The organism is Janthinobacterium sp. JF4 (genome assembly GCF_059617925.1).
This window is the reverse complement of sequence record NZ_JCAQAV010000043.1, coordinates 1-46,845: the sequence shown is the minus strand read 5'-3', so window position 1 is coordinate 46,845 and position 46,845 is coordinate 1. Positions and strand designations below refer to the sequence as shown.

The window sequence follows — 46,845 nt, the reverse complement described above, 5'->3', positions numbered from 1 at the left end:
TCGACGCCAGGCGCATCCGTTCAGCAGAAACGTTATTGAAAGCAACGCTGGGAGCATTCCCACATCTGACGGTGACATAGCCAAATAAAAAGCCACCGCAGGGGTGGCTGCTGGGGCGTACTCTCAGGCGGAGGGCTTGCTGGCAGGTTTGGGGGTGGCAATGGCAATCGGGTCGCTGGCCGGAAAGCTTTCCTTGAGCGCTTCATCAAGCGCTTGCTCGGCATGGCCTTCGCTGGCCGGCGTGGGCGAATCGCGCTCCGGTGGCGGGGTGGGCGTGGTGGCGGCGTTGGTGCTCGAATGCATGATGATCCCCTTGCGGTGATGCGCTCGGCGGCCGGAATGGCCATGGCGCGTGCTGATGTTTTCAGCCTAGCACATCGTGTGAAAAAAGCGCGCCCGCTGCGCCTGCCGAAGGGGAGAAGGGCGGCAGTCTGCTACACTGCGCTCCACTTTTATCGACGGAACCGCCATGACTTCCCTTTCTTTGCCTTACCGCGCCACCGCCACCCAAGCCTGTGCCTGGCTGGCGCAACAGACGGGCACGCCGTGGACCCTGGCGCGCCTGCTGGAGCAGGGCGGCTTGCCGTATGTCTGGCTCGATTACAGCGCGGAATGGGCTGAACTGTTCCACGACGGCGTGACGCGCTATGCGGCGCCCGTCGTGTTCATCGGCGACAAGGAACACCTGGCGTCGGGCGCCGACGACGTGTGGCTGCGCTTTACGCGCGACTCGGGCAACATCGCCATCGAATTGAAGGCGCCGGGATTGCGCGTGCCGGTCGATGGCTTGCATTTCCAGGAGCGCGATCTGTTGCGTTTGCTCAAGGAGTTGCAGCATCCGAAGCCGGATCCCGCTGAAGCGGAAAAAACGGCGCCGGTGGTCTTGCCCAGCGCCCTGAAGGGCCTGGGCCGCGAGCAGATCTTGATCGCCTTTGCCGGCGTGGGCAAGATCGACCTGGACCAGGGACTGGCCAGCGGCGTGGGCATCTTTGGCGACGATGGCGCGCGCGTGCGCAAGAATTCGCGCGGCGGCAAGAATAGCCACCTGTGGCATCCGGTGACCTTGGCGTTCGGTTTGCACGATGTGCACCGCGTGCCGATGGCGCACCTGAAGAAGGCGTTCGCCACGCAGCCCTTGCTGCGCGAGTGGAAGGCGGACTGGCTGGAATCGCTGCGCCTGCTGGGCGAGTAATCATATTGAATCAAACCCGCCACGCCTCGTGATGCGCGGTAGCCACGGCGGCGTCTTGTGCGGCGGCATCAGCCTTTCGATACTTTATTCACTCTCCTCGATTCTGCCACCGCATTGCGTATAGCATGCTCTGTAATCTGCCTCGCATTGCCACGTTCCAGCTGCGTTGGAGGAACAATATTGCCGTTTCTTCGAGCACAGTTCCCGGTCAGCATCTGTTTTTGCAACTGCCAGGCAGATGGAGACGGTACTGACGTTCCTCATCTCACAAGCCTGTACCTGGGCCGCCGCAACTTGCTCTTTGCCTGCGATGCATATTTGTTGATTGCTCCCGCAGCTCGTCACGCATTGACGGCCCGCATCCGAGTCCGGGGGAATAAAGCGATAGCTGGTGCAGCCGGCCAGACTGATTGCGAAACAAATCGCCACAGCAAGGTGTAACAAGAAGGAATTGTGGAATTGCAAGGTACGCATGCTTGAAAAGTGCTTTCCCGTGTAGGTGAATTGGGTTGAAATCGTATATATTGATATTCTGACAGGCGATCTTTTCACAAACAATGCGCTGCAATAACTGTTACATCTTAGCGGGTGGAACTGCTTCTGGACAACAGTGCTGTGCGAGCGAGAAGCCGGGCAGTTTTACAGTTCGATCGGCGCCACCTCGGTGCCGATATCGGGCGCCGCGTAGTGCATGCTGAAATACGCGAAGGCGCCGATATTGATGGCGACCGTGATCCAGAACACGATGCGGAATGAGCGCTTGCTGGACTTGTGGCGCAGCCATTGCTGGGCCAGCACGGCGCCAGGCCAGCCGCACAGCAGCCCCAATAGCAGCAGGGTGCGTTCCGACGTGCGCCAGCGCCCCCCTTTTGCGGCAGACTTGTCGATCGCATAGGCAACGAAACAGCTCAGGCTCAGCACGCCATACGCGAGGGCGACCAGGACGGGGATATGGAAAAAGAACGTGGCCAGCAAATACAGAACGACAAAGAACAGGATGGCAAGGTAGGGCATAGGATATGTTGGTTTGAGCGGAGGGCGTGAGTATCCCACAAGGGGCGCGATGCCGCCGCCTAAAACAGACAGCCTTGCGCCGTATCGACGTGCACGGCGCGGCGCCGGGCGTGGCCCGTTTTCAGCGCTTCGCGGTCGCTGGACAGGGCGATGCCTTCCAGTGCCAGCAAGGTTTCCTTCGCATGCAGGCCACCCGCAAAGCCCGTCAATTCACCCGTGGCGCCGATGACGCGGTGGCAGGGGGCGATGATGGAAATGGGATTCTTGCCGTTGGCGGCGCCCACGGCGCGCACGGCGGCGGGGCGGCCGATCTGGCGCGCGATCTCGCCATAGCTGCGCGTCTGGCCATACGGTATCGTCAGCAAGGCGCGCCACACCTCCTGCTGGAAGGCGGTGCCGGCGAAATCGAGCGGCACAGCAAAACTCTGGCGCGTGCCGGCGAAATACTCGCGCAGCTGGCGCGCCGTTTCCTGCAGCACGGCGCAACCGTCATCGACGCGCATCGCGCCCAGGCGCACGCGGTTGGGCCTGTCGTTTTCCCACAGGATGGCGACCAGTGCCGCGCCGCGCGCCACCAGAGTCAGTTTGCCCACGGGCGAGGGCACCACGATGCAGTCGTATTCCATGTTGCTTCCTTGGTCAGATGGCGCCAGTGTAGCAGGGTGGCGGCAGGCTGCGTATCCCGTGTAGGATAGTGTTTTTCGGCACGGAGCACTGGCTGTGACAAACATTTCCACCTATGACGATATCCGCGCCATTGCCGTGCGGCTGGTACGTGAACGCTATCCCACGGCCGTGGCGGCCATCATCGGCGGCTCGTTCGCCACGGGCCGGCAGACGCCCAGTTCCGATATCGATTTGCTGCTGCTGTTCGACCACGTCGATTGCGCATGGCGCTCGACCATCGTGGCCGAAGGGCGCACGGTGGAACTGTTCGGGCACGACGTGGCCACGTTCACGTATTTTTGCAAGGAAATCGATGCGCCCGGCGGCACGGTGCCGCTGGCGCGCATGGTGCTGGAAGGGGAAAATATTGCCGCGCCCGGATCGCAGCACGCGCAGCTGCTGGCGCTGGCGCAAGCCATGGCCGCCGCCGGGCCACCCGTGCTCGACGTGGACAACGTGCAGCGGCGCCGCTACGCCATCACCACCGCGCTGGAAGACCTGGTCGACAGCCGTCACCCGGGCGAGGCGCTGGCCGTGGCCTGCCAGCTGTACGAGGCGCTGGCCGACCTGCACTTGCGCGCGGCGGGCCAGTGGAGCGGCGGGGGCAAGCATCTGTTCCGCCGCCTGGGGGCCTTCGACGCTGCCATCGCCGGGCTGCTCGACGGCGCGCTGCGCCTGGTGGCAGCCGACTTGCCGGCTGGCCAGCAGGCGTTCGAACGGGTCGCCGCCGCCGTGCTGGCGCCCGTGGGCGGCCCCTTGCTCGATGGCTTTGCCCTGCCGGCGCCCGCGCACTGGCGCGCTTAAAGCGCTGTGCGCACGGCCAGGCTGATGTTGCGCGGTTCGCCCCAGAACACGCCGTCGAAGAAGCCCACGTTGCGGTAGTACTTTTTATCGAGCAAGTTATTCACGTTCAGCTGCACGCTGGCATGCTTGCTGAGCGCATAGCTGGCCATGGCGTTGACCAGCGCATAGCCCGCTTGCGGGATGTGCGTCATCTCGCTTGACGGCGGGCGGCCGTACCATGATTCGCTGTAGGTGGCGCTTTGCGCCGTCATGCTGGCGCCCGCTTTCAGACCTGTGAGCCTGCCGTCGAAGCGGTAGCTGGTGGCCAGGCGCAGCAAATGGCGCGGCTGCGTGGTGGCGGCGCGGCGGCCATCGGCCTCGGCCGCATGCAGATAGGTGTAGCCGCCGCTCGCTTCCCACGCGGGCGTGATCTGGCCGGAAACGTCGAACTCGACGCCCTTGGCCGTCACGCCGGCGCCATTCGCCACCATGGCCTGGCCGCCGTCGGGCAGCAAGAAGCCGGGCGGCACGCTGCGGTCGAGTTCCGCCAGGTTCTTTTTCTTCGTATGGAACAGGGCGGCCGATGCGTTCAGCTTGCCTTGATAGAATTCGCCCTTGATGCCCAGCTCGGCATTCTCGCCCGTTTCCGGCGCCAGGAACTGGTTGTTGCGGTCCTTGCTCGATTGCGGGTTGAACAGCTGCGTGAAGCTGGCGTAGGCCGAATATTGCTTGTTGATGTCGAACACGGCGCCCACATACGGCGTCACTTCATTGCGCGTTTCCACGAAGTCGCTGTTGTCCGTGTGCACGCCTCGCGTATCGTAGTTGCGCGTATCCGTGCGATAGGTACTGCTGCGCGCGCCGATGATCAGGTGCAGCGGGTCGGCCAGGCTCAAACGCGTGGCCACATAGCCGCCTGCCAGGCGCGTCACGGTTTCCGTGTGCGAACCGTCCGGCTGGAACACGGGGCGGGGAATGTTGCCCGTCCAGCTGCGGTAGTCGGGGATAAAGTCCGGGTAGTTGATGTCCGCTCCGCCTCCCAGCGAGCGCGAGCGCTGGTTGCCGCCGTTCCAGCCGACGATGGCCGTATGCTTGCGCCCCATCAAGGTAAACGGACCGCTGGCGTAGACGTCGAAATTGTCGCTGTTCTTCTTGCCTGCGCCCCAGGCGCCCGTCCACAGGCGCATGCCTTCACCGGTGGCGGGGTCGGGATGGCCGGCGCCCGCGTAGGCGACGGTGGTGCGGTTCGTGCTTTCCGTGCGCGCGTAGCCCAGGTGCAGATTCCAGTTGCCGGGCAGGCGCTGGTCCAGCGAGGTGAATAGCGTGTGCTGCTTGTTGGCCCAGGTGCTCCATGGCGTCGTCCAGCTGGTGTTGCGCGGCAAGTTGGCCAGGCTGCCGTCCTCGTTCCAGTACGGCACGGCGCCCCAGGTGGCGCCCGTCGGCTTGTTGTCCTGGAAGTCGACGCCTGCCGTCAGCAGGGTGCCGGGGCGCACGTCCGCCTCGACGATGAGCATGCCGACCGTCTTGCGCTCGTGATACATGTCCAGATAGGAATCGCGTTTTTGCCAGGCCAGGGCCGTGCGGGCGCGCACGCTGCCCTCCGCATCCAGCGGCGTGGAGAGGTCGGCCTCGACGCGCTGGTCATCCCAGCGGCCCATGGTCAGGCCGGCGCTGGCCTGGAATGCCTTCGTCGGCCGCTTGCGTATCATGTTGATGGTAGCCGACGGGTCGCCCGTGCCGCCCATCAGGCCGGTGGCGCCGCGCACGACCTCGATGCGGTCGTACAGGATCGTGTCTTGCAGCGGCGCATTGCCGCCGCGCGCCATGCCGTCGATCTGGAGATTGTCGATGCCGAAGCCGCGCGCATAAAAGGTCGTGCGCTCCGTGTCGTTCTGGCCTACCTGGATGCCCGTCGTCTGTGCCAGCGCCTGGTCGAGGCGCACGGCGCCCAGGTCGTCGAGCAGCTGGCGCGTGATGACGCTGATCGATTGCGGCGTTTCGCGCAGGGACAGGTCCATGCGCGTGGCGCTGCGCGCTTCGCCTGCCGTGTATGACTGCGTGCCTTCCGTGGTGGCCATCGACTGGCCCAGCACGGTGACGGCCGGCATGGTGACGTCGGCCGCAGCGGCATCGGCCGCCTGGGCAGGCAAGACCACGCCGGAGGCAAGGCTGAGCAGGGCGATGTGCAGCAGGCGGGGGAGGGGGCGCAAGGCGGGCTGGCGCGACGAAGAGAGTACGGTAGTCGATTGCATCATTTTCCTGGAATATTTTTTAGTCGTGAGTGTTCCTATCTCGTCTGGCGAGCTGCACAGTAGCTGGGGGGATGGCGTGACGCTGGCCCGTGGTCTGGCTTGGATAGCAGTTCCACCCGCGCATGGCAGTGGAAAGGTCGTGCATGATTCCGTTCATATTCTGTGAATAAGAATCATTATCAATATAAGGGATATTTGCCAAATAATCAAGTGCGCGCACCAAAGGAGTGCAGACAGGAGTGCAGACAGGCCAAGGGCGGCGCGTCGGCGGGCCTTCTGCGATAATGCAGGCGCTGATAAAATATTTTCCTTATTGAAAGAAATGCATGCGTACATGGATCGCTTGTGCCGGATGGTTGTGTGTCGTGTCGCTGGGCCAGGCCCAGGAACACGCGCCGCCGGTTGTTCCCGCGCCGCTGCACAGCGCCAGCGTGCCGCCTGTTACCGATGCCGTGCCGCCGCCCCTTGCGCCTGTCACAGCGGCGAGCGCAGACGAAGCCTTGCCACCGCAAACGGTGACGGTCACGGCCAGCAGCGACGCCAAGGCGCCGCGCGTGCGTTTCATGGCCTACCGTGAAAGTTATCTGACGGCCAGGAAAGTGTGGCAAGTGTCGAGCGGCAGCGTGGTCATGGCCCTGCGCCTGATTCCTGCCAAGCTGAGCGCCACCATCGACGATGTGCGCGTGGCTCTGCAGGGCAATGGCGCGCCCATGCCGATCAAGGTCTCCAGCGGCGGCGTGTTTGTCGTGCCGCTCAACGATGACATCGCCGCGCAGGACGGCACTTTCCTGGTGAACAAGGGCAGGGGCGAACTGACGGCGAATATCGTCCTTCAGCCGTCCGTGGCGCGCGATGCGTGGAACGTCACGCGCGTGGGGCAAGTCTTGCAGGACGCGCGGCGCGCCGTGCGGGCCATCACGCCGTGGTACAAGCGGCCGTTCGCCAGCGACGTGCAATCGCTGGCGTTTTGCGCGGCCGAGCGGGGCAGCGCCTTGCAGTTGATGGACGGCGAGCAACTGATCGCCACCTTGCCCATGAGCGAGGCGGCCGTCAACGACATCAACCAGCCCGTGTTTTGCAAGATTTTCGACGGCGAAGACAAATACCCGGGTCACTACCGCGTGGTCTTGCCCGAGCAAGCGACGGTGCTGCTGCTGTAGATCTAGGTGGGCTGGCGCTGCACCAGTTCCAGCGCTGCCGCCAGGGCCAGGTCCATGGTGGCCTGGTGGAAGATCAGCCATTGTGGCAACAGCGAGAGCGCATGGCGGCCCTGTTCCAGGTCGCCTTCATCGACGGCGGCCCAGGCATGGTGCAATCCGCTGAGCACGCGCGCATGCTGTTCGCGGTGGTTGGCCAGCGAGGGAAAGGCGATTTGTTCCATCAGATCCTCTTCCTCGCGGAAATCGCGTTCGACGGCTGCAATCAACTCGCGGAACGCCACGCTGAAATGCTGGTCGCTCAACTGTCCCAGCCGTGCCAGCTCCTGAAACAGTGCCTCGTGCGCTTCGTCGATGGCGGGAACGCCCAGCGCCATCTCATCCTTCCAATCCGATGTACCCATGCCGATGCTCCAGGTTAAGTCCGTCGCGGTGCGAGGCGGACCGTTCCAGTGTGGGGGCAGCGAAGGGGGAAATCCATGATCTGGATCAAAAATATGGTGAAGAGAAGGCGAAGTGTAAAGTCACTGATAGAGAACTGAAAAGGTAGAAAAAAAACTCTATCAGCAACAAAACGGTTTTCATCGATGCGACGTGTTACCGAGCGCCGCTGAAAAACGTCGCTGGCAAGGCGTCTTTGACGCAGACAGTACGCTAGTACGGCAAGTCAAAGCAACGCAGCCAGCGGCGTTTTGTCAGCCGCGCGTTTTAGTGCTTGGGCCAGTGGGCCCAGAGAGCGTGCGCATCAACATTCGGCACCTGCATCTGCTGCCCGGCCGACGTCTGCATCGCATCCCGCAGCACCAAGGGGGCAAGCAGCAATGCCGACAGGGCAAGACAGGCCAGCACTTTGAGCGTCAACATGGTCGTCTCCCGGTGTCCCGGCGGCGGCGCGGGGATGCGGCGTCTGCCGGTCACTTCCTTATGTACTACCATGCTTGCAGTTTAGTTCATCTGATCGTAACTTCAACTTATTGCTGTGATGCACCGCACCAGTTCGCCCCCTGCCAGGGGCTTATTTGGCCTTGCGGCTGCGCCGAGGCTTGCCCGTTGGCGGCAGAAAGGAATCGAACCACACTTGCGTCAACTGCCGCGTATTTTTCGCCGCTTCGCGCTTGACGGCGGCCGTGGCGTGGCCGCGCGCCGTGTTGGCGATGCGGTTGGCGGCGCTCAGATACATGCTCATCCAGGGGTTTTTCATGGGTTGCCTCGCAGATGGTGGATGGTGCGGCGGGTATGTCGCCATGCCGCGATGTCCCCACTCTAGTCCGATGGCTGGCGCCGACCGTGCGCTGCCCCACATAGCGGGGTGGCGGTCTGAGACAGATCAATACACGTCGCGGCGGTAGCGTCCGGCCGCCAGCAGGGCGTCGAGGCCATCCTGGCCCAGCACTTCTTGCAGTACAGCATCGATTCCTGCCGCCATGCCTTGCAGGCTGCCGCACACGTAGACGACGGCGCCTTGCGCCAGCCACGCGCGCAGCGCGTCGGCATGGACGCGCAAGCGGTCCTGCACGTATTCACGCTTGCCGGCATCCGCGCCATCGCGCGAAAAGACGCGGTCCAGGCGCGCCAGGTGGCCAGCGTCCAGCCAGCCTTGCAACTCTTCGCCGCAGACGCTGTCAAAAGCTTGCTGGCGCTCGCCGAACAGCAGCCAGTTGCGGGCCAGTCCCGCCCGCTGACGCGCGCGCAGGTGCGCACGCAGGCCGGCCAGGCCGGAACCGTTGCCGATATAAATGCAGGGCACGTCGGTGAGCGCCGGGGCGAAGGCGGGATTGGCTTGCAGGCGCAAACGGATGCTGGCGCCCAGCGGCGCGAAGCGCGTGAGCCAGCCGGAACAGACGCCATGGCCCTGGTTGTCCATGCCCGCATGGCGTTCCTGACGCACGAGCAACTGCAGTTCACCGTCCGATGGCAGCGAAGCGAGTGAATAGCTGCGTGGCGCATGCTGGCCGTGCTGCGCATCGCCATCGCTGCCGTCCGCATTGCACCCGATGATTTCCGCCAGCGCGCCCGCTTCCCAAGTGGCGCCGGCCGGGCCCGTCAAGGTGATTTCATGCAGCTCGCCGCCCAGGCTGCCCGGATTGAGCAGCACGCGGCGCGCCAGGCGCCATTCGGCATACGACGCTGTTTCCTGCACGCCGATGGCGTCGATGGCGCTGCCGCTGCAGCGGGCCAGCGCTGTGGACCAGCCGGCCAGGGCTGCGGGGTCATGCTTGTCCACTTCGATCAGGGGGAACAGGGCAGTGGCGCCCAGCGCCTGCAGTTGCTGCGCCAGTGCATGGCCAAAGCCGCAGAAGGCGCTGTAGTGACGGTCGCCCAGGGCCAGCATGCCGAATTCCAGGCCCGCCAGCGGCATGCCCGATGTGGTTTGCAGCAGGCGCGCGAAGCGGCGCGTGCCGTCCGGCGCCTCGCCTTCGCCAAAGGTGCTGGCGACGATCAGCGCCCGCTCGTACTGGCGCAGTTGCGCGGGAACGAAACGGTCCAGCGACTGCACGTCGACGGCCACGCCTGCCTGCTGCAGGGCACGCGCGCTTTCCAGGGCCAGGCGCTCGGCCTGGCCCGACTGGCTGGCGTAGGCCACCAGGGTCGGCAAGCCCGTATGTTGCTTGTCCGGCGTGCCGGCGCCCAGCATGGCGCGCTGCGCCTGCACGGCCCCCTTTGCCTTGCGGCGGCCCAGGTACAGCATCCAGCCCGTGATGGCGAACAGGGGCAGGCCCAGGCTGGCCGCGGTGACGATGATGCGGCCCGGCAAGCCGAAATACGTGCCCATGTGCAGCGGATAAATGATGTTGACGAGGCGCGCCCCCAGCGCCTGCTGGTTGTACGGTTCGTTTTCCGTGACCGTGCCGTCGGCCGGGGCAATGCTCATGCGGCTGCGCGCCCGCTCGTGTGGCGCGTCGCTGTCCAGCCACGTGAATTGCACGGCTTCGGCGGCGCGCGTCGGCAGGCGCACGCTGGCCAGGGTCCAGCCGGGGGCGTGTTGCTGGAAGCTGCTCCAGGCCAGGCCGATGTCAACGGCCGGTGATGATTCCTTCGGCGCGCCTTTCTTGCCCGGTGCTTGCGCCACCCGTGGGGGCTTGCCGGCCCAGGCGTCGATATTGTCGCGCACCACGTCATAGCTCCAGTAAATGCCCGTCAGGGTCAGCGCCACATACACCACCAGGCACCAGGTGCCGGCCACGGCATGCAGATTCCACAACAAGGAGCGGCCCTTCAGGGCAGGATCGAAGGTCAGCCACGTGCGCCAGTCCAGCGGACGGCGGGGCCAGCGCAGATACAGACCGGAGAGTGCCAGCCCCAGCAAGCACAGCGCCAGCGCGCCCGCCACTTGCCGGCCCGGATCGCGCGGCAGCAGCAGCCAGCGGTGCAGCGATTCCGTCCATTCGAAAAAGCCCGCGCCCATCAGCGCCGGCTGGGTCGCGCCCGTGTATGGATGGACATAAATGGACTCGCCGCGCCGTTGGCCGTTCTTTGGCGCGAAAAACAGGCGGGGCGCCGCGCCCGCCTGCGCATACAGGGTGATCGAGGCGACGCGCTGGCTGTGCTCGGCCGCCGCGATATTGCTCAGCTGGGCCGGTGTCAGCGGTGCGCGCGTTTCCATGGCGACATGGCGCACGCCGGGGTTCATGAGGTCGAGCAATTCATCCTTGAAGGCCAGCGTGGCGCCGCTCAAGCCGATGATCACCAGCACCGTGCCGGCCGTGATGCCAATGAACCAGTGCAGTTGAAACCACACCTGCTTCCAGTTCCAGTGCCAGCGCCGTTGTGGCGGGTTGGCGGCAAGCTGGCGCTGCTGGCTGGTCTCCGGCGCCTCGTCGGCGCTGGCGCGCAGCTGGGGTTGTGGCAGGGAGGAGGTCGTCATGGCGGCTTTCGATAGCGCCGCCATGCAGGGCGCGGGCATGGCGGGGAAGAAGGAAGGCTGATATATTAACGCAAACGAGAATCATTCGCAAATGATGGTGTCCTGTTTTCGCGTGGCGGGGGCCATCCCCGTTTGCCAGATTGGGCGCCATAGGCGCTACAATAGGGATACTGTTCACTAGTTCCCATTGCTGCCATGACCACTTCCACACCGAATCTCGTCGTCACCCCGTCCGCCCACCCCTTGTCCGACGCCGAGCGCGCCGCGCGCATGGTCAATCCCGCCTTTGGCCGTATCTTCACCGACCACATGGTGGTGATTCCTTACCGCGACGGCAAGTGGCAGCAGGGTGAATTGAAGGCCTATGGCCCTTTGACGCTGGACCCGTCCGCCTCGTCCCTGCACTATGGCCAGGCCATCTTCGAAGGCTACAAGGCGTTCGCCCAGCCGGACGGCAGCATCAAGACGTTCCGTCCAGAACAAAACGCCGAGCGCTTCAACCGCAGCGCCGCGCGCCTGGCCATGCCGGCCATTCCTGTCGAGCTGTTCCTGGAAGCGGGCGATGCGCTGATTGCGCAAGACCGCAACTGGGTGCCGAAGAATACGGGCGAGAGCCTGTACATGCGTCCGCTGATGATCGCCACCGATCCCTACCTGGGCGTGCGTCCATCGGAGGAATACCTGTTCGTGCTGTTCGCTTCGCCGGCCGGCGCCTATTTCCCGAAAGGCGTGAAACCCGTTACCGTGTGGATCAGCGAAGACTTCGTGCGCGCCGCGCCGGGCGGCACCGGTGAAGCCAAGTGCGCGGGCAACTACGCGGCCAGCCTGATGGCCCAGTCGCAAGCGCAGGAGAAGGGCTGCGACCAGGTCGTGTGGCTCGACGCCGTGCACCGCGAATTCATCGAAGAAATGGGCGGCATGAATTTGTTCTTCGTCTACAAGGATGGCGAGAAGGTCACCGTCGTGACGCCGGAACTGACGGGCACCTTGCTGCCAGGCATCACCCGCCGCAGCCTGCTGGAAATGGCGAAAGACCTCGGTTATGCCACGGAAGAGCGTAAATTGTCAGTCCAGCAATGGCGCGACGACATCGCCTCGGGCCGCATGACCGAAGTGTTCGCCTGCGGCACGGCCGCCGTCATCACGCCGGTGGGCGTGGCCAAGGCCAATGGCTTTGAAATGACCATCAACAACAATGAAAACGGCGCCGTTACCCTGGCCCTGCGCGAAGCGCTGCTGGGTCTGCAGCATGGCACGGCACCGGACACGCACGGCTGGATGCACAAGGTCTGCTAGTTGATGTCACCTGACCAAACCTACTGCGCGTCGCGCTTTGCGGCCGGCGATGCTCACCGTACTAGAGTACGGCTGCGCTTCTCGGCCACAAATCACTGCCGCTCGCTACGGTTTTGTCAGGTGCCGTGACTGATGTTGTTCGTTCTGACCGCGCCGGCACCCAGTTGCCGGCGTTTTTATATCTTGAAGGAAACTCGATGAAAATCCGCTCTGTCTTGCCGGCGCTGGCCGCCGTGTTCCTCAGCCTGTCCGCTGGCGCCGCGCATGCGGCCGATGCAACCTGCGCCATTCCCCGCAACGTCAGCTATGTCGATTACGACGTCAAGCCGTCCGACGAGAAAAACACGTGCTACAAGCAAAGCACGAACGTGCCCACCGATTACTTCATGCTGGCGCTGTCGTGGTCGCCAGGCTTTTGCGACAGCCAGCGCCGCCGCGGCGCCGTGTCGAAGAAGGCCGCCTTCCAGTGCGCCGACAGCAACCAGTTCGGCTGGATCGTGCATGGCCTGTGGGCGCAGTCGGCCAATCCCGCCACGTGCGACGATATTTCCGTGACGCCGCCGCGCCAGACGGACTTGCATCCGCGCTATTGCAAGGGCAATCTGCCGAAACTGGCGCCGTCCGAGATCCTGCCCTACATGTGCATGCAGCCCGGTGAAGCCTTGCTGCAGGGAGAATGGGAAAAGCATGGCGCCTGCGATTTCGATACGGCCAAGCAGTATTTCGAGAAGGAACACGAACTGTTCCAGGCCTTGAAATTGCCGGACTCCACCATGCCAAAGAACGAATTGTTCCAGTGGATGAAGCAGCACAACCCGCAACTGAAGGGCCGCTGGCTCGGCTATGAAAAGCATTCGGGCGAATTGCGCATCTGTTACTCGAAAGATTTCAAGGTCATCGACTGCCAGAAGTAAGCTTGCCTGTCCTGCACGTTTATTACATACATGTTAGTGTATTACCCGGATCAGCAAGATGAACAGGTAGTGTATTTATGCAGCATTCTATGCAGCGGTCTATGCAGCAGCAAACGCAACCCGTCATGGTGGGCGAGGACGGCTTGCCGCCCGGCGCCCGTGTATGGGCCATGCTGGCGCTGGCCATCGGCGTGGGCATGGCCTCGCTCGATACGGCGATCGCCAACACGGCCTTGCCGGCCATCGCCAGCGAGCTGCACACGACGCCGGCCGCCTCCGTCTGGATCGTCAACGTCTATCAACTGGCCATGGTGGCGACCCTGCTGCCGTTTTCAGCCCTCGGCGAAATCGCCGGCTACCGGCGCGTGTTTATCTCCGGCATGTTTTTATTTACCCTGGCGTCGCTCGCTTGCGCACTGGCCTGGTCCTTGCCTTCGCTGGTGGTGGCGCGCTTGTTCCAGGGCGTCGGCGCCAGCGCCATGATGAGCGTGAACACGGCGCTGCTGCGCGCCCTGTATCCGAAACACTTGCTGGGACGGGCCTTCGGCCACAATGCGCTGGTGGTGGCTGTCGCGTTCGCCATTGGCCCCACGGCAGCCTCGCTGATTCTGGCGACGGCGTCGTGGCCGTGGCTGTTTGCCATCAATGTGCCGCTGGGCGTGGCCGGCTTTTTCCTGGCCAGCCGCATGCTGCCGGCGACAAAACTGTCCGGCCACACGCTCGATGCGCGCACGGCGCTGTACAACGTGGGCGCCTTCGGCGTGCTCATTTTGCTGTTCGGCGACGCCGCCCATCACGCAGCCATGTCGACCCTGCTGGCGGAACTGATGGCCGTGGTGGTGTTCTTTATTTTGCTGCTGCGCCGCCAGGCGGGGCATGCGGCGCCCATGTTGCCGATCGACCTGTTCCGCCGTCCATTGTTCCTGCTGTCGTCGCTGACGGCCATCTGCACGTTTGCCGCGCAGGGGCTGGCCTTCGTCTCGCTGCCCTTCTATTTTGAAGTCACCCTGGGCCGTTCGCCCGTCGAGACGGGTTTTTTGATGACGCCGTGGGCCGTGCTGGTAGCCGTGATGGCGCCCGTGGCCGGGCGCCTGAGCGACCGTTATTCACCGGGCGTGCTGGGCGGCATCGGCCTGGCGGCGCTGGCCGGCGGCTTGCTGACATTGATCTGGATACCGGCCCACCCGAGCGCGTTTGACATCGGCTGGCGCATGGCCATGTGCGGCATCGGTTTCGGCTTTTTCCAGGCGCCCAATTTGAAAGCCATCATGGGCAGCGCACCGCCCGAGCGGGCAGGCGGCGCCAGTGGCGTGGTGGCCACCTCGCGCCTGATCGGGCAAGCGATGGGCGCGGCGCTGGTCGCCTACTGCTTCACGGTGTCGGCCAGCCGGGGCACGACGTATGCGCTGTGCCTGGCGGCAGGCTTCGCCGCCGTGGCCAGCATCGCCAGCTTGTCGCGCCTGGTGGTGGCGCAGCCGGCGTGGTTGCAAGGCAAGCGCGACTGATAGGTACAAATCAGACGTCGATGGCCTTGTCCGACTGCATGCGCTTGCGCAATTCGAACTTCTGGATCTTGCCCGTCGACGTGCGGGGCAGGGGGCCGAAATAAATGGCCTTCGGCACCTTGAAGCCGGCCAGGTTGTTCTTGCAGAAGGCGATCAATTCCGCTTCCGTCACCGTGCCGCCCTCGCGCAGCTCGACGAAGGCGCACGGCGTCTCGCCCCATTTCTCGTCCGGCTGGGCGATGACGGCGGCGGCCAGCACCTGCGGATGGTGGTACAAGGCGTCCTCGACTTCCACGCTGGAAATATTCTCGCCGCCGGAAATGATGATGTCCTTGCTGCGGTCCTTCAGCTTGATATAGCCGTCCGGATACATGACACCGAGGTCGCCCGTATGAAACCAGCCGCCGGCGAACGCTTCGTGCGTCGCCTTTTCATTCTTCAGGTAACCCTTCATGCAGATGTTGCCACGGAACATGATCTCGCCGACCTGTTCGCCGTCGGCCGCCACGTGCTGCATGGTTTCCGGATCGATCACGGCGACGGCGCTTTGCAGGTGGTAGCGCACGCCCTGGCGTGATTTCAACACGGCCCGCTCTTCCTGGCTCAAAGCTGCCCACTCATCCTGCTCGGCGCAGATGGCGGCCGGGCCGTACACTTCCGTCAGGCCATACGAGTGGATCAAGTCGAAACCCATGGCTTCGATCTTCGCCACCATGGCCGCTGGCGGTGGCGCGCCAGCCACCATGCCGCGCACGGTCCAGTCGATGCCGTCGCGCCAGTTGGCCGGCGCGTTGGCCAGGGCCGCGTGCACGATGGGTGCCGCGCAATAATGGGTGATGCGCAATTCGCGCATCAGGTCGAACACGAGTTTCGGTTCGAACTTGCGCAGGCACACGTTCACGCCCGCGCGCGCGGCGATGGTCCACGGGAAGCACCAGCCGTTGCAGTGGAACATCGGCAAGGTCCACAGGTAGACGGCATGCTTGGGCATGTCCCATTCCAGGATGTTCGACAGGGCATTCAGGGCCGCGCCGCGGTGGTGGTAGACCACGCCTTTCGGGTCGCCCGTGGTGCCGGACGTGTAGTTCAAGGCGATGGCGTCCCACTCGTCCGCCGGCCCCTGCCAGTCATAGTCGGGGTCGCCGCTGGCCAGCAAGCTTTCATAGTCGAGGTCGGAAAAAGCATCGACTTCCGGTCCCAGCACGTCATTGACCTGGATCACGCGCAGGCCGGGAATCTGTGCCGCCATCTGGCGCGCCAGTTCGGCAAATTCCGTGTCGGCCAGCAAGACTTTCGCCTGGCCATGGCGCAGCATGAACGTCAGGGAAGCCAGGTCGAGGCGGATATTGAGGGCATTGAGGACGGCGCCGGCCATCGGGACGCCAAAGCTCGCTTCCACCATGGCAGGGGTGTTCGGCAGCATCACGGCCACCGTATCGCCCGTGCCCACGCCCAGCTTGATGAGGCTTGACGCCAGGCGGCGCGTGCGCGCATACGTTTCGCCCCACGTCTGGCGCACGGCGCCATGTGCAATTGCCAGGTGATTGCCATATACTGCGGCTGCCCTGGCGATATAGTCGAGCGGGGTGAGGGCGGCGTAGTTGGCGCTGTTTTTGCCGAGGCCGGTGTTGAAATCAGCTGTCATGCTTGTCTCCTGGTAAAAAAATTCTCTAGCTCCCTGTTTCGGGATTGATACCGGCTAGCATAGCACCGGCGCTTGAAAATCACTGTCATCTTAGTGACAGGTCTGAAAGATGGAATGGAAAGCAACGATAGTGTAGACCGTGCGGTGCCCGAACTCGATAGCCACGACTGGTTCACGGCCCTCGATGCCCGGCATCAGGCCTTGCTGCGCGCCGGCAGCGTGCTCCGGCATTTCGAGGCGGGCGCCTTCATCACGCGGCGTGGCGAACCGTCGGCGCACTGGATCGGCGTGCACACGGGCTTGATCAAGCTGGCCGTCTACAACGCCGATGGGCGCGGCGCCACGTTTTCCGGCGTGCCGGCCGGCGGCTGGTGCGGCGAGGGCAGCGTGCTCAAGCGGGAACTGCGCCGCTACGACGTGGTGGCCGTGCGCGCTGCGGACATCATCCTCGTGCCGGTGGAGCTGTTCCATCTGCTGCTGGCCGAGAGCCTTTCCTTTAACGCCTTCGTCATCCGCCAGCTGAATGAACGCATGGGGCAATTCATCGCCACCATCCAGAACCAGCGCCTGCTGGCCGTTGACGCGCAAGTGGCGCAAGCCATCGCGCAGCTGTTCCACCCCATGTTATACCCGCGCACTTCCAGCGTGCTTGAGCTGTCGCAGGAAGAAATCGGCTTGCTGACCGGCATTTCCCGCCAGCGCGTCAACTTGGCGCTGGGCCGCCTCGCCGAATTAGAACTGATCAGCATCGCCTACCAATCCATCCGCGTGGTCGACCTCGACGGCTTGCGCCGTTATGGCGTGGCGTCGCTGTGATGACAGACTGCTTGCGCGATGTGTGGCATGCTGGCGGCTCGTTCACCACATTGACCTGACGCATGGCCCTCGTTTCCGATCATCCCTTGCACTTGCTGGGCTTGCGCTTTCCGCTCCGGCTGCGCGTCACCGTGCGCCAGGGTTTTGTCACCTTGCACAATGAAATCACGACCAAGAAGCTGGCCAGCGGCGACAGTTTCGTCGTGCCCGCTTTCCTGCGCTTTGCCTGCGACGTGATGCCGGGGCGGGGCAAGCCGGCCGTGTTCACCCTGGCGCTGGAAGGAGATGAGGCGGATGGCGGGCACGGCGGCAAGCGCTGGAGCCAGGCGCTGGCGCAGCACATTTTTGACACGCCGCAAGGAAAATGGACGGCGGCGCGCCTGGCGGCCCTGTGGCAAGTGACGCCGCACAAGGCCAGGGCGCGGCTGTTTTCCGAGGGCGAGGCATTGCTCAGCCTGGTGCGCGAACAGCGTCTGGCGCACGCGCTGCACACGGCGGCGCAAGCGGATGCCGATGGTGAAGACGGCGAGCGCGATCTGGCGCAAGTGGCGGCCGGCTCCGGCTTTGCCTCGATCCCCGCGTTTTGCGACGCTTGCGTGGACGTGGCCGGCGTGCGCCCCAGCCTGTTCCTGCGCGGCCATGCGGGCGCGCCTGCACAACGCGATAGCCATACTCCGCTATAATCGGGGCCATGGGATCTTTATTGAAGCGCAAACAGTGGCATATGTGGTTCGCCTGCCTGGCGATACTGCTCAATGCGCTGTCGCCGTCCCTGTCATATGCATTTGCTACGCTGCAGGCGAATGCAAATGGGGCCGTCGTCGACATTTGCTCGGCCAGCGGCGCCGTCTACACGCAAGCGGACCTGGCGCCGGCCGCCAAGTCCACCACCGATTCCGTGCTGCACCACATCGAGCATTGCCCGTTTTGCATGAGTCATGCGGGCAGCGTGGGCTTGCCGCCGTCATCCTCATCTTCGCTGGCTGTCGTCACGGGCCACGATCTGTATCCTCCCCTGTTTTACCAGGCGCCGCGCGCGCCGTTCGCGTGGCTGGCCGCCAGCCCGCGCGGTCCCCCTTTGGCTGCCTGAATACACCAGTCACGCCTTCCACGTCTTAACTGTATCTATTACGCCCATTGGGCCGGAATTGCCATGAAACGTCGTCTTTTCCTTCTCGCCGGCACGGCGGGATTGCTCACGCTTGGCGCTTGCGAACCCGCGCCGAAACCCCATTACAACGGTCTGGACTTGACGGGAGGCGATTACAAGCCCGACTTCAAGTTGAGCGGCCCCGACGGCAAGGTGTATACCCTGGCCGACTTCAAGGGCAAGTATGTGATGGTCTTCTTTGGCTTTACGCAGTGCCCGGACGTCTGCCCGACAGCCCTGTCGCGCGCGCTGGAAATCCGCCAGAAACTGGGCGCCGACGGGGATAAACTGCAAGTGATCTTCATCAGCATCGACCCCGAGCGCGATACGCCAGAGTTGCTGGGCGAATATATGCGCGCCTTCGACCCCAGCTTCCTGGGCTTGCGCGCGGACCCGCAAGCGACGGCGCAGACGGCCTTCAATTACAAGGTCTTCTACCGCCGCGTGCCGAGCGGCAGTTCCTACACGATGGACCACACGGCCATCAGCTATGTGCTCGATACCGAGGGGCGCATGCGCCTGGGCTTGAAACACCAGTTGACGGGCGACGAGTGCGTGCAAGACATCAAGACCCTGATGAAATCGAAATACACCTTATAACCACACCGAGGAATTTACCATGACCCATTTGAAAACCCTGCTGGCCACGGCCCTGGCCGTGCTGTCCTTCTCCGCCGCTGCCCAGACTTCCGTGCAGATCACCGACCCGTGGGTGCGCGCCACCGTGCCGCAGCAAAAAGCCACGGGCGCCTTCATGCAGATCACGGCGCCGAAAACCATGCGCCTGCTGGAAGTGCGTTCGCCCGTGGCGGGCGTGGCGGAAATCCATGAAATGAGCATGACGGACAATATGATGCGCATGCGCCAGATCAAGGAAATCGCCTTGCCAGCCGGTAAAGCCGTCGAGCTGAAGCCGGGCGGCTACCACGTGATGCTGCTGGAGCTCAAGGGCCAGGTGAAGGCGGGCGACAAGATTCCGCTGACCCTGGTCGTCGAAGGTGAAGACAAGCACCGCGAGACCATCGAAGTGAACGCCGTGGCCCGTCCGCTCGGTGCGACCTCAACTTCAACCGCGATGCCAGCCATGAAGCACTAAGCTGCAGCAATGCCCTTGCAAAGCCCGGTTCGCCGGGCTTTTTTTGTGTGCATTTGAAAATTAAACAGCTGTTTGATACAATGCTGAAAAATATTAAACAGCTGTTTAAATGATGGGAATGGCATGACCGAAGAGAAAGAAAACGAACCGGCGCGCGCGCGCATCCTGCAGGCGGCGGTCCAACTGTTTGCCGACGAAGGCTACAAGCTCGCGTCCGTGCGCCGTATCTGCGAGGCGGCCCACGTCAACGTGGCGATGGTCAATTATTATTTTCATGGCAAGGAAGAGCTGTACCTGGCCGCTTTCGACCATGCGCGCGCGCTGGCGCGTGCCTCGGCCGCTGCCGCGCCGGATGCCGGCCCTGCGGCGGCCGTGTCGCCCGTGGAACAGTTGCGCCTGGCGATAGAAGCGATGGTCTTCGACATGCTGCGCCCGGGAGCGGCTTCGCTGTTCAGCCGCCTGGTGGCGCGCGAATTGATCGAACCGACGGCCGCCATCCACATGCTGGCAGACCGCGATGTGCGCGCGCACCATGCCCTGTTTACAGGCTTGATCCGTGGCGTGGTGGGGGAAGCCATGCCGGCAGACGTGGTGCAGAAATGCGTGTTCAGCGTGATCGGCCAGGCCGTGTTCTATGCCCGTTCGCGCATCGTGCATGAACTGGTGGCGCCCGAGATCACCTATGACGAGGCGGGCACTGCCAGCATTGCGCAGCATGTCGCCGCGTTCTCGCTGGCGGCCCTGGACGGCTTGCGCCGCCAATATGACGATGCGCAGGTGAATGCATGAAAGCGCGCAAGCTGACCCTGGTGCTGGCCGGGCTGGCCATGCTGGGCCCGTTCGCCACCGATACCTTCTTGCCGTCGTTTCCCGCGATCGGCACGCATTTCGACGTCAGCAGCGTGCTGGTGCAGCAGACCCTGAGCGTCTACCTGGCCGCCTATGCCTTCATGACCTTGTTCTACGGCACCTTGTCCGACTCCTTCGGCCGCCGCCCCGTGATTCTCGCCTCGCTGCTGATCTTCGCCGTCGGCTCCATCGGCGCCGCGTTCGCGCCCAGCTTTGGCTGGCTGCTGTTCTTCCGTGGCATGCAGGGCGCCTCGGCGGGGGCGGGCAGGGTGATCGGGCAAGCCATCGTGCGCGACAGCTTGTCGGGCGCGGCCGCGCAAAAGATGCTGGCCAATATCATGATGGTGTTCGGCATCGCGCCCGCCATCGCCCCCATCATCGGCGGCTGGCTGCACGTGGCCTACGGCTGGCAATCGACGTTCGTGTTCACCTTTTCCGTCACGGTGCTGCTGTTGCTGGCCTGCCTGAAAGGCTTGCCGGAAAGTTTAGCCGTGGAGCAACGCCAGCCCTTCCATCCGGGCAACATTGCGCGCAACTACTGGCTGGCGCTGCGCCACCGGGCGTTCCTGCTGCGTTCGCTGGCCGTGGCCTTCGCCTTTGGCGGCTTCGCCCTGTACATCGCGTCCGCGCCGCATTTCATCCTGGAACTGCTGCACCTGCCGGAAACGGCCTTCGGCTGGATGTTCATTCCCATGGTGGCCGGCCTGGTGGGCGGTTCGGCGCTGTCGGGCAAGCTCGCCCATGCGGTGAGCAGCGCCGTGCTGGTGCGCTGGGGCTTGCTGGCCATGGCGGCCACGGGCGCGCTCAACATCGTTTACAACCACTGGTTCGCGGCCAGCATCCCGTTCGCCGTCGTGCCCGTGATGCTGTATGCGTTCGGCATGTCGCTGGCCTTGCCGGGCATGACCATGTCGACGCTGGACATTTTCCCGCAGATGCGGGGCCTGGCCGCGTCCCTGCAAAACTTCGTGCAAATGCTGGTGTTTGCGCTGGTGTCCGGTTTTCTCGCACCGTTGCTGTTTGACAGTGCATTCAAGCTGGCGCTGGGACAGGCCTCGGCCGTGGCGCTGGCCGCCGCGTTCTGGTGGCTGGGCAGCCGCCAAAGGGCGGGGCAGGGCGCAGCCGTACTTGCCAAGACGACATGACAGGCTGTGGAAAAGAGTGGCATGCTTCCTGCTTTGTTACACTGTGACAATCAGACCCGCGCGGGTCTAAGCAGTTTTGCAACTTTACCTTTGGCTATCATGCACTTGATTAACTCCAGTTTGAACCACGCCTTGCGCGTGCCGCTGGCTGCGGAAATCCACTCGCGGCCGTTTTTGCAGCTCGATGCCCCCGAGCTGATCACCCATCTGGCCGTCTACAAGGATGACAGCGCGGCGCCGGGTGCGTCGAACATGGCGGCCCAGCACGCCACCCTGGCGGCCCTGTGCACGCATTTCGGCGTCACGCCGCCCGCTGCCGAAGCCAAGTATTTTTATTACGACTTTGGCCGCTTCCGCCTGAAATGGGAATGCCACACGGAATTTGCCACGTTTACCTTTGCCGAGCATCCGGGTACCGCCTTGCCTTTGGCGCAGGCGTTCGAGCGCATGCCGTTGGCGCAATTGCCGCAGCAGTGGCTGGTCGGCTTGAAGGGCAAGCTGATGGTGGCCGCCCACGTGGTGCTTGAGCAGGCGACTGAACCGGCCGAGATCTTCATGCAGGGCTTGTCTCGCGTGTTCGAGGGCAATACCCTGGCCGGCAGCAAGGTGCTGCAGGGCGGCGAATTGTGGACGGATTTTACGATCCAGTCCGATGGCTTCAGCCGTTTCGTCATCCGCGACGCAGGCATGCGCTCGCAGCAGTCGGGCCGATTGGTGCAGCGCGTGCTGGAAATCGAAACCTACCGCATGATGGCCTTGCTGGGCTTGCCCTACGCCATGCAGGCGGCGCCGTCGCTCAATGCCATCGAGAATGAATTGGCGACCCTGGCCGCCGCCATGGTCGATACGGATGACGCGCCAGGCCTGGCCAAGGCCGACGAGGGCGTTGCCGAGCAAGCATTGCTCGACCGCATTACGCGTCTGGCGGCCCGCATTGAAAAGCTGTCGCTCGACAATAGCTACCGCTTTTCCGCCTCGAAAGCCTACATGGGCCTGGTCAAGGCGCGCATCGACGAGTTGCGCGAGGTGCGCATCGAAGGCATTCCCACGGTCGAGGAATTCATGGATCGCCGCCTGACGCCGGCCATGAACACGTGCGAAGCGATGGCCAGCCGCCAGGAAGCGATGGCGCAACGCATCGCCAACACGAATGACTTGCTGCGCACGCGCGTGGGCATCGTGCAGGAATTGCAGAACCGGCAAATCCTGCAATCGATGAATGCGCGCGCGGCGCAGCAGCTGCGCTTGCAGCAAGCCGTGGAAGGCCTGTCCGTGGCCGCCATTTCGTATTACGTGATCGGCCTGTTCAGCTACACGGGCAAGGCGGCCAAGGTGATGGGGCTGCCCGTGAATCCGGAGATCCTCGTCGGCGCCCTGGTGCCGTTCGTGGCGGCCGGCGTGTGGCTGGGCTTGCGCCGCATGCACCACAAGCTGCACGTGGACTGAGCCGGGCAAGCACCTTGGCGGCGCCGGCGGCGCCGGCGGCGCGTACGCCGCGCGCCGCCAATCTTTGCTATCGTGCGGGCCTCACCGTTTGATACAAGGAAATGACGTGCTTGCCAAGGTTGGAGATATTTACAGCGTGTTTTCGTCCAGGCTGCAGCAGTATGTGGCTTGCCAGGTCACCGCCATCGAGGATGACGCTTCGTCCGGCAGGGCGCCGCTGGCCGCCGTCCTGGAGCTGGACTGGACGGGCGACGCCTTGCCCGATGCGGCGGCCGTGCAGGCGATGCGCCCGCTGGTGTGCGATTACTATTTCTGGAACCGCCGCCACGACCACAGTTTCGTCAATGCCAGGGTGCCGCGGGCTTACACCTTGGTGGCCAATATCGCGCCCCTGGTGGATACGCAAGTGAAGAGCTACAGCGGCGGCTGGCACATGGGCGACAGTCTGTATCGCCAGCGCCGCTGGGAGCAGGTCGACCCGGCCAGGCGCCAGCGCTTCAAGGCGGCATCGAGCGAGGAAGTGCGCATAGGCGGCCAAGCCTTGCGCCAGAATACGAGCCGCATCGGCGATGGCGTCCTGCAGGCGCTCGGCGATCTGTCCGAACTGGACCAGCTGCCTTGCCTGACGGCGATCGAGACGCGCCACGGCAGCGCGGCGCTGGCCGCCTATATCAACGGCAACACTATCATCAGCGAAGTGCAGTGGCAGTCATCGACGGTGAGCGAACTCGACTTGAGCAACAGCAATGTCGGCCGCCTCATCGTGCATGCCGAAGGCTTGCGATCGCTGCGCCTGAACGATGGCTTGAGCACCCTGATACTGAATGGCGCGCCGTCGCCTTCGCTGCGCATCGACGACCCGCATGCAGGGCGCTTCCTGCGCCTGCAGTGTTGCGGCGCCCTGGCGCCATTCCACGGCCTCGATGAATTGATGCACCTGTCGCTGAGCGCGATGCCGGCCGTGGATTTCGACGTGGTGGCGCAGCGTTTCCCCTGGCTGACTGACCTGACCGTCTGGGGCAAGCCGGGGCTGGCGTCGAACGTGGCCAGCATCGCCACATTGGCCCGCTTGCAAGAGTTCACCGCGTATGAACTGTTTGGCTACGGCCCTGACGACTTTCCCACGCCGGCGCAGTTGCCGTCCTTGTCCAGCCTGTACCTTGCCAGCCTGCCGCTGGACGCGGCCAGGGCCATCAAGGCCAGCTATAAAAAGGCCGCGACGCTGGGCTTGAATCTGTCGGTGACGCGGCCGCGCAAGCCCGAGTGGCTGGCGGAAAACCTGGACAACCCGTTCCGCGACTGGGATGGCCGCGAGCACATCTCGGCGGCGTATGCCAGGAAGGCCGCGCAGGCGTATAAAAAGCTGCTGGCCACGGCGCGCACCCTTGACGGAGTGAACGATGCCGAGACTGTGCACGCCATGGCGCAGCAGATGGTCACGGCCTATGTCGCCGTGTTCAACCAGATCGAGCGGCGTTCCAGCATCATTGAAACGGTGGAGCGCGATGAAATCTACGTGGCGCTGGAGCAGGTGCTGACGCAGGCGCAGCTGCCCGATGTGGCGGCGCTGTATGCCTTGTTCGACCGCCTGCGCGATTTTTAGTTTTTATGAGCTAGAAAAAAAGTTCTAGACATGAAGTTCTAGAGAGGGTATTCTGGCGGCATGTTAAAAAATACCTCCACTCCCCATCCCACGGCCGCCGAACTGGACCTGCTGCGCATCCTGTGGCAGCGCGGTCCGTCCGACGCGCGCGCCGTGTATGACGCGCTGGCCGCAGAGCGTGCCGACGCCAGCTACGCCACCGTGCTGCGCCAGTTGCAATTGATGCATGGCAAGGGCTTGCTGAGCCGTGATGAAAGCCAGCGGCCGCAGCTGTATGCGGCCGTCGAAGCACAGGAAAAGTTACAGACCAGTTTGCTCAAGGACTTGATCGGCAAGGTGTTTTCCGGTTCCGGCAAGGCGCTCGTGCTGACGGCGCTGCGCGAACACGTGAGCGACGCGGAACGCCTGGAAATTGAAAAAATCCTGCGCAGCAAGGACGGCAAGGCGCCATGAACCTGGACATGCGCTTGGGCATAGAGTTGGGCAACCTTGTCCCGGCGCTGGGCTGGGTCCTGCTGTATTTTGTCTGGCAGGGCGTGATCGTCGGCGCCGTTTCCGCCGTCCTGCTCTGGCTGCTGCGCCACGCCAGCGCGCGCTGGCGCTATGCCGTGTGCGCGCTGGCGCTGCTGCTATGCCTGTGTATTCCCGCCATCCACCTGCTGTCGCTGCTGTCGGATGCGTCGCCGACCCGGCTGCCGCTGGCCGCGCCGCCCGCCTGGCGCGCCGCGCTGCAAGCGTGGATGCCGGCCCTGGTGCTGGCCTGGAGCGCGGGGGTTGGCCTGATGAGCTTGCGCCTGTGTCTGGGCCTGGCCTGGGTCGGCAAGCTGCGCCGCCAGGCCGTGGCTGCCCCAGCCATCTGGCAGGCGCGCCTCGATGCGCTGGCGCTGCGCATGGGCGTGCGCCGCAGTGGCCAGATTCCGCTGAAGCTGCATGCGGGCCTGGCCAGTCCCGTCACCGTGGGTTTCTGGCGCCCCGTCATCCTGCTGCCGGCCGCCTTGCTGAGCGGCATGCCGGTCGCCTTGCTCGAAGCGCTGCTGGCGCATGAACTGGCGCACGTGCGGCGCTGGGATTACCTGGTCAACCTGTTGCAAAGCGTGGCCGAGGCGCTGCTGTTTTTTCACCCCGTCGTCTGGTGGCTGTCGGCGCGCATGCGGGCCGAACGGGAACAGGTGGCCGACGCCCTGGCTGCGCAAGCGCTGCAGGATCCGCAGCAGCTGGCCACGGCGCTGCATGCCTTGTCCTTGCACGCGGCTGTGCCGCAGCATGCCGGCCTGCTGATGTCGGCACGGGGCGGAGCATTGCTCACGCGCATAGAACGCCTGATGGCGCCCGGCCCCGACACGGCTGGCTGGAAGCTGGCCGTGCCCGCCTTGCTGCTCGCTTGCGCCACCCTGTTGCTGCAGACGCAAGGCAAGCCCGCAGTCAACGGGGATATATTGGCCGAGGCCGCCGCGGGCATGCTGGACTTGCCCGTCAGCGCGAAACACATGCTGGTATTCGATGACGCCAGCGGCAAGGTGTTGATGGCGAAAGATGCGGACGCCGTCGTGCCCATCGCCTCGATCACCAAGCTGATGACGGCCATGGTGGTGCTGGACGCGGGGCTCGACCCCGAGGAACAGCTGCGCATCGTGCGCGCCGATGGCGATGCGTCGCTGCAGCGCCACAGCCTGCTGGCCGACGGCGCGGCCGTGTCGCGCGGCGCGCTGTTGCAACTGGCGCTGCTGCCGTCCGAAAACCGCGCCGCCGCCGCGCTGGCGCGCACCTATCCCGGCGGCGGCGCGGCGTTTCAGCAGGCACTGCAGGCGAAGATCCGCCACCTGGGCTTGCACCGCACTACCTTGCTGGACCCGGTCGGCAGTTCGCCCGCGAATACCTCCACGGCCAGCGAGGTGGCGAAGATCGTCGCGGCGGCAGCCCGCTATCCGGACATCGCGCGCATCACCAGCCACCCGCAAGCGAGCGTGGCCGTCAATGGCAAGACGCGCACCCTGCATAACACGAATCCGCTGGTGGGCGGCAAGGGCTGGGACATTCTGCTGTCCAAGACGGGCAGCAGCCACGCGGCGGGCAGTTGCCTGACCATGCGCATGCGCAGCGGCGGCAAGCACGTCACCGTGGTGCTGCTGGACGCCGACGGCGCGCAGCGGCGCTCGCTCGACGCCGGCCACATCCGCGACACCCTGGCCGGGAGCCCAGGCCGCATGCATTGATACCCCCCCGGGCGCGCCGGTGCGGGCGCCCACCTTTTTACACTCTGGAGATGAAGATGACACTATTGGCGAAGTTGATGCTGGCTACGGTTGCGACCATGGCGGCAGGCACGGTGCAGGCGAAGACGCCGGCACCGATACAGGATAAACCTGTTAATTGCGATAATTGCAAGGAATGGAACGCGCCCGTCAAGCCGTTCAATATCTATGGCAATAGCTGGTATGTGGGCACGGCAGGCTTGTCCGCCGTGCTGGTGACGAGTCCGCAGGGCCATATCCTGCTCGACGGCGCGCTGCCGCAATCGGCACCGCTGATCGTGGCGAACATCCAGGCGCTGGGTTTTCGCATCGAGGATGTGAAATATATTCTCAATTCGCATGCCCATTGGGACCATGCGGGCGGCATTGCCGCGCTGCAGCAGGCCAGCGGCGCCACCGTGATGGCCAGCGCCTCGGGCGCGCTGGGGCTGCAAAGCGGCACGAATGGCAAGGACGATCCGCAGTACCAGGCCGATCCTGTCGTGCATGTGGCGAAAGTCGCCAAGGTCAAGGTGGTGGGCGAGGGCGATACCGTCAAGCTGGGCCCTTTGGCGCTGACGGCCCACATGACGCCGGGCCACACGCCGGGCGGCACGACGTGGACGTGGACCTCGTGCGAAGGTGCGCGCTGTCTGGACGTCGTGTATGCGGACAGCCTGAACCCGTATGCGAGCGGCGATTTCCGCTACACAGGCAAGGGCAAGGGCGGTTCGCCGGACATTTCGGCTTCGTTCGAAGCGAGCATCGCCAAGGTGGCCGCCTTGCCATGCGACATCATCATCCCCGTGCATCCGGGCACGACGGACGTGCTGGGCAAGGCCGCCAGACGCAGCGGGACAGGCAATCCCCTGATTGACGCGAATGCCTGCCGCGCCTATGCGGCCGAAGCGGGCGGCTTGCTGGCCAAGCGCCTGGCGAAGGAGCGGGGCGAAGCGGCGCCTCTTGACGCGAAGGGCGCCGCGCACGCGCACTAAGCCGTTTTTACTGTGCCGCCTGCCGCTGTTTTTGCAGGCGTTTCAGGAACACCGTCATTTCCTTGGCGGCTTGCAGGTCGCCTTGCTGCTGGGCTACGGTCACGCCCGTCGTCCAGGCAGACTCGGCTTCGTCCAGCCGGCCCAGTTGGTGCAATGCCTTGCCCAGCAGCTTCCAGGCGGCGGAATAGCCCGGTTGCTGCACGGTGGCTTGCGCCAGGTGGACGGCGGCTTGCTCGGCGTCATGGTCTTTCAGGTAAGTATCTCCCAGGCCAAAGCGCAGCAAGGCGCTGTCGCGTCCCAGCGCCAGCAGTTTTTCCAGCTTTTCACGCATTGTCGGCTCTTCCATTCCCGGCTTCCTTAATATGCAAGTATATTCTTGCATATTAACGCTTGAGCCGCCGTAAAACAAGGATGCGCCGGGTTGGCCACGCGTGCGTGGGGTTTCTGGCGCAGATTCTTGAGAGGGGGCTTTAATGAGAATTGATTATCAATTATAATGCAAGCCTATTGCATTGAATTGCCCCTTGTCAGGAATCCCATGTCCGTGTTTTACCGCCGCCCCGTGGCGCTCTTGCTTGCCGCCGCCAGTCCCCTGGCGCTCGCCTTCGATCCTGCCGCCGGCAAGCCCGACGCGCAGGACGTCGTCACCGTCAAGGCCGAGCGCCAGCATTACCGCAGCCTGTCCGCCACGGGCGCCACCAAGACGGATGCCTTGCTGATGGACTTGCCGCAAAGCGTGCGCGTGCTGACCGGCGACCTGCTGCGCGACGCTGGCGTGACGACCCTGGCCGGCGCGCTGGACCTGGCCAGCGGCATCGCGAAGCAAAGCCCGCTGGGCGGTCTGTGGGACAGCTACGCCATGCGCGGCTTTACGGGCGACCCGAATTTCGGCTCCGACTATATGGTCAACGGTTTCAGTTCCAGCCGCGGCTACAACGGCATGCGCGACGGCGGCAATACGCAGAACGTGGAAGTGCTGAAAGGCCCCGCTTCGGCCCTGTATGGCCGGGGCGAGCCGGGCGGCACGGTGAATATCACCACCAGGAAGCCGAAGTTCGCGCCCGAGTACAGCGCCGATGTGTCCTTGGGCAGTTTCCAGACGCGCCGCGCCGCGCTGGATTTGACGGGACCGTTGAGCGATACCATCGCCTACCGCCTGAATGCGGCGCATGAAGCAGGGCACAGCTTCCGCGATACCGTGAAAGTCGAACGCAGCCTGTTTTCTCCCTCCTTCCTCTGGCTGCTGGGCGAGCATACGACCGTGTCGTATGAAATCGAAGCGGTGCGGCAGCGCGCGCCGTTCGACCGCGGCGTGGTGGCCGTGCATGGCCAGCTGGGTCTAGTCCCAGTGTCGCGCTTCCTGGGCGAACCGGGCGATGGCCCCATGACGGTCAAGTCGCTGGGGCAACAGCTATTTATCCACCACGCGCTGTCTGACGACTGGACGGTGCAGGTGGGCGCTTCCTACCGCGACAGCGAATTGACCGGTTATTCGACCGAGGCGAACAAGCTGCTGGCCGATGGCCGCACCCTGAACCGCCAGCGCCGCCACCGCGATTTTTCGGCCACCGACGTCTCGGCCCGCGTAGAGGTGCTGGGCAAGTTCAGGACGGGCGCGCTGGCGCACGAGGTGCTGGCCGGTGTCGACGCCTATCACTTTGATGACCACCGGGTGCAGCTGCGGCGCAATCCCTCGGCCGCGAATGCCTATGCCATCGACATCTTCCATCCCGCGTATGGCGGCAAGGCCGATCCGCTGGCCCTGTCCATCGACACGCAGGAAGGGCAGCAGGCGCGCGGCCTGTATGCGCAGGACCAGGTCGACCTGGGCGCGCAATGGAAGGCGCTGGCCGGCGTGCGCCACGATACATACACGCAGGAGGTGACGAACAAGCGCCTGAACGTGAGCAACCGCCAGTCGCTGTCGGCCACCAGCCCGCGCGTGGGACTCGTCTACCAGCCGTCGAAAATGTGGTCCTTGTATGCGAGCGCGGCCAGGGGCTTCCGGCCCAACAGCGGCATCAGCATCGACAACCAGGCGTTTCCGGCCGAGCGCAGCCGCTCGTATGAACTGGGCGCCAAGCTGGAGACGGGCAAGCTGACGGGCACTCTGGCCGTGTATGACATCCGCAAGAGCAATGTGCTGACGACGAATCCCGCCAACACGGACTTCGCCATCGCGGCGGGCGAGGTGGGCAGCCGGGGCCTGGAACTGGACGTGTCGGGCGAAGTGGCGCGCGGCTTGCGCGTCTCGGGCGCGTATGCTTATACGGACGCCAGCGTCACGCGCGGCGACAATACGATCGTGACGGGCAGCCGCTTCGCCAATGTGCCGCGCCACAGCGCCAACCTGCTGGCCACGCAGCAATTCGCGCTGGCCACAGGCATGGCCAGCGTGGGCGGCGGCGTGCAGTACGTGGGCGAGCGCCTGGGCGACGTCGCCGTCAGCAGCAGTTTCACCTTGCCGGCCTACACGACGGCCAGATTGCTGGCGTCGTATTCGCCCAACGCACAATGGCGCCTGGCCCTGAACGTGGAAAACCTGTTCAACCGCAGCTACTATGCCAGTTCCTATAGCCAGCTGTGGGTGGCGCCGGGGGCCGAGCGCACGGTGACTGTGCATGCACACTACCGTTTTTAATCGATGACGATGACCTTGACTACATCTTCCACCCTGCGCACCCGCATCGCCGTCATCGACGTGCTGCGCGGCCTCGTCATGCTGATCATGCTGTTCGACCATGTGCGCGAAACGGTCTTTCTACACCACCAGGTGGGCGATCCGATGGATGCGGCCCATGTCGATCCGGCCCTGTTCTTCACGCGCCTTGCCGCCCACGTATGCGCGCCCATGTTCGTTTTCCTGACGGGATTGTCGGCCTGGCTGTACGCGCATCCGGCCGCCGGCCCGCGCAGCGCCACCGGCTTCCTGTTCAAGCGGGGCTTGCTGCTGGTCGTGCTGGAACTGGTGTTCGTCAATTTTGCCTGGATGGGCACTTTCACGCCCGCGATCCTGTACCTGCAGGTGATCTGGGTCATCGGCCTGGCCATGATGGCGCTGGCCGTGCTGCATAAACTCCCTTTGAAAGTGCTGGCGCTGCTGGGCGTGGCGATTGTCGCGGGACAGCATTTGATTACGGGCTTGCGCGCGGAAGAGGGCAGCTTTGCCTATTATGCTCTGACGGTGCTGCTGCAACGGGGGTATCTGGTGGCCGATGGCGCCATGAAGATCAAGGTCAGCTACCCGTTGCTGCCGTGGATAGGCGTGATCGTGCTCGGCTATGCGGCCGGGCCCCTGTATGCGCGCAGTCGTGCGCCGGAAGGGCGGCGTCGCCTGCTGCTGGCGCTGGGTGCGGGCAGCTTGGTGCTCTTGGGCCTGCTGCGCGGCTTCAATATCTACGGCGAAACCTTGCCGTGGGTGGCCGGCGACACGGCCTTGCGCACGGCCATGAGCGTGCTGAACTTCACGAAATATCCGCCATCGCTGGACTTTTTGCTGTTCACCCTGGGCCTGGGCTTGCTGGGCCTGGCCTGGCTTGAAAGCGTCGATAACTGGTTCACGCGGGCTTGCGCCACCTTTGGCGGCGCGCCCATGTTCTACTATTTGCTGCATTTGTATCTGCTGTTGATCATCGGCAGGACGCTCACGGCCGTGCTGGGCGCCAACCACGTCGACCGCTATGGCGTCGAACATGTCTGGCAGGTGTGGCTGATCGCGCTGGCCCTGATGCCCGTGCTGTACTTTCCCTGCCGCGCGTTTGCCAATTACAAGCGCACCTCAACACAGGCGTGGGTGCGTTATTTCTGAATGACGCCTGCTTGCCAACGCCTACTTGCAGTACAACCTGTCGATGCTGTGCGGCGACGCCAGGTAATGCCGCGTCTGCCAACTGATGGCCACCCTGTAGGCGCACGGTGGATCGAGCGCCACGTTGACGGGGAAGCCGCCGTTGTTGCCCGATAGGTGCGGCCCGCCCGCGCCGCCGCGGAACAGGTAGTTGCCCGGCGGTGGCGGTGGCGTGAAGCTGGCGGCCGGCAGCGGTGGCGGCGGGTGCGTGATGCCGTTGTTGTTGGAAATCGTGATAGTGAAAAAGCGCAGATGCGGATGGTCGATCGTGTACAGGATATGCACGAGACCGCCCGCGATGGGGTTGCAGGCATTGCTGCGCAACTCTTCCAGGTCCAGCGCCACGATGACGGGCGAGTTGTCGAAGACGATGGAGTCGAGCCCGTCCATGGCCACCAGCGCCAGGCTGATGCCGTCGCGCACCTCGAAGCCCAGGCGGTAGCGGCGTATCGGTTCGCTCTCGGCTGCCGTCAGACTGCGGCCCGCGTCGAGGAGGGGCAAGCCCCCGGGCAGCTTGGCCGGGTGCAGGCTGGTGATGGCCGGCGTATTCACGGTCAGTAAATCAAACGTGCGCAGGAAGATGCCGGGCGCCACGTTGACGACGGCCGTCGTGCCGTCGCGCATGTCCACGGTGACGGCCTTGCCGTCCACGCGTATCCAGCCGCCCGGTTGCAAGTCGCCCGCGTCGATGATGACGGGCGCCGAATCGCCGAGGCCCAGTCCGTTCGTATAAAACACATAGCCGACATGCGTGCCGAGAATTTGCGTGAGCGGCGCCAGGCTGGCGGGCGCCACCGTGGGGATGGCTGCAGGGTCGTCGCTGCCGCCGGGCCAGGACCATTCGCCGATCAGGAAACGGTATTCGAGCGGATTGGCGGGAATGGCGCTGTTGCGCAGCGGGCAATTGCCTTTCAAGGTGACACCGCCGGCGAATGCATACGAGGCGGCCGCGCCGCCCGCATAACCTTGCGCGGAAAAGCCGGCAAGCGAGGGAAACGGGTGGATGTCGAAGATTTCCACCTGCTGCCAGTGCGGCACGCCTTCCACGTCGGGCGGCAAGACGTCTTTCGAGCACAATTCCACGCAGAAACAGTGTCCCACGTTCTCGCGCCCCGGCTGGCGCCCGTTGGCCTGGGTTTCCGACAGGATGGTCACGCTGCCCAGCTGCGCCGTGAAATATACGTCGGGGCCGCTGGCGAACTCCACGTTGATGAACGGTGAAAGCGGTGTCAGCGTGAAGTCTGACGTCAGGTAGTCGATGCGGAAGCGCCCGCCGGCGTCCGTCACCGCCACGCCCAGCGCATCGTCCTGCAGCCAGTCGGCGTCGAACGCGCGCACGGTGGCGCCGGCGATCGGCGTGTGGGGCGCGTCGCAGGTGCGCAGCCGGCCGCAGATGGTCCAGGCGCCGAAGCGGGCGCGCACCAGGCACCAGAAGCGTTGCGGCACGCAATAATCCCAGACGGCAAGGAAATCGTTGTCGACCTGGCGCCAGCGGGGCTGGACGGTGGTGATGGAAAACTGCAGCGGCACGGGGTCTTTCGGCCCCGGTTTCAAATGCGGCACGGTGGGGCACAGCACGTCGACTTCCACGGCCTCGCCCTGATAATCGCCGTCCAGGGTAAAACGGTAGTTGCCATCGTCATCCGTACGCGCCTCGGCCAGCAGGAACGGCGCCTTGGCCTGCACTTCCTCGTCGGTGAGGATGGCGAAGGTTTCCTTGGCGCTGGCCACGGCCAGGGCCGTGACGTCTTGCGCCTCGCGCGGGCGGTACAGGCGCACGATGACGTGGGATAAGGCTTCAGGACACTCGGCACAGATCAAGCCGCACAGCTTGCCCCGCAGGATATAGGCCATGATGGCTCCCTTGCTGATGTGGACGGCGCGCCGCTAGCAATAGCGGCGCTGTTACCAATCTAGCAAATGAAAGGCCGACAGGCTTGATCTGGCTTAAACCTGCGTTCTATTTAATCAGCGCCAATACTTCGCGGAAACGCGGATGCTTGCAGTCGCGCAACCACTCGAAGGCCAGCATCTCCACCGTCACCAGATGGGCGCCCAGCTTGCCCAGGCGGGCCAGCGCCGCATCGCGGCTGGCCGCCTGGCGCGAGCCGACGGCGTCGATGGCGATGATGACCTCGTAGCCCAGCTGCAGCAAGCCGATGGCCGTCTGCAGCATGCACACATGGGCTTCGCAACCGGTGACGACGATCTGTCTGCGCCCGCCGGGCAGCATGTCCTGCAAGCCATCAAAACAGGCGCCGAAATGCGTCTTGTGCAAGGTCCGTTCGCACAGGGCTGCGATCTCTTCCACGTTCGGCCCCAGTCCCTGGCTGTTCTGTTCCGTGCCCAGCACGGGCACGTCGAGCAGGCGGGCGATCTTGGCCAGGCGCAGGTTTTGCGCCAGCACCAGGCCGGCATCGTGGATGGCCGGCATCAAGCGGCCTTGCAGGTCGACAATGACCAGTACGGCCTGGTTCGCATCCATCAGCATGGCTTTCTCCTCATTGGTATGTGGCGACAGTGTAGCGCGCTGCGGCTTGCTTAGGCTGGCCAGCTGGGCGTGGCCGTCTCGCCCATCAGATAGGCGTGATTCAAATCGATGGCGGCACGCAGGTAATTCCACAGGGCGCTGACCCGGGCGATATTGCGCCGCTCGCTGGGCGAGATCATCCAGAAGGCGCGGGTCAGGTCGATCTCGCCGTCGAGCACGGGCACCAGTTCGTTCGACTGCTGCGCCACGAAGCAGGGCAGGATCGCCAGCGCCTGGCCCGCGCGTGCCGCGTGGTATTGCGCGATCACGCTGGTGCTGCGAAACGCGCGCAGCGAGTCGGGCGCCACGTTGTCCATGTAGCGCAGCTCGGCGCTGAAGACCAGGTCGTCCACGTAGCCGATGATCGGATGCTGCGCCAACTGCGCCACGCTGGTGATCGGCGCGTGGCGCGCCAGGTAGCCTGGCGTGGCGTACAGCTTCAGGCGGTAGTCGGACAGCTTCGTCACGACATACGGGCCGGACAGGGGCCGCTCGATGGAAATGGCCACGTCCGCCTCGCGCTTGGACAGGCTGACGAAACGGGGCACGGCGATCAGGTCCACGCTGATGTGCGGGTATCGCCCGCAGAACTGCGCCAGGTGGGGCGCCAGCACGATGGCGCCGAAGCCTTCCGTGGCGCCCAGGCGCACCTGGCCCGACAGCAGCCGGTTGTGTTCGCCCAGTTCCTCGGTGGCGGCGAACACCGTGCTTTCCATCGTTTCCGCGTATTCCATCAGGCGATGGCCCTCGGGCGTCAGCTGGTAGCCCACGTAGTTGCGGTCGAACAGCTGCGTGCCCACCTGCTCCTCGAACTTGCGCATGCGCCGCGACACGGTGGAATGGTCGATGCCCAGTTTTTTTGCCGCGTCGACGAGGCCGGCGCTGCGCGTCAGTTCCAGGAAGACCCGTACATTGTCCCAATCGAGCATGGCAAACCCTCTCTGTGCATTTTTGCAAAGGAATTATGCATTAATTTCACTTGAGCGCATATTTTTACACATGCAGAATGCAGATATACCTATAAGAAAACCCATCCACCTGGAGACACGCATGAAAAAAACCGTTCTGGCCATGGGCGCGCTGGCGCTCACCCTTTCCTTTGGCGGCGCGCAGGCGCAAATTTCCGATGGCGTCGTCAAGGTCGGCATCCTGACCGACATGTCCGGCCCGTATTCGGCCATGGGCGGGCGCGGCTCCGTCGTCGCCAGCCAGATGGCCGTCGAGGATTGCCTGAAAGCCGAATGCAAGGGCATGAAGATCGAAATCGTCTCGGCCGACCACTTGAACAAGGCTGACATCGCCGCCTCCAAGGCGCGCGAATGGCTGGATCGCGACAAGGTCGACGCCATCGCCGATCTCACCAATTCCTCGGTGGCCCTGTCCGTGCAAAAGCTGATGAAGGAGAAGGGCGGCATCGCCATGTTCAGCGGCCCCGCCACGGGACGTTTGACGAACGAGGATTGCTCGCCGAACGGCTTCCACTGGATGTTCGACACGTATTCGCAGGCGGCCGGCACGGCGGCGGCATTGACCAAGCTGGGGCAAAAATCGTGGTACTTCGTCACCGTCGATTACGCCTTCGGCCACTCGCTGGAAAAGGATGCCAGCGAAGTCGTCAAGCGCAATGGCGGCACCATGCTGGGCGCCGTGCGCCATCCATTGAACGCTTCAGATTTCTCGTCCTTCCTGGTGCAGGCGCAAGGCTCGAAGGCGCAGGTGATCGGCCTGGCCAACGGCGGCGCCGACACGGTCTCCGCCATCAAGCAGGCGCGGGAATTCCGCATCGGCAGCGGCAAGGACCAGCGCCTGGCCGCCTTGCTTGTGTTCCTCTCCGACGTGCATGCGCTGGGGCTGGAAACGGCGCAGGGCCTGGTCTACGCGGACGGCTTTTACTGGGATTACGATGACCGCAGCCGCGTGTTTGCCAAGCGTTTCGAGGCGCTCAACAAGGGCGCCAAGCCGACCATGGTGCAGGCGGGCGTGTATTCGAGCGTCTACCACTACCTGAAATCGGTGGCGGCCGCCAAGAGCGACGACTCGAAGATCGTCGCCGACAAAATGCGCCAGCTGCCCATCAAGGATTCCGTGATGAACAACGCCTCGATCCGCCCCGATGGCCGCGTCATTCACGACATGTACCTGGTGCAGGTCAAAACCCCGGCCGAATCGAAAGGCGCATGGGACTACCTGAAAGTGCTGTCCACCATCCCCGCCGACCAGGCGTTCAAGCCGATGGATGCGGCGGCGTGCAACCTGGTCAAGAAATAATTTTCGGCGGATCAGCAAAGTGCTGGGGTTAGACCCGCCGGGTCTGACCCCAGATTTCCGCTGCTGTGACGCGACTTTCGCGTATCGAATTAATGGAGCCTCACATGAACCAAGCCCTCACCCAGATCCCCGCCATCCCCCTGCACATCGGCGGCAAGCACCACGCATCAAACAGCAGCGAATGGCGCGACGTCGTCAACCCGGCCACGCAGGAAATCGTCGCCAAGGTGCCGTTTTCCACGCCGGACGAAGTCAACCTCGCCGTCGCCACGGCCAAGGAAGCGTTTAAAACCTGGCGCAATACCCCGCTGGCCGCGCGCATGCGCATCATGCTCAAGTACCAGCACCTGATCCGCGAAAACATCGGCGCCCTGGCCGAACTGATCACGCGCGAACACGGCAAGACCCTGCCCGATGCGGAAGGGGAAGTGATGCGCGGCCTGGAAGTGGTGGAGCACGCGTGTTCGATCGCCACCCTGCAGCTGGGAGAAATTGCGGAAAACGCGGCCACCGGCGTCGATGTCTACAACATCTACCAGCCGCTGGGCGTGGGGGCCGGCATCACGGCGTTCAATTTCCCCGTCATGCTGCCGTGCTTCATGTTCCCGATTGCCATCGCCTGCGGCAATACGTTTGTCCTGAAACCGTCGGAGCAGGATCCGTCCTCCACCATGTACCTGGTCGAACTGATGTACCAGGCGGGCTTGCCGGCGGGTGTGCTGAACGTCGTGCATGGCGGCGCCGACGTCGTCAACATGCTGTGCGACCATCCCGACATCAAGGCCGTCTCCTTCATCGGCTCCACCCACGTGGGCACGCATGTGTACCGCCGCGCCAGCGAATCGGGCAAGCGCGCGCAATCGATGATGGGCGCGAAAAACCATTGCGTGGTGCTGGCCGACGCCAACAAGGAGCAGGCGATCAATAACCTGATCGGCGCCGCCTTTGGCGCGGCCGGCCAGCGCTGCATGGCCAATTCCGTCGTCGTGCTGGTGGGCGAGGCGCGTTCCTGGCTGCCGGAAATCGTCGCCCGCTCGCAAGCGCTGAAAGTGGGGCCGGGCAGCGACCGCACGGCCGACCTGGGGCCGATGGTCTCGAAAGCGGCCATGCAGCGGGCGGAAAAGCTGATCCAGGCTGGCGTGGACGAAGGCGCGCAACTGCTGCTCGATGGCCGCGGCCACAAGGTGGCCGGCTACGAGGGCGGCAACTTCATGGGCCCGACGATTTTCTCGAAGGTGGCAGCATCGAACTCCGTCTACACGCAGGAAATATTTGGCCCCGCCATGTGCGTGGTCGAGACGGATACGCTGGACCAGGCCATCGCCTTCATCAACGCCAACCCGAACGGCAACGGCACCTCGATCTTTACCTCGTCCGGCTGGGCGGGGCGCAAATTCCAGAACGAGATCGACGTGGGGCAGGTGGGCATCAACGTGGCCATTCCCGTGCCCGTCGCCTATTTCAGTTTTACGGGGTCGCGCGCGTCGAAGCTGGGCGACCTGGGCCCGAACGGCAAGCAAGCCTTGTACTTCTGGACGCAGACCAAGACCGTCACGGCGCGCTGGTTCGCCCCGGACGATGGCGGCAGCGGCGTCAATACCACCATCTCGATGAAATAAGGGGAAGGGCATGAGCACCAATATCGTTTTCATCGGCCTCGGCAACATGGGCTTGCCCATGGCGCAAAACCTGGTGCGGGCCGGCCATGCGGTGACGGGCTTTGATTTGCTGCCGGCCAGCGTGCGGCAGTTTGCCGATGGCGGCGGACTCGTGTCCGATGACCAGGCGACGGCGATAGGCGCGGCCGACATCGTCATCACCATGCTGCCGGCCAGCCGCCACGTGCTGGGCGCCTACCTCGGTGATGCCGGCATCCTGGCGCAGGCGCGGCCCGGCACTTTGCTGATCGACTGTTCGACGATTTCCACCGAGGCGGCGCGCCAGGTGGGCCGCGCGGCCGAGGAGCAGGGCATGCTGATGCTGGACGCGCCCGTCTCTGGCGGCACGGCGGGCGCCACCAACGGCACCCTGACCTTCATGGTGGGCGGCGAAGAATCCGCGCTGGCGGCGGCGCGGCCCTACCTGGACGTCATGGGCAAGGCCATCTTCCACGCGGGCGGCTCGGGCTGCGGCCAGACGGTCAAGATCTGCAACAACATGCTGCTGGGGATACTCATGATCGGCACCAGCGAAGCGATACGCCTGGGCGTGGCCAATGGGCTGGACGCTAAGGTGGTGTCGGACGTGATGGCGAAAAGCTCGGGCCGCAACTGGACCCTGGAAGTGTACAACCCGTGCCCGGGCGTGGCCGAGAACGTGCCCGCGTCGCGCGGCTACACGGGCGGCTTTGGCGTGGACCTGATGCTGAAAGACCTGGGTCTGGCCGTGGAAAGCGCGCTGGCCAGCGGCGCGGCCGTGCCGCTGGGCGCCCTGTCGCGCAATCTGTATAGTTTGCACAGCAAGGCGGGGTCGGGCGCGCTGGATTTTTCCAGCATTTATCAGCTATTGGGCGAGAAGGCTTAGGGTTGTTGCGTTTGTAAAGTCGCCAAATCGGCTTTGGCTTTTTCCAGCTTGCCTTCCAGCTTGGCGATCTTCTTCGGCTCCTTATTCGCTTCCTGGGCCAAACGCAGCGAACGCTCCGTCTGGTTCACCTTGGCCTGCGCCTTGACGATCTTCTTGTTGTGACGTTCGACCAGGCTGCTGTCGCGGCAGTGGGCGTTGACTTCGTCGAGCGCGCGCGCCAACCCCGCGACCTTGTTCGACAGCCCCTGTTCCTGCGCCTGGCGCAATTCGCTGCGGATGCTTTCGCGCTTGGCGGCGCAGCCGGCCAGCTGGGTCTCGGCGGCGCTGGCGCCCACGCAGGCGGCGGCGAGCAGCAGGGTCAAGGCGGTTTTCGATAGGCGGTTCATGGCGTTCCTGTGTCAGTGGTGGACTCGTGCAATGTAAGCCTGCCGCGATGCCCTGTCAAACTTCGCGTGCAGTGCGCGCCTGTCGGGCGTGGCATCGGCTACCATGCGTGTTTTCTTCTTCCCGACACCGTCGCATGCCCAAGAAATTCCTCTTGCTGATTCCTTTGCTATTGCCGCCGCCTGTTCTGGCGCAAACCTCGCCCACCTTGCTCGAGCTGCAGCTGATCGCCATCAAGGCACGGGCCGATGTGACGACTCATAGCCCGGAAAGCATCGCCGAGTTTGCCGAGACCCGGCGGGTGGCCGAAGCGGGCGACGTGGAAGCGCAACTGGAGCTGGCGCGCATGCTGCAGCTGGGCGTCGGCGCGCCGCAAGACACGGCGCAGTCGATGGCCTGGATACGCAAGTCGGCCGAAGGCGGCTATGCGCCGGCGCAATCGGCCATGGGGCTGGCCTACACCTTGGGTGGCAAGGTGCCGATCGATCGCGTGCAGGGCGAATACTGGCTGCGCAAGGGCGTGGCGCAAGGCGACGCACTGGCGCAAACCATCCTGGCGCTGGAATTCATCAATGGCGACAGCAGTGCCGAAGAACAGGCGCAGGCCATCACATGGCTGAAGGCGGCGGCGCTAGAGCAGCACTTTGTTCCGGCCTATAACGCGCTGGGCGAGCGCCTGATGCGCGCAGCTACCGATGAGCAGCAGCGCGGCGAGGCATTCCACTGGTATGACAGATCGGCGCGTGAAAAGGAGCCGGCCGGCATGCGCAACCTGGCCCGGGCGCACGAACTGGGCCTGGGCGTGGCGCAGTCGGACAAGTGGGCACTGGTCTGGTACGAGCGGGCGGGATGGAGCGGCGACGTGCCCGCCATGCGGCGCATGATCGAGGTGTATGTCAAGGGCGAGCTGGGACAAGCGGCGAATGCCGAAGACGCCGCCGAGTGGCGCGCGAAACTGGCCGAGAAGGAAAAGCAATGAAGACCATCGCGTTGCTATTCAGCCTGGCGCTGGCGCAGTCCGTGCTGGCGCAGCCAGCGTCCCTGCAAAAGCCGGGCCAGCATCCGGCGCTGGCCGAATTCGATATGTCAGGCCTCGATGACATGCGCGCGCGCGTGCAGGCCGTGATCAATCGTCCCGCCGACCTGTCGTCCGACAAGGTCGCCGCCTTCGGGAAGGCGCGCCGCGCTGCCGAAGGGGGCGATACGGCCGCCCAGCTGGAGCTGGCGCAGATGCTGCACGGCGGCGAGGGCACGCCGCGCGACTATGACGCCGGCCTGGCGTGGATGCAGAAATCGGCCGAAGGCGGCTATGGCCCGGCGCAGGCTTTCCTCGGCGCGGCCTACACGCTGGGCCAAGGCATGGCCATCGACCGCAAGCTGGGCGAATACTGGTCGCGCAAGGGCGCCGCGCAAGGCGTGGAACTGGCCAATTTCACGCTGGCCATGCACTTCGAACATATCCACAGCAGCCCGGAAGAACAGGCGCACGCGCTGCACTGGCTGAAGTTTTACGCCGAAAATGGCTTCATCCCCGCCTACAATGAAATCGGCTACCGCCTGATGATGACGGCGAAGGACGAGGTGCAGCGCAAGGAAGCATTTGGCTGGTACATGAGGGCGGCCAAGGCGCTCGATCCACCCGGCTTGAACAATGTGGCGTACTCGTATGAAGTGGGGCAGGGCGTGCCGCAGAGCGACGAGGCGGCCCTGGGCTGGTATGAAATGGCGGCCATCGCCAAAAGTCCGCCGGGGCAGACGGGTTTCGCGCGGTTGCTGGAGCAAGGCCGTGGCGGCCCAACCCGGCAAGGGCCGGCGCCCAAGCCGTTCGCGCTGTACCTGCTGGCGGCCAAGCAGGGCGACGCCCAAGCCATGCAGCGGCTGGTCCAGGTGTTCGATAAGGGCGAGCTGGAACAGGCGGCCGACCCCGCGCAGGCGGCACTGTGGCGCGAAAAGCTCAGGCTGGCCAAGTAGACCGAGACGGGGTGAAAACGGCATGCTATCATCATTGTTATCGATAACAATATCATGAGAGACCCATGAATCCCGATTTCCGCTCCAGGGACATGCTCGAAAAGCATATCCGGCACACGATGCACTTTTATCACCCGCGCGCCATCGACGCCAGCGGCGGCTTTTATCACTTCTTCCGCGATGACGGCACGGTGTACGACGCCAGCACGCGCCATCTGGTCAGCAGCACGCGCTTCATCTTCAATTACGCCATGGCTTGCCGCCACTTCGGCGACGCCGATTACCAGGCGGCCCTGCGCCACGGCGTGGCCTTCCTGCGCGACGCACACCGCGACCCGGCCACGGGCGGCTACGCCTGGCAACTGACATGGCAGGACGGCGTCAAGACGGTGCAGGACGGCGCCAACCACTGCTACGGCCTGGCCTTCGTGCTGCTCGCCTATGCCCATGCCTTGCAGGCGGGGATGCCGGAAGCGCGCGGGTATGTGGACGAAACGTTTGAACTGATGGAGCAGCGCTTCTGGCTGCCCGAACACGGCCTGTATGCGGACGTGGCCAGCGCCGACTGGTCCACGCTGGACGGCTACCGGGGCCAGAACGCCAACATGCATGCCTGCGAAGCCATGCTGGCCGCGTTCGAGGCGACGGGCGAAGCGCGCTACCTGCACCGCGCCGAGACGCTGGCGCACAACATCACCGTGCGCCAGGCGGGCCTGGCGAACGGCATGATCTGGGAACACTACAAGCCTGACTGGTCGATCGACTGGGACTACAACCTGCACGACAAGAGCAATATCTTCCGTCCGTGGGGCTACCAGCCCGGCCATTTCACGGAATGGGCCAAGCTGCTGTTGATCATGGAGCGCCACGCCAAGTTCATGGCCGGCCCGTCCAACTGGCTGCTGCCGCGCGCGCGCGCACTGTACGACACGGCCCTGGCCAAGGCATGGGATGGCGCGCATGGCGGCATCCACTACGGTTTCGGCCCGCAGGACGAGATCTGCGACGGCGATAAATACTTCTGGGTGCAGGCGGAAAGCTTCGCCGCGGCCGCCGTGCTGGCCGCGCGCACGGGCGACGAGGCCTACTGGCACAGCTACGACAAGATATGGGAGTACAGCTGGACGCACTTCGTCGATCATGAGCACGGCGCCTGGTACCGCATCCTCACACCGGAAAACCGGAAGATCAGCAACGAGAAAAGCCCGGCCGGCAAGACCGATTACCACACCATGGGCGCCTGCTACGAAGTGCTGAACGTGATTGGCGGTGCAGCATGAGCGCCAACTTCCCTGCTTTCGTGTCGGCCGGCGAGGCGCTGACGGACATGCTGCGCACGGGCGCCGACTCATGGAAGAGCCAGGTGGGCGGCTCGACCTGGAACGTGGCGCGCGTGATGGCGCGCCTGGGCGTGCCCAGCGCCTTTGCGGGCGCAATCAGCCTCGACGTCTTCGGCGACGCGCTGGCCGCTGCCACCGGGGCGGCGGGTCTGGACATGCGCTTTTTGCAGCGCCATGCGAAGTCGCCGCTGCTGGCCATCGTGCATGAACTGCATCCGCCCACCTATTACTTCATCGGCGACGACAGCGCCGACCTGCATTTCGACTCTTCGCTCCTGCCGGCTGGCTGGATGCAAGGGGCGCAATGGGTGCATTTCGGCGGCATCAGCCTGGCGCGCGAACCGCTGGCGGGCAAGCTGCTGGCGCTGGCGGTGGAACTCAAGGCCGCTGGCGTGAAGATCAGCTACGACCCGAATTTCCGCATCATGATGGATGAACGCTACGACGCCACCCTGCGCCGCATGACGCAGCTGGCCGACGTGATCAAAGTGTCCGACGAGGACCTGGCCGGCCTGTTCCGCCATGACGACATCGACGGCGCGTTTGCCACCCTGCGCAGCTGGAATCCGCAAGCCACCTATTTGTATACGCGTGGCGCGCAAGGCGCCGCGCTGTACCAGGGCGAGCAGACCTGGCAGGCGGCGCCACCCGTCATCGAGGTGGTCGACTCGGTGGGGGCGGGCGACGCCAGCATCGGCGGCTTGCTGTACAGCCTGATGTACCGGCCCGAGGCCGACGGTGGCCAGCACTTGCGCTTTGCCGTCGCGGCGGGCGCGGGTGCCTGCCTGGCGGCGGGCGGTTCGCCGCCCTCGGTGCAGCTGGTGGAGTCGCTGGCGCAGCGCACGCTGGTGCGGTAGCGGTATCAACCCCGCGTAACGGGTCCCGTCGATGCCCGCGCCATCAAGGTAAATTCCATCAGGCGATGCGTGGCGGGCGCCGTTTCTCCGGCGCGGCGCTGGCGGATTTCGTCGATGACGAGATTGACGGCGGCGCGCGCCATGTCGGCGATGGGCTGGTGGATGGTGGTCAGTTCGGGCCAGACGGTGGTGGCGACGGGCGTGTCGTCGAAGCCGCACACGCTCAATTGCGCCGGTACCTGCAGGCCCATGCCGTGCGCCACGGCCAGGGTGGCGGCGGCCATGTCGTCGTTGCTGGCGAAGATGGCGCTCGGGTGCGGTGCCTGCGCCAGCAACTGGCGCGCCGCGTCGAGCCCCGAACGGTACGTAAAGTAGCCTTGCGCCACCCTGTGCGGCGGCACGGACAGATGCGCCTCGCGCATGGCGTCCTCGAAGGCCTGGCGGCGCAGCAGGGCCGGCGTGTGCGCCGGATCGCCTTCGATGAAGCCGATGTCGCGGTGGCCCAGCGCGAGCAGATGGCGCGTCATGGCCAGCGCGCCCTCGTAGTCGTCGATGCGCACGGCCGAGACGCCGGGCGAAGGGCGCGCCGTGGCCACGGCGATGGCGGGGATGCCCATCTGATTGAGCTGCGCCAGCACTTCCGGCGAATCGCACAGGGGCGGCGGCACCAGGATGCCGTCCACGCCGGCCGCCACCAGGCAGGCGATGCCGGCGCGCTGGCTGTCCAGGTCTTCGCAGCGTTCGAGCAGCAGCTGGCCGCCGCCCTGGCGGCATTGGTCCATCGCGCCAACTAAAAATTCGCTGAGGAAGGCGGCGCTGGGATTGCTGTACAGCAGGCCGATGCGCAGGGTGCCCGTGCGGGCTGCCCTGGCCGCCAGGTTGGGCTGGTAGTGCAGGCTGGCGATCGCCGCCTCGACCTTGTCGCGCGTGGCGGTGCTGACGCTGGCGCGCCCGTTGATCACGCGCGACACCGTCATGGCCGACACGCCGGCCACGCGCGCCACGTCATGCACGGTGGCGCCGCTGGCTGTGTCGGGAGCGGCGGGCGCCGCCTTATTCGAGGTGGCCACCGAATTTCAGCTTGCCGCTGATGCGCATGCCGTGCAATTGACCTGCTTCCAGTTCGGCGGCGCTGGTGCGCTGCGCCGTGTCGCGCCGCGCCAGTCCCACCGACAGGATATCGAGCATCATCAGCTGCAGCAGGCGCACGATCATGGGCACGAAATTGAGGTTGCCTTCCGGGTGGTTCAAGGTCAGCAGCACGTCGGCCAGCTTGGCCAGCGGCGAACCGCTGGCCGTAATGGCCAGCACGCGCGCGCCGCAGCCCTGCGCCACCTTGACGGTGCGCAGCAGGTCGGGCAGGGCGCCCGAGCGGGAAATGACCAGTGCCACGTCGCCCGGTTTCAGCATGGCCGCGCTCATTTCCTGCGCCTGCGGATCGGCAAAGAAGCTGCTGACGATGCCCAGGTTGAGCAGCTTGTGCTGCATGTCATCGGCCACCACGCGGGCGCTGCCGACTGCCAGCAGCTCCACGCGCTGCGCGCCGCGCAGCAGCTCGATGGCGGCCGTCAGCGCTTTGACGTCGAGCATGTCGCGCAGGGCCAGCGCGGCCGAGGCGTTATTGCCCAGCACCTTGCGCGCCAGCTCGGCGTCGGAATCCGAGATCTCCACGTGGCAGTGCGCCACCGTGATGGCGCCGCCCGTCAGTCCGGATGCAAGTTTCAGCTTGAAATCGGCCAGGCCCTGCACGCCGATCGAGCGGCAAAAGCGCATCACGGTCGGCTGGCTGACGCCGACCCTCTGGGCGATTTCGGCGATCGGCAGGGTCAGCATGGCGTTCGGTTCCTTCAAGACCCAGTCGGCCACCTTGCATTCCGATGGACTCATCCTGCCGCGCGCCTGGCGCACGGATTCGAGCACGGGCGCGCCGGAATGGGCGCGCTTGAGCTTTTGCGCCAGGATGGCGGCGATGCCGAGGAAAGTGGGTAGTTCGGCCGTGATCAGGAAGGTGGGGATCTGCGCCAGGTACTCGTTCAGGCGGCCCTTTTGCTCGAAGCGGGCACGGAACTGCGACCGTTCGAACAGGGGGCCCAGGCGCGGCACGATGCCCCCGCCTATATAGATGCCACCCAGCGCGCCCAGGGTCATGGCCACGTTGCCGGCGATGGAGCCGAGGATGGCGCAGAAGCAGTCGACCGCTTCGAGGCACACTTCGCATTCATTGTTCAGGGCGCGGCTGGTGATGTCGGCCGCCAGCAGCGGCTGCACGTCATGTCGGCCAACGCGGTCGGACAGGGCGCGGTAGATCAGTTCCAGCCCACGCCCGGAGGCGAGGCGCTCGGCCGAGACGTGCGACAGTTCGCGCCAGGCGAAGGACAACACGTCCATCTCGCGCTGGTCGCAGGGGGCGAAGCTGACGTGCCCCCCTTCGCTGCCCAGCGCGATCCAGCGGTCTTCGGCGGGAATCATGCCCGACACCCCCAGACCCGTGCCGGAACCGAGCAGGCCGATGACGCTGTCGGCGCGGGCCATGCCGCCGCCGATCTGCTGGCGCTGGTCGGGCCGCAGATAAGGCAGGGCCATGGCCAGCGCCGTGAAGTCGTTCACCACCAGCAGCGTGTCGAGGCCCAGCGCGGCGCGCATCGCCTCGATCGAGAAGAACCAGTGATGGTTCATCATGCGGATATTGTCGTCGTCGATGGGATTGGCGATGGCGATGGCCGCATGGCGCACGCGCGCCGAACCGGCGGCGCGCGCCTCGCTGCTATCCATATACGCGGTGATGGCGTCGAGCAGCGAAGCGTAGTCGTCGCAGGGCAGCACGGCTACCGCTTCCAGGTGGCCCTGGCGCGTTTCGAGCACGAAGCGGGCATTCGTGCCGCCGATGTCGGCCAGCAGACGCGGCCCTTCAGTGAAACGCTCCGCCGGATCGCTGCCTGCTACTTCCATTTTTTCATCAATTTTCATGGCGGTGCCTAGTCTCGTTTGCGTGCGCTGTCATGGCGGCGCACTGTCGTTATGGCAAAAACCAAGGATTTTAATTCGTATACGCGCCGCGTGCCGAAAAATGCGGGGCACCCGCGCAAATGCTTGCATGCAGCGCCGGAAACGGGTGCGCCAGCGGAAAAATCAGGGGTGCTCAACTGGCAAATCCCTGCGTAAATAAAGTGTCGCAGAGTAGTCGTAGGATTACAACATAATATGTTGATATTTGTTCGTAGTATAGTTACTATGTCCCTGCTGGAAAGAATTCTGGCCAGTACATTCGGCCACGAATGACTAGATAAAAAATAACTACTGAGGAGACTTACCATGCTGCATCGCAACATGTTGAAGGCCGTGCTGAAAACACTGCCGGCTGCCATCGTCTTAGCCATCGCCAGCGGTTCCGCTGCCGCCGACCCCATGTATCCATCCGACTCCGAAGGCTTCCATGGCTACCTGCGCGCTGGCGCCGGCAGCAATACCTCCAGCGACGGCGGTTCGCAAGGCTGCTTCGGCCTGG

43 protein-coding genes and 1 pseudogene are annotated in these 46,845 nt (G+C 64.4%); 28 read left to right on the top strand and 16 right to left on the bottom strand.

The annotated features are described in order from the left end of the window. Positions 1-123: 123 nt before the first annotated feature. Positions 124-303 (bottom strand): hypothetical protein, encoded by a 180-nt coding sequence (locus AC54AF_RS23175; RefSeq protein WP_496638432.1) that lies wholly within the window; start codon positions 301-303, stop codon positions 124-126. A 166-nt stretch (positions 304-469) separates the two neighbouring features. On the opposite strand from AC54AF_RS23175, the gene AC54AF_RS23170 reads away from it, so the two are divergent. Next, complete coding sequence (locus tag AC54AF_RS23170) at positions 470-1,192, top strand: hypothetical protein (RefSeq protein WP_496638431.1); 723 nt, start codon at positions 470-472, stop codon at positions 1,190-1,192. A gap of 639 nt (positions 1,193-1,831) precedes the next feature. On the opposite strand, the gene AC54AF_RS23165 is transcribed toward AC54AF_RS23170, so the two are convergent. Continuing rightward, a complete protein-coding gene (locus tag AC54AF_RS23165; protein WP_496638430.1) occupies positions 1,832-2,206 on the bottom strand; it encodes a DUF1294 domain-containing protein in 375 nt (124 codons plus the stop codon). Between the two features lie 59 nt (positions 2,207-2,265). Next, the gene (locus AC54AF_RS23160) at positions 2,266-2,832 is read right to left on the bottom strand and encodes a methylated-DNA--[protein]-cysteine S-methyltransferase (RefSeq protein ID WP_496638429.1); all 567 of its coding nucleotides are present in this window, start codon (positions 2,830-2,832) and stop codon (positions 2,266-2,268) included. Positions 2,833-2,926: 94 nt separating this feature from the next. On the opposite strand from AC54AF_RS23160, the gene AC54AF_RS23155 reads away from it, so the two are divergent. Next, positions 2,927-3,676, top strand: a complete 750-nt coding sequence (locus tag AC54AF_RS23155) for a nucleotidyltransferase domain-containing protein (RefSeq protein WP_496638428.1) — start codon at positions 2,927-2,929, stop codon at positions 3,674-3,676. Here the strand turns inward: AC54AF_RS23155 and AC54AF_RS23150 are convergent. Continuing rightward, positions 3,673-5,907 carry a TonB-dependent siderophore receptor gene (locus AC54AF_RS23150; RefSeq protein ID WP_496638427.1) on the bottom strand — a complete coding sequence of 745 codons (2,235 nt, stop codon included), beginning with the start codon at positions 5,905-5,907 and terminating at the stop codon, positions 3,673-3,675. The two genes, AC54AF_RS23155 and AC54AF_RS23150, sit on opposite strands and share 4 nt — an antisense overlap. 326 nt (positions 5,908-6,233) lie before the next feature. On the opposite strand from AC54AF_RS23150, the gene AC54AF_RS23145 reads away from it, so the two are divergent. Beyond that, positions 6,234-7,067, top strand: a complete 834-nt coding sequence (locus tag AC54AF_RS23145; protein WP_496638426.1) for a hypothetical protein — start codon at positions 6,234-6,236, stop codon at positions 7,065-7,067. A 2-nt stretch (positions 7,068-7,069) separates the two neighbouring features. On the opposite strand, the gene AC54AF_RS23140 is transcribed toward AC54AF_RS23145, so the two are convergent. The 4 genes from AC54AF_RS23140 to AC54AF_RS23125 all read right to left on the bottom strand — a co-directional run bounded on the left by AC54AF_RS23140 (position 7,070) and on the right by AC54AF_RS23125 (position 10,929). Next, a complete protein-coding gene (locus AC54AF_RS23140; RefSeq protein WP_496638425.1) occupies positions 7,070-7,468 on the bottom strand; it encodes a bacteriohemerythrin in 399 nt (132 codons plus the stop codon). A 304-nt stretch (positions 7,469-7,772) separates the two neighbouring features. Then, positions 7,773-7,928: a hypothetical protein gene (locus AC54AF_RS23135; protein WP_496638424.1), complete on the bottom strand. Its 156-nt coding sequence runs from the start codon at positions 7,926-7,928 to the stop codon at positions 7,773-7,775. 151 nt (positions 7,929-8,079) lie between these two features. After that, entirely contained in the window at positions 8,080-8,265 is a 186-nt protein-coding gene (locus AC54AF_RS23130) for a hypothetical protein (RefSeq protein ID WP_099402374.1), read from the bottom strand. Positions 8,266-8,391: 126 nt separating this feature from the next. Continuing rightward, positions 8,392-10,929, bottom strand: coding sequence for a PepSY domain-containing protein (locus AC54AF_RS23125; protein ID WP_496638423.1), 2,538 nt, complete (start codon positions 10,927-10,929; stop codon positions 8,392-8,394). A 195-nt stretch (positions 10,930-11,124) separates the two neighbouring features. Here AC54AF_RS23125 and AC54AF_RS23120 point away from each other — a divergent pair, with 195 nt between their 5' ends. From AC54AF_RS23120 to AC54AF_RS23110, 3 genes are all read left to right on the top strand, one after another. Beyond that, positions 11,125-12,225 carry a branched-chain amino acid aminotransferase gene (locus tag AC54AF_RS23120; RefSeq protein ID WP_496638422.1) on the top strand — a complete coding sequence of 367 codons (1,101 nt, stop codon included), beginning with the start codon at positions 11,125-11,127 and terminating at the stop codon, positions 12,223-12,225. A gap of 197 nt (positions 12,226-12,422) precedes the next feature. After that, positions 12,423-13,139, top strand: coding sequence for a ribonuclease T2 family protein (locus AC54AF_RS23115; RefSeq protein ID WP_496638421.1), 717 nt, complete (start codon positions 12,423-12,425; stop codon positions 13,137-13,139). A gap of 101 nt (positions 13,140-13,240) precedes the next feature. Then, positions 13,241-14,644, top strand: a complete 1,404-nt coding sequence (locus AC54AF_RS23110) for an MFS transporter (protein ID WP_496638420.1) — start codon at positions 13,241-13,243, stop codon at positions 14,642-14,644. Positions 14,645-14,654: 10 nt separating this feature from the next. On the opposite strand, the gene AC54AF_RS23105 is transcribed toward AC54AF_RS23110, so the two are convergent. Beyond that, complete coding sequence (locus tag AC54AF_RS23105; protein ID WP_496638419.1) at positions 14,655-16,289, bottom strand: acyl-CoA synthetase; 1,635 nt, start codon at positions 16,287-16,289, stop codon at positions 14,655-14,657. Positions 16,290-16,403: 114 nt separating this feature from the next. On the opposite strand from AC54AF_RS23105, the gene AC54AF_RS23100 reads away from it, so the two are divergent. The 12 genes from AC54AF_RS23100 (at position 16,404) to bla (ending at position 27,620) form a co-directional block, all read left to right on the top strand. Next, positions 16,404-17,105, top strand: a complete 702-nt coding sequence (locus tag AC54AF_RS23100) for a Crp/Fnr family transcriptional regulator (RefSeq protein ID WP_496638418.1) — start codon at positions 16,404-16,406, stop codon at positions 17,103-17,105. 62 nt (positions 17,106-17,167) lie between these two features. Further along, positions 17,168-17,788 carry a helix-turn-helix transcriptional regulator gene (locus tag AC54AF_RS23095; RefSeq protein ID WP_496638417.1) on the top strand — a complete coding sequence of 207 codons (621 nt, stop codon included), beginning with the start codon at positions 17,168-17,170 and terminating at the stop codon, positions 17,786-17,788. Between the two features lie 20 nt (positions 17,789-17,808). Beyond that, positions 17,809-18,195, top strand: coding sequence for a DUF2946 domain-containing protein (locus tag AC54AF_RS23090; RefSeq protein WP_496638416.1), 387 nt, complete (start codon positions 17,809-17,811; stop codon positions 18,193-18,195). A gap of 63 nt (positions 18,196-18,258) precedes the next feature. Beyond that, positions 18,259-18,855: an SCO family protein gene (locus AC54AF_RS23085; protein WP_496638415.1), complete on the top strand. Its 597-nt coding sequence runs from the start codon at positions 18,259-18,261 to the stop codon at positions 18,853-18,855. A 19-nt stretch (positions 18,856-18,874) separates the two neighbouring features. Next, on the top strand, positions 18,875-19,351 hold the full coding sequence (locus tag AC54AF_RS23080) for a copper chaperone PCu(A)C (protein WP_496638414.1): 477 nt from the start codon (positions 18,875-18,877) through the stop codon (positions 19,349-19,351). A 123-nt stretch (positions 19,352-19,474) separates the two neighbouring features. Continuing rightward, positions 19,475-20,140 (top strand): CerR family C-terminal domain-containing protein, encoded by a 666-nt coding sequence (locus AC54AF_RS23075; RefSeq protein ID WP_496638413.1) that lies wholly within the window; start codon positions 19,475-19,477, stop codon positions 20,138-20,140. After that, complete coding sequence (locus AC54AF_RS23070; protein ID WP_496638412.1) at positions 20,137-21,345, top strand: multidrug effflux MFS transporter; 1,209 nt, start codon at positions 20,137-20,139, stop codon at positions 21,343-21,345. The genes AC54AF_RS23075 and AC54AF_RS23070 overlap by 4 nt, the downstream gene beginning before the upstream one ends. A gap of 99 nt (positions 21,346-21,444) precedes the next feature. After that, on the top strand, positions 21,445-22,791 hold the full coding sequence (locus AC54AF_RS23065) for a DUF3422 family protein (RefSeq protein WP_496638411.1): 1,347 nt from the start codon (positions 21,445-21,447) through the stop codon (positions 22,789-22,791). Positions 22,792-22,897: 106 nt separating this feature from the next. Further along, positions 22,898-24,394: a hypothetical protein gene (locus AC54AF_RS23060; RefSeq protein ID WP_496638410.1), complete on the top strand. Its 1,497-nt coding sequence runs from the start codon at positions 22,898-22,900 to the stop codon at positions 24,392-24,394. A 60-nt stretch (positions 24,395-24,454) separates the two neighbouring features. Continuing rightward, the gene (locus tag AC54AF_RS23055; RefSeq protein ID WP_152252364.1) at positions 24,455-24,847 is read left to right on the top strand and encodes a BlaI/MecI/CopY family transcriptional regulator; all 393 of its coding nucleotides are present in this window, start codon (positions 24,455-24,457) and stop codon (positions 24,845-24,847) included. After that, positions 24,844-26,607, top strand: a complete 1,764-nt coding sequence (locus AC54AF_RS23050) for a M56 family metallopeptidase (protein ID WP_496638409.1) — start codon at positions 24,844-24,846, stop codon at positions 26,605-26,607. Before AC54AF_RS23055 ends, AC54AF_RS23050 begins: the two co-directional genes overlap by 4 nt. A gap of 77 nt (positions 26,608-26,684) precedes the next feature. Continuing rightward, the gene (gene bla / locus AC54AF_RS23045; RefSeq protein WP_496638408.1) at positions 26,685-27,620 is read left to right on the top strand and encodes a subclass B3 metallo-beta-lactamase; all 936 of its coding nucleotides are present in this window, start codon (positions 26,685-26,687) and stop codon (positions 27,618-27,620) included. A gap of 7 nt (positions 27,621-27,627) precedes the next feature. Here the strand turns inward: bla and AC54AF_RS23040 are convergent, their stop codons facing one another. Continuing rightward, the gene (locus tag AC54AF_RS23040) at positions 27,628-27,966 is read right to left on the bottom strand and encodes a tetratricopeptide repeat protein (RefSeq protein ID WP_496638407.1); all 339 of its coding nucleotides are present in this window, start codon (positions 27,964-27,966) and stop codon (positions 27,628-27,630) included. Between the two features lie 192 nt (positions 27,967-28,158). Here AC54AF_RS23040 and AC54AF_RS23035 point away from each other — a divergent pair, with 192 nt between their 5' ends. Both AC54AF_RS23035 and AC54AF_RS23030 read left to right on the top strand, forming a co-directional pair. Beyond that, positions 28,159-30,261 (top strand): TonB-dependent siderophore receptor, encoded by a 2,103-nt coding sequence (locus AC54AF_RS23035; RefSeq protein ID WP_496638406.1) that lies wholly within the window; start codon positions 28,159-28,161, stop codon positions 30,259-30,261. Positions 30,262-30,270: 9 nt separating this feature from the next. Then, on the top strand, positions 30,271-31,428 hold the full coding sequence (locus AC54AF_RS23030) for an acetyltransferase domain-containing protein (RefSeq protein ID WP_496638405.1): 1,158 nt from the start codon (positions 30,271-30,273) through the stop codon (positions 31,426-31,428). A gap of 21 nt (positions 31,429-31,449) precedes the next feature. Here the strand turns inward: AC54AF_RS23030 and AC54AF_RS23025 are convergent, their stop codons facing one another. The 3 genes from AC54AF_RS23025 to AC54AF_RS23015 form a co-directional block, all read right to left on the bottom strand. Next, positions 31,450-33,321, bottom strand: a complete 1,872-nt coding sequence (locus AC54AF_RS23025; protein WP_496638404.1) for a transthyretin-like family protein — start codon at positions 33,319-33,321, stop codon at positions 31,450-31,452. Positions 33,322-33,427: 106 nt separating this feature from the next. Next, a complete protein-coding gene (locus AC54AF_RS23020; RefSeq protein WP_496638403.1) occupies positions 33,428-33,958 on the bottom strand; it encodes an isochorismatase family protein in 531 nt (176 codons plus the stop codon). A 50-nt stretch (positions 33,959-34,008) separates the two neighbouring features. Then, positions 34,009-34,926 (bottom strand): LysR family transcriptional regulator, encoded by a 918-nt coding sequence (locus tag AC54AF_RS23015; RefSeq protein WP_496638402.1) that lies wholly within the window; start codon positions 34,924-34,926, stop codon positions 34,009-34,011. Between the two features lie 121 nt (positions 34,927-35,047). Here AC54AF_RS23015 and AC54AF_RS23010 point away from each other — a divergent pair, with 121 nt between their 5' ends. The 3 genes from AC54AF_RS23010 (at position 35,048) to mmsB (ending at position 38,788) form a co-directional block, all read left to right on the top strand. Next, positions 35,048-36,265, top strand: coding sequence for an ABC transporter substrate-binding protein (locus tag AC54AF_RS23010; protein ID WP_496638401.1), 1,218 nt, complete (start codon positions 35,048-35,050; stop codon positions 36,263-36,265). Positions 36,266-36,369: 104 nt separating this feature from the next. Further along, positions 36,370-37,884: a CoA-acylating methylmalonate-semialdehyde dehydrogenase gene (locus AC54AF_RS23005; protein ID WP_496638400.1), complete on the top strand. Its 1,515-nt coding sequence runs from the start codon at positions 36,370-36,372 to the stop codon at positions 37,882-37,884. A 10-nt stretch (positions 37,885-37,894) separates the two neighbouring features. Next, a complete protein-coding gene (gene mmsB, locus AC54AF_RS23000) occupies positions 37,895-38,788 on the top strand; it encodes a 3-hydroxyisobutyrate dehydrogenase (protein WP_496638399.1) in 894 nt (297 codons plus the stop codon). Here the strand turns inward: mmsB and AC54AF_RS22995 are convergent. Continuing rightward, the gene (locus AC54AF_RS22995; RefSeq protein ID WP_131685867.1) at positions 38,785-39,174 is read right to left on the bottom strand and encodes a DUF1090 family protein; all 390 of its coding nucleotides are present in this window, start codon (positions 39,172-39,174) and stop codon (positions 38,785-38,787) included. The two genes, mmsB and AC54AF_RS22995, sit on opposite strands and share 4 nt — an antisense overlap. 134 nt (positions 39,175-39,308) lie before the next feature. Here AC54AF_RS22995 and AC54AF_RS22990 point away from each other — a divergent pair, with 134 nt between their 5' ends. The 4 genes from AC54AF_RS22990 to AC54AF_RS22975 all read left to right on the top strand — a co-directional run bounded on the left by AC54AF_RS22990 (position 39,309) and on the right by AC54AF_RS22975 (position 43,340). After that, positions 39,309-40,151: a tetratricopeptide repeat protein gene (locus tag AC54AF_RS22990; protein WP_496638398.1), complete on the top strand. Its 843-nt coding sequence runs from the start codon at positions 39,309-39,311 to the stop codon at positions 40,149-40,151. Then, on the top strand, positions 40,148-41,143 hold the full coding sequence (locus tag AC54AF_RS22985; protein WP_496638397.1) for a tetratricopeptide repeat protein: 996 nt from the start codon (positions 40,148-40,150) through the stop codon (positions 41,141-41,143). The genes AC54AF_RS22990 and AC54AF_RS22985 overlap by 4 nt, the downstream gene beginning before the upstream one ends. Positions 41,144-41,208: 65 nt before the next feature. Further along, positions 41,209-42,423, top strand: coding sequence for an AGE family epimerase/isomerase (locus AC54AF_RS22980; RefSeq protein ID WP_496638396.1), 1,215 nt, complete (start codon positions 41,209-41,211; stop codon positions 42,421-42,423). Further along, positions 42,420-43,340: a carbohydrate kinase family protein gene (locus tag AC54AF_RS22975; protein ID WP_496638395.1), complete on the top strand. Its 921-nt coding sequence runs from the start codon at positions 42,420-42,422 to the stop codon at positions 43,338-43,340. The genes AC54AF_RS22980 and AC54AF_RS22975 overlap by 4 nt, the downstream gene beginning before the upstream one ends. A 5-nt stretch (positions 43,341-43,345) precedes the next feature. On the opposite strand, the gene AC54AF_RS22970 is transcribed toward AC54AF_RS22975, so the two are convergent. Further along, positions 43,346-44,410, bottom strand: coding sequence for a LacI family DNA-binding transcriptional regulator (locus AC54AF_RS22970; RefSeq protein WP_496638394.1), 1,065 nt, complete (start codon positions 44,408-44,410; stop codon positions 43,346-43,348). Beyond that, entirely contained in the window at positions 44,394-46,307 is a 1,914-nt protein-coding gene (locus AC54AF_RS22965; RefSeq protein WP_496638393.1) for a glucokinase, read from the bottom strand. The genes AC54AF_RS22970 and AC54AF_RS22965 overlap by 17 nt, the downstream gene beginning before the upstream one ends. A gap of 345 nt (positions 46,308-46,652) precedes the next feature. Here AC54AF_RS22965 and AC54AF_RS22960 point away from each other — a divergent pair. After that, positions 46,653-46,845 (top strand): annotated as a pseudogene (locus AC54AF_RS22960) (carbohydrate porin); the annotation flags it as partial.

Bases quoted from the DNA above. Each gene is read 5' to 3' on its own strand.
- AC54AF_RS22990 (WP_496638398.1), top strand. From the start codon at position 39,309: ATGCCCAAGAAATTCCTCTTGCTGATTCCTTTGCTATTGCCGCCGCCT.
- AC54AF_RS23110 (WP_496638420.1), top strand. From the start codon at position 13,241: ATGCAGCAGCAAACGCAACCCGTCATGGTGGGCGAGGACGGCTTGCCG.
- AC54AF_RS23085 (WP_496638415.1), top strand. From the start codon at position 18,259: ATGAAACGTCGTCTTTTCCTTCTCGCCGGCACGGCGGGATTGCTCACG.
- AC54AF_RS23100 (WP_496638418.1), top strand. From the start codon at position 16,404: ATGGAAAGCAACGATAGTGTAGACCGTGCGGTGCCCGAACTCGATAGC.
- AC54AF_RS22965 (WP_496638393.1), bottom strand. From the start codon at position 46,307: ATGAAAATTGATGAAAAAATGGAAGTAGCAGGCAGCGATCCGGCGGAG.
- AC54AF_RS22985 (WP_496638397.1), top strand. From the start codon at position 40,148: ATGAAGACCATCGCGTTGCTATTCAGCCTGGCGCTGGCGCAGTCCGTG.
- AC54AF_RS23095 (WP_496638417.1), top strand. From the start codon at position 17,168: ATGGCCCTCGTTTCCGATCATCCCTTGCACTTGCTGGGCTTGCGCTTT.
- AC54AF_RS23020 (WP_496638403.1), bottom strand. From the start codon at position 33,958: ATGCTGATGGATGCGAACCAGGCCGTACTGGTCATTGTCGACCTGCAA.
- AC54AF_RS23080 (WP_496638414.1), top strand. From the start codon at position 18,875: ATGACCCATTTGAAAACCCTGCTGGCCACGGCCCTGGCCGTGCTGTCC.
- AC54AF_RS23025 (WP_496638404.1), bottom strand. From the start codon at position 33,321: ATGGCCTATATCCTGCGGGGCAAGCTGTGCGGCTTGATCTGTGCCGAG.
- AC54AF_RS23065 (WP_496638411.1), top strand. From the start codon at position 21,445: ATGCACTTGATTAACTCCAGTTTGAACCACGCCTTGCGCGTGCCGCTG.
- AC54AF_RS23165 (WP_496638430.1), bottom strand. From the start codon at position 2,206: ATGCCCTACCTTGCCATCCTGTTCTTTGTCGTTCTGTATTTGCTGGCC.
- AC54AF_RS23135 (WP_496638424.1), bottom strand. From the start codon at position 7,928: ATGTTGACGCTCAAAGTGCTGGCCTGTCTTGCCCTGTCGGCATTGCTG.
- AC54AF_RS23150 (WP_496638427.1), bottom strand. From the start codon at position 5,907: ATGCAATCGACTACCGTACTCTCTTCGTCGCGCCAGCCCGCCTTGCGC.
- bla (WP_496638408.1), top strand. From the start codon at position 26,685: ATGCTGGCTACGGTTGCGACCATGGCGGCAGGCACGGTGCAGGCGAAG.
- AC54AF_RS23015 (WP_496638402.1), bottom strand. From the start codon at position 34,926: ATGCTCGATTGGGACAATGTACGGGTCTTCCTGGAACTGACGCGCAGC.
- AC54AF_RS22975 (WP_496638395.1), top strand. From the start codon at position 42,420: ATGAGCGCCAACTTCCCTGCTTTCGTGTCGGCCGGCGAGGCGCTGACG.
- AC54AF_RS23175 (WP_496638432.1), bottom strand. From the start codon at position 303: ATGCATTCGAGCACCAACGCCGCCACCACGCCCACCCCGCCACCGGAG.
- AC54AF_RS23040 (WP_496638407.1), bottom strand. From the start codon at position 27,966: ATGGAAGAGCCGACAATGCGTGAAAAGCTGGAAAAACTGCTGGCGCTG.
- AC54AF_RS23130 (WP_099402374.1), bottom strand. From the start codon at position 8,265: ATGAAAAACCCCTGGATGAGCATGTATCTGAGCGCCGCCAACCGCATC.
- AC54AF_RS23055 (WP_152252364.1), top strand. From the start codon at position 24,455: ATGTTAAAAAATACCTCCACTCCCCATCCCACGGCCGCCGAACTGGAC.
- AC54AF_RS23050 (WP_496638409.1), top strand. From the start codon at position 24,844: ATGAACCTGGACATGCGCTTGGGCATAGAGTTGGGCAACCTTGTCCCG.
- AC54AF_RS23160 (WP_496638429.1), bottom strand. From the start codon at position 2,832: ATGGAATACGACTGCATCGTGGTGCCCTCGCCCGTGGGCAAACTGACT.
- AC54AF_RS23005 (WP_496638400.1), top strand. From the start codon at position 36,370: ATGAACCAAGCCCTCACCCAGATCCCCGCCATCCCCCTGCACATCGGC.
- AC54AF_RS22980 (WP_496638396.1), top strand. From the start codon at position 41,209: ATGAATCCCGATTTCCGCTCCAGGGACATGCTCGAAAAGCATATCCGG.
- AC54AF_RS23030 (WP_496638405.1), top strand. From the start codon at position 30,271: ATGACCTTGACTACATCTTCCACCCTGCGCACCCGCATCGCCGTCATC.
- mmsB (WP_496638399.1), top strand. From the start codon at position 37,895: ATGAGCACCAATATCGTTTTCATCGGCCTCGGCAACATGGGCTTGCCC.
- AC54AF_RS23070 (WP_496638412.1), top strand. From the start codon at position 20,137: ATGAAAGCGCGCAAGCTGACCCTGGTGCTGGCCGGGCTGGCCATGCTG.
- AC54AF_RS23075 (WP_496638413.1), top strand. From the start codon at position 19,475: ATGACCGAAGAGAAAGAAAACGAACCGGCGCGCGCGCGCATCCTGCAG.
- AC54AF_RS23115 (WP_496638421.1), top strand. From the start codon at position 12,423: ATGAAAATCCGCTCTGTCTTGCCGGCGCTGGCCGCCGTGTTCCTCAGC.
- AC54AF_RS23170 (WP_496638431.1), top strand. From the start codon at position 470: ATGACTTCCCTTTCTTTGCCTTACCGCGCCACCGCCACCCAAGCCTGT.
- AC54AF_RS22995 (WP_131685867.1), bottom strand. From the start codon at position 39,174: ATGAACCGCCTATCGAAAACCGCCTTGACCCTGCTGCTCGCCGCCGCC.
- AC54AF_RS23010 (WP_496638401.1), top strand. From the start codon at position 35,048: ATGAAAAAAACCGTTCTGGCCATGGGCGCGCTGGCGCTCACCCTTTCC.
- AC54AF_RS23125 (WP_496638423.1), bottom strand. From the start codon at position 10,929: ATGACGACCTCCTCCCTGCCACAACCCCAGCTGCGCGCCAGCGCCGAC.
- AC54AF_RS23145 (WP_496638426.1), top strand. From the start codon at position 6,234: ATGCGTACATGGATCGCTTGTGCCGGATGGTTGTGTGTCGTGTCGCTG.
- AC54AF_RS23120 (WP_496638422.1), top strand. From the start codon at position 11,125: ATGACCACTTCCACACCGAATCTCGTCGTCACCCCGTCCGCCCACCCC.
- AC54AF_RS23035 (WP_496638406.1), top strand. From the start codon at position 28,159: ATGTCCGTGTTTTACCGCCGCCCCGTGGCGCTCTTGCTTGCCGCCGCC.
- AC54AF_RS23140 (WP_496638425.1), bottom strand. From the start codon at position 7,468: ATGGGTACATCGGATTGGAAGGATGAGATGGCGCTGGGCGTTCCCGCC.
- AC54AF_RS23105 (WP_496638419.1), bottom strand. From the start codon at position 16,289: ATGACAGCTGATTTCAACACCGGCCTCGGCAAAAACAGCGCCAACTAC.